The sequence below is a fragment of the Actinomadura sp. 6K520 genome (genome assembly GCF_004349245.1).
Taxonomy (GTDB): domain Bacteria; phylum Actinomycetota; class Actinomycetes; order Streptosporangiales; family Streptosporangiaceae; genus Spirillospora.
Map to the genome: position 1 here is coordinate 1 of NZ_SMLC01000024.1, position 57671 is coordinate 57671.

The window sequence follows — 57671 nt, forward strand, 5'->3', positions numbered from 1 at the left end:
CCCGAGGCCCCGCCCGCGCCCGCGGCCGCGTCCCCGGTCGTACCGCCCGCGCCCGGACCCGTGAAGGCGCCCGCGGCCGAGGCGGAGCCGGCCGAGGCCGCGGCCCGGCCGGTCCACGTCACGATCGTGCTGCCCTGCTACAACGAGCAGGACCACGTGGTCGACGAGGTCGAGCGCATCTGCGCGGCGATGGACGCGAGCGGCAAGAGCTACGAGCTGCTGGCCGTCGACGACTGCTCGACCGACGCGACGCTCGCCCGGCTGGAGGAGGCCGCGCCCCGCTTCCCGAACATGCGGGTCATCGCGTTCCAGCACAACAGCGGCTCGGGCACCGTGCGCCGCATCGGCTCCCAGCAGGCCCGCGGGGACATCGTCGTGTGGACGGACGCCGACATGTCCTACCCCAACGAGCGGATCCCCGAGCTGGTGGACGTCCTGGACACCGACCCGTCCATCGACCAGGTCGTGGGGGCGCGCACCAGCGAGGAGGGCACGCACAAGGCGCTGCGGGTGCCCGCCAAGTGGTTCATCCGCAAGGTCGCCGAGCGGCTCACCAACTCCAGGATCCCCGACCTGAACTCGGGGCTGCGCGCGTTCCGCCGCGAGGTGTCGCTGCCGTACCTGCGGCTGCTGCCGCCCGGCTTCTCCTGCGTCACGACGATCACGATCGCGTTCCTGTCGAACCAGCACCCGGTCCACTACATGCCGATCGACTACGCCAAGCGGGCCGGGAAGTCCAAGTTCCACTTCACCAAGGACGCCTACCGCTACATCCTGCAGGTGCTGCGGATGGTGATGTACTTCAACCCGCTCAAGGTGCTGATGCCGCCCGCGCTGTGGCTGATCCTGATCGGGCTGGGCAAGGGCGTGTACGACATGATCGTGCACTTCGGGTACTTCGCCAACAACACCATCATGATCTTCGTGACGGGGCTGATCATCGCGTCGCTGGCGCTGCTGGCCGACCTGATCGTCCGATCCCGGGGTGACGTGTAGGGGGATGCGGACGTCCAGCGGCATGCCCGGCAACCTCAAGATCGCCATCGTCGGACCCGCGTTCCCGTACAAGGGCGGCGGCGCGCACCACACCACCGAGCTGGCGCACCGGCTGGCGGCGGCGGGCCACGACGTGGTCATCGAGTCGTGGCGCGCCCAGTACCCCGGGTTCCTCTATCCGGGGCGGCAGACGATCTCCGCTCCGGAGGGCGAGCCGTTCCCCGGGACCCGGCGGCGGCTCGACTGGCGCCGCCCGGACGGCTGGTGGGGCACCGGCCGCGCGCTCCGCCCGTACGACCTGGTGGTCCTGGCGGTGCTGAGCCCGGTTCAGGTGCCGTCCTACCTGGGAATCCTCGCGGGCCTGCGGCGCGGGGCGCGGACGGTGGCGCTGTGCCACAACGTCCTGCCGCACGAGCGCAAACCCTACGACGAACCGCTGATGAAACGCCTGCTGCGCAGGGTCGACGGCGTCCTCGTGCACTCCGAGAAGCAGGCCGGGCTCGCGCGGGGGCTCACCGCGCGTCCCGTCCGGGTCGCCGAGATGCCCGCGCACCTGCCGGTGGCCGCCGCGGCCGCGCCGGGCGACGTGGAAGTGCGGCGCCGGCTCCTGTTCTTCGGGATCGTGCGCCCGTACAAGGGGCTGGACGTCCTGCTCCACGCCCTCGCCAAGGGGCCCGGCGACGTGGGGCTGACCGTCGCGGGGGAGTTCTGGGGCGGGCTGGACGAGACGCGCGAGCTGATCCGCTCGCTGGATCTCACCGCGCGGGTCGAGCTGCGCCCGGGGTACGTGCCGGCCGCCGACGTCCCGGGGCTGTTCGCCGCCGCCGACGCGCTCGTCCTGCCGTACCGGACGGCCACGGCGTCGCAGAACGTGTGGATGGCCCACGAGCACGGCCTGCCGGTGATCGCCACCGACGTCGGCGGTTTCGCCGGCCAGGTCCGCGACGGCGTGGACGGCCTGATCTGCGCACCCGGCGACGTCGCGTCCCTCGCCGACGCCATCGGCCGGTTCTACGCGCCGGGGGAGCCGGAGCGGCTGCGCTCGGGCGTCCGCCCGGTCGACCACGCCCCGGTGTGGGCCGCGTACCTCGGCACGCTCACCGGGGACGCGCTCACAGATGGGGCTCGATGACCTTCAGCAGGGCGCGCTTGGGCTTGGCGCCCACGATCTGCTCGACGACCTCGCCGTTCTTGTAGAGCAGCAGCGTCGGCAGGCCCATCACGCCGTACTTGTTCGGGGTCTCGGGGTTCGCGTCGTAGTCCAGCTTCGCGATCTTGAGCTTGCCGTCCTGCTCCGCGGCGATCTGGTCGAGGACGGGGGCGACCATCCGGCAGGGGCCGCACCAGTCGGCCCAGAAGTCGACGAGTACGGGGGTGTCGCTGCCGAGGACCTCGTCCGCGAACGTCGCGTCGGTCACGGTGATCGGGGCGGTCACGGTCCCTCCTTCGTAGGGTGCGTATCCCTCACAAGCTCCTTGGCCGGCGGTTCATTCCCCTGGGCCGGCGTCGTGCGCCCGAGCAGCAGCGCGACCCCGGCGACGATCAGGTCGGCGGCGGTCAGCAGCACCCGGGACGCGATCGCGACCACGACCGGCGCGCCCGCCGGCAGCGCCGGGGTCAGCACCACGGTCAGCGCGGCCTCCCGCGCCCCGATGCCGCCCGGCGCGATGAAGACGAGGAACCCGGCGACGAACGCCAGCGCGTACGCGCCCGTCGCGAGGAACGGCAGGCCCTTGCCGTCGCCGGAGACGGCGTTGCACAGCAGCCAGGTGTGCACGCCGAACAGGATCCAGCCGAGGACCGTCCAGCCGATGGCCCGCAGCGTGACGGCCAGGCTCACCGGACGCTCCAGCGGCGGCCGCCGGATGACCCTGAGCATCACCCCCAGGGACCAGCTCACGATCCGCGGGTGGAGCAGGATCAGCAGGAGCGGCGCCAGCAGGAACAGGTACCAGTACTCCTCGCGCGCCGTCACCGACGTCAGCGGCAGCGTCACCGCCGCGACGGCCAGCCCGCACGCCGTGGACGTCGCGACCGCCAGCATCGTCGACCCGAAGCTGCGCTCGGGCGGCACGTCGTGCTCCCGCGTCATCTCGATCTGCGTCACCAGCGCCCAGACCTTGCCCGGCACGTACTTGCCGAGCTGCGAGATCCCGGAGATCCGGAAGATGGCGCGCACGGGCAGCGGCGAGCCGAGGCCGCCGAGGAACTCCCGCCACCCCAGCATCCAGGCGAAGAGCCCGGCCAGCCCCGCGGCCAGCGCCGCGGCCAGCGCCACCCACGACATCTGCCGGAACGCGTGCACCGCCTCGTCCCACTGGGAGGCCACGCTGTAGGCGCAGAACGCCAGCGCGAGCATCACCAGGAGGACCCGCAGCGCCCGCACGGCGACGACCTTCATCTTCACGCGCCCAGCGTAGGCGAACGTGGCGTCCCGGCCGCCCGCGCGGCCTACAGTTGAGGACGATGAAGCTCTCGGATGTGGTCGCCTTCATGGGCCACCAGGTACACGTGTGCCGGTACCGCGAGGCGGGGACGCTCCTCGGCTGGATGGGGCGGGACCTGCGCGGCCGGCGCGTCCTCGACGTCGCCGGCGGCGACGGCTACTGGGCCGGCCGGGCCCGCCGGCGCGGCGCCGACGCCGTCTCGATCGACCTCGCCCGCGGCAAGATGGAGTACGGGCGGACGCTCGCCCACGCGCCCGCGCTGATCGAGTGCGACGCGCTGCGCCTGCCGTTCGCCGACGGCTCGTTCGACGCGGTCCTGTCGGTCTGCGCGATCGAGCACTTCGACGACGGCGGCAGGTCACTGGACGAGATGGCGCGAGTCCTCAAGCCCGGCGGTGAGATCTTCATGTCCGCCGACGTGCTGAGCCGCGCCGACACCTGGCCGAAGCTGCGCGACGCGCACAAGGCCAGGTACCACGTCCAGCACACCTACACCCACGACAGCCTCCGCAAGCTGATGGACGAGCGCGGCCTCGACCTGGTCAAGCACAGCTACCAGTTCCGCACGGCCGCCACGGAACGCCTCTACCTGTCGCTTTCCACCTACGGCGGCAAGGTCGGCTTCAACGCGGCCGCCCCGCTGGCGCCGCTCGTCGCCCTCGCCGACCGCAAGGCCCCGAACGAGCGCGGCAGCATCGTTCTCATCCACGCGCGCAAAAGGTAGTTGCCGGGGGTGTGGGGGTTGTCCCCCACAGTGAAAGGTAGTTGCCGGGGGTGTGGGGGTTGTCCCCCACAGTGAAAGGTAGTTGCCGGGGGGTGCGGGGGGTGTCCCCCACAGTGAGAGAGATGAGCGGTCGGGGCGCATTCCTCGCTGAAGTCATGAATGAGGTGCCCCGCGAGGGGCACCGACGGGCGTAGGCTCGGACGGTAAAGGGTGATCTACGCCACCGCGGATGGGGGAGAGACCGTGGCGCCTCGGATTCTGCTCGACGCGACCGCCGTGCCGGCCGACCGCGGCGGGCTCGGAAGGTATGTGGACGGGCTGCTGTGCGCCCTGCACGCGCAGGGCGCCGACCTGGCGGTCGTCTGCCAGCGGGCGGATGAGAAACGCTACGGGGGCCTCGTCCCCGGGGTGCGCGTCGTCGCCGGCCCGGCGGGGCTGTCGCACCGCGCCACCCGTCTCGCCTGGGAGCAGTCGGGCCTCCCGCACGTCGCCGAGCGCGTCGGGGCTGACGTCATCCACCTGCCGACGTACACGATGCCGGTGAGCGCGGTGCTGCCGACGGTGGTGACGATCCACGACGTGACGCTGTTCGCCGAGCCGGAGGCGCACGACCCGGTCCGCACCACCTACGTCAAGTCGGCGACCCGCACCGCCGCGCGCCGCGCCACCCGGCTGATCGCCCCGTCCATGGCGACGCGGGACGAGCTGGTCCGCGTCCTCGGCGCCGATCCCGCCGGCATCGACGTCGCCTACCACGGTGTCGACCAGCAGGTGTTCCACCGGCCGTCCGAGGCCGAGGTCAAGCAGGTCTCCGACCGGCTCGGCCTGCACGGCCACCCCTACGTCGCGTACCTGGGCGCGCTGGAGCCGCGCAAGAACGTCCCGAACCTGATCCGCGGCTGGGTGCGGGCCTGCGAGCACCGCCCGGACGCCCCGGCGCTCGTCCTCGCGGGCGGCGGGGGATGGGACGACGAGGTCGACGCCGCGCTCGCCACCGTCCCGCTGAACCTGCGCGTGCTGCGCCCCGGCTACCTGCCCTGGGCGTCGCTGCCCGGCTTCTTCGGCGGCGCGCTGGTCGTCGCCCTCCCCAGCCGCGGCGAGGGCTTCGGCCTCCCGGTCCTGGAGGCCATGTCCTGCGGCGCGCCCGTCCTCACCACCCGGCGCGGCCCCCTCCCCGAGGTGGGCGGCGACGCGGTCGCCTACACCGAGCCCGACCCGTCCGGCATCGGCGCGGCGCTAGACGAGCTGTTCGACGACCCGTCCCGCCGCTCCGCCCTCGCCGACGCCGCGCACGTCCGCGCGGGCCGGTTCTCCTGGGCGGCGTCCGCGAAGGCGCACCTGGCCTCCTACCAGCGCGCCGTCGACCAGCACCAGGCAACCAGAACCTCCACCACCCATTAGGCTCGCTCGCACCACTACCACGGTGGAGGAAGGGAACCGAGTGGAAGCGATCCTCCTGGTCGGGGGGCAGGGCACGCGCCTGCGCCCGCTGACCATCTCCACCCCCAAGCCGCTGCTGCCGACGGCCGGGGTGGCGTTCCTCGCCCACCAGCTCGCGCGGGCGCACGCCGAGGGCGTCGAGCGCATCGTGTTCGCCACGTCCTACCGGGCGGAGATGTTCGAGGCGGCGTTCGGCACCCACGCGCACGGCGTCGACCTGGCCTATGTCAGCGAGGACGAGCCGCTCGGCACCGGCGGCGCCATCCGCAACGCCGCGCGGGCGCTCACCTCCGGCCCGGACGACCCGGTGCTGATCCTGAACGGCGACATCCTGTCCGGCCACGACGTGCGCGCCCAGGTCAAGATGCACGAGGCGGCCGGTGCCGCGGTGACGCTGCACCTGACGGAGGTCGCCGACCCGTCCCGCTTCGGCTGCGTGCCCACCGACGACCAGGGCCGCGTCACCGCGTTCCTGGAGAAGACGCCGCATCCGGTGACGAACCAGATCAACGCGGGCTGCTACGTCTTCCGCCGCTCGGTCATCGACACGATCCCCGAGGACGAGGTCGTGTCCGTGGAGCGGGAGACGTTCCCGTCGCTCATCGCGTCCGGCGCCACGGTTATGGGGTACGTCGAGTCGGGTTACTGGCTGGACGTCGGCACGCCCGAGGCGTTCGTCCGCGGCTCTCGCGACCTGGTCCTCGGGACGCTGGCCTCCCCGGCGATGCCCGGCGAGCCGGGCGAGCGCCTCACGCTCCCGGGCGCGCGCGTCGCCGCGGGCGCGGTCGTCCGCGGCGGCACGACCGTGGGCCGGGGCGCCGTGATCGAGCCCGGCGCCACCGTGATCGGCAGTGTCCTCCTGGACGACGCGTTCGTCGCCGAAGGAGCCACGGTCCGCGACTCGGTCCTGAGCCGGGGCGCCCGCGTGGGGCACGGCGCCGTCCTGGACGGCGTGGTCCTCGGCGACGGCGCCGTGATCGGCCCCGGCAACGAACTGCGCGGCGGTCTCCGCGTGTGGCCGGGCATAGAACTCCCCCCGACCGCCGTCCGCTTCTCCGCCGACACCTGACCCTGCCGGTGACCACGGTCGGTGCGCGGGTCCGGGAGTGGCGGCCCGCTTGGGAACTCGATCTGCTCGGGACGCTTTCGCCGCATCGGCGGGGGGCGCGGGATCCGGCGTTCCGCGTCGAGCCGGACGGGGCCGTCTGGCGGGCCTCGTACACACCCGATGGGCCTGGGACGCTTCGGCTTCGGTGCGTGGGGGGCGTCGTCGAGGCCACGGCCTGGGGTGCGGGGGCCGAGTGGTTGCTGGACGGGGTGCCCGAGCTGCTGGGGGCGGCGGACGAGCCGGACGGGTTCGTCGCGCGGCATGACGTCGTCCGGGAGCAGTTGCGCAGGCGGCCGGGGCTGCGGATCGGGCGGACGCGGCGGGTGTTCGAGGCCCTCGTCCCGGCGGTGATGGAGCAGAAGGTCCTCGGGGCCGAGGCGTGGCGCGGGTGGGGGTACCTGCTGCGGAGGTTCGGGGAGCCCGCGCCCGGTGCGCCGCACATGCGGGTGCCTCCGCCGCCCGAGGTGTGGGTCCGGATCCCGTCGTGGGAGTGGCACCGGTCGGGACTGGAGGCCGTCCGGTCCCGGACGATCATGGGGGCCGCGCGGGTCGCGAAGCGGCTTGAGGAGGAGCCGAGCGAGCGGCGCCTGCGGTCGCTGCCGGGGGTCGGGGTGTGGACGGCCGCGGAGACCCGGCAGCGGGCGGTCGGTGATGCCGACGCCGTGTCCGTCGGCGACTACCACCTGCCCGGCATGGTCGGCTGGGCGCTGATCGGCCGCAAGGTCGACGACGCGGGGATGCTCGAACTGCTGGAGCCCTACGCCGGGCACCGGTACCGCGTCACCCGGCTGCTGGAGTCGTCCGGGCGGCGCCCGCCCCGGCGCGGGCCCCGGCTGCCCGTGCGGGACTACCGGGCCTTCTGATCACGCTTCCCAGGACGTGCGGGCCTCGTCGATCTCCTCGGGGGTCGGCAGCCGGAGGGAGGGCGGCGGCTCCGCGGTGAAGCCGTGCTCGTCGGCGTACACGGCGGGCAGGGTGCCGTCGGGGGCGCGGAAGCCCGCCCGGTGCAGGATGTCGTGCGCGGGACGTGTCCCCAGCGCGGCCTTGAACGCCTCCGCCGCGTCCTGCCGGTCCCGGTCCGCGGTGGTCACGACGTAAGGGTGGTCGAGCAGCAGCGTGCCCTCGTCCGGCATGAGGCTCACGATCGGGTTGGGGCGGTGGGTGTCGTTGTAGGCCACGACCGCCTGCTCGGTGGTGACCGCCAGGGGGCGGGCGAAGCGTTCGGCGCCGATGAAGTCGGCGAGGACCGTCATCGAGTCGCCGGACGTTTCGTCCGGCCTGCCGGGGGCGTTCTCCCGGAGCGCCCCGGCGGCGTCGCCGGCCCTGCCCTCGGCGACCTGCTCGATGGCGATCATGGCGATCGTCCCGCTCATCCCGGCGGCCGGGTCGGCCGCGTGGCGGGCCAGGGGAATGCCTCCGGCCTTGTCCTTCAGCAGGAGCTCCCAGCCGAAGTCGACGTCGGCGTCGCGGAACTCCGCCTCGACCGGGCGGGGCGTCGCGAGCACCACCGGCGTCGCGGCCACCGGGATCCCCCCAGCGGGGACGGACGTGTTGCCTTTGTCCCGGGCCGTCTCCAGCCACAGCGACGATTCCGGCACCCACGCGTCGGTCTTGGCGCGCAGGGTGGCGTCGCCCAGGTAGCCGGTGGGGGAGACGGGCTTGACCCGTGCGTCGACGCAGCGTCCCGCCACGCGGTGCTCCTCGACGTTGAAGCGGTCCGCCACGCCCTGGAGCGCGGGCGCGATCTCCGGCTGGGCCGCGATGGTGATCCGCAGCGCGGACCCGCCGCACGCCGCCGTCCCCGGGAGGAGGCCGAGCGCCCACGCCCCGCCGCCCGCGCCGGACAGGACCAGCGCCGCGGCGGCCCAGGCGGCCGGCCGCCTCCAGAGGTTCACTCGTCAGTCATACCGCTGGGGATCAGGTGCCGACCAGAGGCAGGTCGAGCGTTCCGCCTCCGCGCCCGAAGTGGCCGATGCCGTCGGTGCGGCGGGACGCCTCCAGGCGCTCCTCCGGCACCTCGCCGTACAGGGTGGTGCGCTGCTTGGCGGGACGCCCTGCGCGCGCCGCGATCTGCTCCAGTTCGCTGATGGGCTTGAAGGAGCCGTTCTCCGACCCGGCCATGCGGCTGATGGTCTCTTCCATCAGCGTGCCACCGAGGTCGTTCACGCCCCCCTGCAGGACGCGCGTGCAGAGTTCGTCGCCCAGCTTCACCCAGGACGTCTGGATGTTGGAAATCGCGCCGTGCAGCAGGATCCGCGCCAGGGCGTGGACGGCCACGTTCTCCCGGACGGTCGGCCCCGGACGCGCCAGCCCGGCGAGATAGATGGGCGAGTTGTGGTGCACGAACGGCAGCAGGACGAACTCGCTGAACCCGCCCGTCCGCTCCTGGATGGAGCGGAGGAGCTTGATGTGCGCCACCCAGTGCGCCGGGTTGTCGACGTGTCCGTACATCATGGTGGACGTCGTCGGCAGGCCGATCTCGTGCGCGGTGGTGACGACCTCGACCCATTGGTCGGTGGGCAGCTTGCCCTTGGTCAGCACCCACCGGACGTCGTCGTCCAGGATCTCGGCGGCCGTCCCCGGCAGGGAGTCGACACCGGCCTCCTTGGCCCCCTCCAGCCATTCGCGGATCGACATGTCCGCGCGGGACGCGCCGTTCACGACCTCCATCGGACTGTAGGAGTGCAGGTGGATGTCCGGTGCGCGGTTCTTCACCTCGCGGGCGAGGTCGAAGTAGGCGGTGCCGGGCATGTCGGGGTGGATACCGCCCTGCATGCAGATCTCGGTGGCGCCCGCCTCCCACGCCTCGTCCACCCGGTCCCCGACCTGCCGGAGGGAGAGCGTGTAGGCGTCGGCGTCCGTGCGGCGCTGCGCGAACGCGCAGAACCGGCAGCCCGTGTAGCAGACGTTCGTGAAGTTGATGTTGCGGGTGACGACGTAGGTGACGTCGTCGCCGACCGTGTCGCGGCGCAGGTCGTCGGCGAGCTTGGCGAGGGCGTCGAGTTCCGGGCCCTCGGCGTGCAGGAGGGCCAGCGCCTCGTCGTCCGACAGGCCCGCGGGGTTCTGCTCCGCGCGCGCGAGAGCGGTCTTGATGTCGGCGTCGAAACGCTGGGGGGCGGACATGCGGTCGCGTAGCGCGTCCCAGTCGCCGTACACCTCGTCGAAGTCGTCGCGCCTGTCGCTGGTGCGGCCCGTCGTGTCGATCTCGGTGTGCAGGTCGGTCCGGCCGGACGCCTCGAACCCGCCGTCGGGCTCCTGCCAGGGCCGGCCCTCCAGGACGGCGTCTTCCCGCGCGAGGCCGGTCGCCGGGTCGGCCAGTGCCGCGACGTGCGCGTTCAGCCGCGGGTCCAGCCACGGCTCGCCGCGCCGCACGTACTCGGGATAGATCGTCAGCCGCTCGCGCAGCGCGAACCCCGCCGCGGCCGTCCGCTCGGCCAGCTCGTCGATCTGCGGCCAGGGCCGCTCGGGGTTCACGTGGTCGGGTGTCAGCGGCGACACGCCGCCCCAGTCGTCGATGCCGGCGCGGAGCATGAGCGCGAACTGGTCGCCGACGAGGTTTGGCGGCGCCTGCACACGCGCCTTCGGGCCGAGGACGAGCCGCGTCACCGCGATCGTCGCGGCGAGCTCGGCCAGGTCCGCGTCGGGGGTGTCGCGCATCTTGGTGTCGGGCTTCGCCCGGAAGTTCTGCACGATCACCTCCTGGATCGCGCCGTACTCCCGCATCGTCCGCCGGATCTCGAAGATCGCGTCCGCGCGCTCCTCGATCGTCTCGCCGATGCCGATGAGGACGCCGGTGGTGAACGGCACGTTGACGCGTCCCGCGTCCTCCAGCACCCGCAGCCGGACGGCCGGGTCCTTGTCCGGCGACCCGAAGTGCGGGCCGCCGCGCTCGCTGAACAGCCGCGTCGCCGTCGTCTCCAGCATCATGCCCATGGACGGCGCGGCCGGCTTGAGCCGCTGGAAGTCGCGCCAGGTGAGCACGCCGGGGTTCAGGTGCGGCAGCAGCCCGGTCTCCTCCAGCACCCGGATCGCCATCGCGCGGACGTAGGAGAGCGTGTCGTCGTAGCCGTGCGCGTCAAGCCACTCACGGGCCTGCTTCCAGCGGTCCTCGGGACGGTCCCCGAGCGTGAAGAGGGCCTCCTTGCAGCCCAGCTCGGCGCCCCGCCGTGCGATCTCCAGGACCTCGTCCGGGCTCAGGTAGGGGGCGTCCAGCTTGTGGGGGACGGTCGCGAACGTGCAGTACCCGCAGCGGTCGCGGCACAGCCGGGTCAGCGGGATGAAGACCTTGCGGCTGTAGGTGATGACGCCCGGGCGGCCCGCGGCCTCCAGGCCGGCGTCCCGGGTGCGGGCGGCGTGGGCGAGCAGGTCGTCGAGCTGCGCCCCGCGGGCCTGCAGCAGTGTCGTGGCCTCGGATCGATCCAGTGTCTTGCCGTCACGCGCGCGGGCCAGTGCCCGGCGGAGCGCGGAGCTCGTGGCGTCCATGCAGGCACTCTATGCCAATCGTCATAATCTGCGCCGCAGCGGGGCAACCGAATTGCCCGTTTCTGTAGTAGCCCTGCCGGTGCGCCGGCTATTCCCGCGTCACCGGACCTCGATGAACGCCTCCGGGCTCCGCGGCGGGCGCTCGCGCGGCGGCGCGGCCGGGTGGCCGACGCCGACGGCGCCCATCGGGTCCCAGTCGCCCGGCAGCCCGAGCGCCTCGCGGACGACGTCGCGGCAGAACATCGTGCTCGACACCCAGCACGAACCGAGCCCCTCGACGGCCAGCGCCACCAGGAGGTTCTGCACCCCCGCGCCCGTCGCGACGACGAACATCTCCCGCTCGGCGCGCGACCGCCGCTCGTCCGGATAGTGGTGCGAACCGTCCCTGACCAGACACGGCACGACCAGGTAGGGCGCCCGCCGCAGCACCTCGCCGCGCTTCAGCCGCTTGGTGATCGACTCCTCGGAGAAGCCGTCGCGGCGCAGGTCGGCCTCCCAGGCGTCGCGCATCGCGTCCAGCAGCCGCGTCCGCGCACCCGCCGACTCCAGCAGCACGAACCGCCACGGCGTCGTGTGGTGCGGCGCCGGCGCGGTGATCGCCGCGGCGACCGCGCGGCGCACCGCCGCCGGGTCGACCGGGTCGGCGGTGAACTCGCGGATCGTGCGCCGCGCGTACAGCACCTCGGACGGCCCCCACCGGAACATGTCCTCGTCGGGCGGCCGGACCAGCGCCCGCGCGCCCGGCCCGTCCTCCTTCGTGACCAGGGCGGACAGCCCGCGCACGATCGCGACCGGCACCCCGTCGAGCTTGCCCTTCACCAGCTCCGCGGCCGCCGCGACCTCGTCGGCGACGGCGGTGATCGTGGCGTCGAGGCGGTGGCCGTAGCCGTCGTCCCGGCCCCGCAGGTCGCTGAGCGGCTCCAGGCCCGCGAGGCCGATCGCCGCGTCGGTCAGCCCGTTGCGCCAGGGCCGCCCGAGCGTGTCGGAGACGACGACGGCGACGTCCGCGCCGGTCCGCTCGCGCAGGCCCGCGCGGATGCGGCGGGCGGAGGCGTCCGGGTCCTCCGGCAGCAGCAGCACCGTGCCCGGCCGCGTGTTGGACGCGTCCACCCCGGCCGCCGCGAGGACGAGCCCCTGCCGCGTCTCCACGATCCGCGTCTCGCCGCGGTCGTGCGCCCGGCGCGCCACCACCCGCACGGTCTCCGCCTCGATCGCCTTCTCCCGGTCGGCGGCGACCAGGATCCGCCCCTCCGCCTTGCTGACGATCTTGGACGTGACGACCACGACATCGCCGTCCCGCACCGCCTCCGCCGGGATCAGCGCCGCGATGTCGTCGCCCTCCGCGACCTCCGGCAGCCCGGGGACCCCGAGCACCTCCAGGCGGCTCACCGCGACTCCTCCGCCCGCTTCAGCTCCACCGCGAGGTCGAGCGCGGCGCGGGCGATCTCCGCCGTCGCCGCCGCGTCGCTCATCAGCAGGGGGCGCGACCGCACCTCGATGCCCTCCACCCGCACGGCGGCGTCGGCCTCGTCGACGAGCCAGCCGTCCAGCAGCCCGAGCCCGTACAGCTCGGCGACCGCCCGCGCCGACGTCTCGGTGCCGATCGCGGTCAGGCAGGCGTCCGCCATGCCGCTCACCGGGGCGCCGCCGATGATCGGGGAGACGCCGACGACCGTCCGGGTCGCGACCGCGTCCCGGATGCCGGGCACCGCGAGGATCGTCCCGATGCTCACGACGGGGTTGGACGGCGGGAACAGCACCACGTCGGCCTCCTCGATCGCCGACAGCACGCCCGGCGCGGGCTTGGCCTCCTCCGCGCCGACCGCCGCGATCGACAGGGCCGGGACGGACGCGCGCAGCCGCACCCACCACTCCTGGAAGTGGATCGCCCGGCGCCCCTGCTCGTCCTCGACGACCACGTGCGTCTCGACCTGGTCGTCGGTCATCGGGATCAGCCGGACGCCCGGCTTCCACCGGTCGCACAGCGCCTCGGTCACCGCCGACAGCTTGTACCCCGCCGCGAGCATCTGCGTCCGGACGATGTGGGTCGCGAAGTCGCGGTCGCCCAGCCCGAACCAGCTCGGCCCGACACCGTAGGCGCCGAGCTCCTCCTTGACGGTGAACGTCTCGTCGGCCCGGCCCCACCCCTGGTCCTCGTTGATGCCACCGCCGAGCGTGTACATCACGGTGTCCAGGTCGGGGCACACCCGCAGCCCGAAAAGCGAGATGTCGTCCCCGGTATTGCCGATGACGGTGATCTCCGCCCCGGGAGCCGCCGACCGCAGCCCGCGCAGAAAGCGGGCCCCACCGATACCACCCGCCAGCACCATGATCTTCATGGCGACCAGCGTATCCGCGGCGTCATTTCCGGCGCACGGCGCCGGCGGCCCGCCCCGGTGGGTTCGCGGGGCGAATCTATGCCAAGCTTTGGCGTGTAATCGCGTCGCCTCTGTCTGGAGATGTCACCGTGAACAAGGAAGCCGTCCAGCGCCTGCGCGAACCGGCCGCCTGGGTACTGCTCGCGTCGGCGGGCGTACAGCTGCTCGCGGGCATCATCACGCTCATCGGCGATGATGGCACGTTCACCTTCCGTGCCCTGCTCGAGACCCGTGACGGGATGTTCCTCCAGATCGGGATCGTCGGCATCCTCGTCCTCGCCGTCCTGCTGGTGACCTGGGGCGAGCGCCCCACACCGCAGGCCCGGACGATCACCATGGGCGCCCTCGGGGTGCTCGGCGGCATCGCGGTGTTCGGCCTCCTCGCCTGGCTGAGCGGGATGCTCACCGACTCCGAGTCCGCGGGCGCGCTCACGAAGCTGTCGGTGTTCCTCCTCGGTGCCGGGAAGCTCGCCGTGGTCGGCGTCGGCGCCTGGTACGTCTACACCGTCTTCAAGGGGATGCAGCCGCCGCGTCCGCAGCCGGGCCAGCAGCAGATGCCGCAGGGCTACCCCGACTTCGGCTACCAGCAGGGCCAGCCCGGTCAGCCGGGCCAGCAGCAGTACGGCCAGCAGGGCTACGGGCAGCAGCAGTACCAGCAGTACCAGCAGTACGGCCAGCAGCCCGGTGCCGAGGGGCAGCAGGCGGGGCGGCCCGGCTACGAGCAGCCGGGGCAGCCGGGGCAGCCGGGCTACGAGCAGCAGCAGTACGGCCAGGAGCAGTACGGCCAGCAGCAGTACGGGCAGCAGCAGTACGGCCAGCCGCAGGACTACCAGCAGTACGGCCAGCAGGGCGGCTATCAGACGGGCGGCCAGCAGGGCTACGGGCAGGGCGCTCAGCCCACCTCCGACCAGGAGGAGATGGGCGAGTGGACCCGCCAGTACGGCGGTTCGGGCCCGGAGCAGGGGCCGCAGGGCACCCAGCCCGCGCCCGGCGGTGAGCAGCGCCCCGACGACGGCGACTGGTACCGGGACAACCGTCCCCCGCCCGCGCAGTGAGCCGGCCGCCCCGGCACCGGACCCCGGCGGTCGAACCCCCGATTGACCCGGCGGTTGCACCCGGCCGTTGAACCCCGCCGCCGCGCTCGGCGGTGACCGCCGATTTTACCGATCTTCCTCCACGGGTCAGTTCGCTCGCCCGGCATAACCGGCTAAGTCACCCCGGAAAGCTTTCCGGCTTGACGGGGCGGGCGCTACACGCGTGTAATTTCGTCGGTGTAGTTTCGATGCCTTCCCGGGGGAAGTAACCGGAGGGATGGCATTGACCAGGGGGTTCCACGGGCAGGGAGGTGCGCTGTGAGCGAGGTGGTCATCCCGCTGGCGCACGGCACAGACGGTGAAGAGTTGGGCTGGCAGGAGCGCGCACTGTGCGCGCAGACCGACCCGGAGGCGTTTTTTCCGGAGAAGGGCGGCTCCACTCGCGAGGCCAAGAAGGTGTGCCGGGCATGCGAGGTGCGTACGGAGTGCCTTGAGTACGCGCTGCAGCACGACGAACGTTTCGGCATCTGGGGAGGGCTCTCCGAGCGGGAACGCCGCAAGCTGAAGCGCCAGGCGGTCTAGCGCCGGCCGGCCGCGCGGTCCGCGGGCATGCCCGGGGTCTTCGACGGGGGAGACCCGGCGGACCGGCCGCGCACCCGGATCTCGGCGATCCAGGGCGTGCGCGGCGCGGCCACGCGTACAGTTGTCAGCCGTGCCGGCCCTCGGCCGGCACGGCTGCTGTCGTAACAGCCACGTAACTGTCGTCCCACAGATCGAGCGACCCCTTGGCCCCCACTCTCGATCGCCATGTCGTCACGGCCGTCCTCGTCACCCACGACGGCGGGCGGTGGCTCCCGGAGACGCTGAAGGCGCTGCTGACGCAGGCGCGTCCGGTGCAGCGCCTCGTGACCGTGGACACCGGAAGCCGCGACCGCGGGCCCGCGGTCCTCGCCGAGGTGCTCGGCCGGCCCGCGGTCCTCACGCTGCCGCGCACCACCGGCTACGGGGAGGCCGTCGCGGAGGCCCTCCGCCAGGACGCCGCGTCCGCCCCCGTCCCCGACGACGACACCGCGCCCGCCTTCACCCAGCCGACCCCCTACGACACCCCGGCGCGCACCGAGTGGATCTGGCTTCTGCACGACGACTCCGCGCCCGCGCCCGACGCCCTCGCCCATCTGCTGCGGACCGCGGACACCGACCCCAACGTGGCGGTTCTCGGCCCCAAGGTCCGCGACTGGGACGACCGGCACGTCCTGCGCGAGCTGGGCGTCACCGTCGACGCCGCCGGACGCCGCGAGACGGGCCTGGACCGGCGCGAGTTCGACCAGGGGCAGCACGACGGCGTCCGCGACGTGCTGGCCGTCGGCAGCGCCGGGATGCTGGTCCGCCGCGACGTGTGGGACCGGCTCGGCGGCTTCGACGTCGAGTACGGCATCTTCCGCGACGACCTGGACTTCTGCTGGCGGGTGCACGCCGCCGGGCACCGGGTGGTGACCGCGAGCGACGCGGTCGTGTACCACGCGGAGGCGGCCCGGCGGGGGCTCCGCGAGATCGGCATGACCGCCGAGCACCCGGCCCGCCGCGACCGCCGCAACGCGATCCACACGCTGCTCGTCAACCAGCCGCTCCCCGCGATGGCGCGGGCGCTGGCCCGCAACGTCTGGGCGTCCCTCGTCCACGCGCTCTACCTGGTGCTCACCAAGCGGCCGGTGGCGGCCCGCGAGGAGATCCGCGCGCTCGGCGACGTGCTGCGCGACCCGGGCCGGCTGCGGCGCGCGCGGGCCGCCAGGGCGGACGGCCGGACGCGCGTGCACCGCAGCGTCCGGCGCTTCCAGGCCCGCCGCATCGTCCTGCGCCGCACGGTCGAGGCGGTCGCGGAGTACCTCGCCGCCCACGAGCGCGACCGGGAGCGCGACCGGGAGGACGCCGACGGGGAGCAGGTCTCCGGCGAGCCCGGCCCGGTCCGCCGGTTCCTCGCCCGCCCCGGCGTCCTCGTCGTGCTGGCGCTGGCCGCCGTCGCGGTCGCCGCCGAGCGCTCCCTGCTCACCGCCGCCGGGCGGCTCGGCGGCGGCGCGCTCGTGCCCGCGTGGGGCGGCGCGAGCGACCTGTGGGCGCAGTACCTCTCCGGCTGGCATCCGGTCGGGCTCGGCAGCGACGCGGGCAGCCCGCCGTACGTCGGGCTCCTCGCCGTCCTGTCCACGGTCCTGTTCGGCAAGCCGTGGCTGGCGGTGTCGGCCCTGCTGCTGGGGAGCGTGCCGCTCGCCGGGCTCACCGCCTACTACGCGTCCCGGCTGCTGGTGGCGGCCCCGCCGCGCGCCGGGCAGCGCGCTCGCCCGAGCGGCCTGCGCGTCCCCGTCGCCGCCGTCCGGGCGTGGTTCGCCGCCGTGTACGCGCTGCTGCCCGCCGCCACCGGAGCCATCGCCGGCGGACGCCTCGGGACGGCCGTCGTCCACGTGCTGCTCCCGCTGATCGCCGTGCACGCCGCCCGCGTGTACGGAGTCCCGCGCGCGTGCGCACCGAAGGACGGCGACGGCGCCCTCGACGCCCGGGCGCTGCGCAAACGCACCGGGCGGTCCGCGTGGACGGTCGCGCTGCTGCTGGCCGTCGCGATGGCGTTCGTCCCGATCACCTGGCTGCTCGGCGTCGCCGCGGCCGCGATGGTCTGGGCGCTGTTCGACCGGCCGGGGCCGCGCGGGCGGCGGCACCTCGCCGTCGCGCTCGGCGTCCCGCCGCTGCTGCTGCTCCCGTGGACGGCCGGCCTCCTGCTGAACCCGTCGCTGTTCCTCACGGAGGCGGGCCTGCACCGGCGGTTCGAGCCCGCCGCCGCGGCCGACCTGCTGCTCCTCGACCCGGGCGGCCCCGGCACCCCCGCGCGGTGGGCGCTGGCCGGGCTGTTCGCCGTCGCCGTGTGCGCGCTGCCGCTGCGCTGCCGCCGCAACGCCGTCCTCGCCGGCTGGCTGCTGGCCATCTTCGGGCTGCTCGTCGCGACGCTGACCAGCGCCGCCACCGTGACCAAGGGCGCCGACGCGGCGCCCGCCTGGCCGGGCGTCGCGCTGATCTTCGCGGGCGCCGGGGTGCTCTTCGCCGCGACCGCTGCGGTCCTGCGCGCCACCGAGGCCCTGGCGAGCGGTCATCCGCTCTACCGGACGGGCGGGGCGGCGGTGTCCCTCGCCGCGCTCAGCGCTCCCGTGCTGGCCGCCGGGTTCTGGATCGCCGGGGGCGCGGGCGGCCCGCTGACCGAGGTCGACCCCGACACGGTTCCCGCGTTCGTGCACGCACCCGGCGGGGCGCGGACACTCGTCCTGCACAAGGAGCCGGCGGGACGCGTCTCCTACACGGTCCTGAGGGACGCGGGCCCGCGGATCGGCGAATCGGAGGTCATGGCGGACGGCGTGGCACGCGACCGGCTGGACGGCCTCGTCGCCGGTCTGGTCGCCGGCCAGGAAGGCGACGCCGGGCCCGCGCTGACCCGGATGGGCGTCCAGTACATCGTCGTGCCCTACCCCCGGACGGACCCCATCACCAGGGCCCTCGACGCGGCGCCCGAACTGATGCGCCTCAGCCGCACGCGGACGTTCGCCGTGTGGCGGCTCCACTCGCCGTCCGCCCGCATGATGCTCGTCGAAGGCGACACCGTGACGCCACTGCGCGCGGGACGCATCGATGCCCGCGCACAGATTCCGCCCGGGAACGCCCGGCGCACCCTGCTCCTGGCCGAACCCGCCGACGGCGGGTGGCGGGCGACCCTGAACGGCCGGGAGGCCAGGGCGCGGACGGTGGACGGCTGGGCGCAGGGCTACGACATCCCCGCCGCCGGCGGAGAGTTCCGGCTGGACAGGTCCATGACCATGCGGCACGCGTGGCTGATCGTCCAGGGCATCGCCGTCCTGCTGGTGGTCGCGCTCGCGATGCCCGGTGCGCGGGCCGACACCCTGCCCTTCGGCGGGCCGTTCTCCGGTGAACGCGAGCGGCGCCGTGGCAGGCGGGGCCGCCGCCGCGGTCACCACCGCCCCCGCGTCCGGCACGAGGAGGCCCCGGCCCCCGAACCGGTGGCGGCGCGCAGCCCGGAGGAGGTGTCGTGAAGCCGAACCTCAAGCCGAGGCTCAAGCTGCACCCGAAGCTGAAGCCGAACTTGAAGCCGAACCTGAAGGCCGGCGTCAAGGACGTGGACCTTGACAAGATCCTGCGCCTGCTCACCCTCCGCTACGCCACCGCGGCCCTGGTGCTCGTCGCCCTCGCGTCGCTGTACGGGGCGGCGACGTTCTCCCGCCCGGGAGAAGCCTCCGAGGACGGCCGCAAGGCTTTCATCACCACCGCCGTGATGGTGTGCCCGGGCCACGAGGGCGGCCGGCTGGCCATGCAGTCCCTCCCCGACCGGAAGGGCGGCGGAAGCGTCGCCATGACGCCGACCAAGGGCGGCCCCGCGCTCGGGGCCATGTCGGCGCCCGGCCAGGGCTGGGACGAGAAGACCAAGTCCGGCGAGGACTCCTACACCCTCCGCGCCACCGGGGCCATGGCCGCCGGGCTGGAGGCCGAGCAGACCACCCACTGGGGCGGCGGCCCCGACCGCGGTCTCGCCGGCGCCCGCTGCGCCGCCCCCGGCACCGACCAGTGGTTCGTGGGCCCCGGCCCGGACTCCGCCGACGAACTCGACCTCTACCTCACCAACGTCGACGCCCAGCCCGCGTTCGTGGACCTCACCGCCCTCTCCGGCGAAGGCCCCCTTGAGAGCGTCGACGGCCGCGGCATACGCGTCGACCCCTACAGCACCAGGGTCGTGAAGATCGGTGAGTCGGCCGAGGGCCTCGGCGACGTCGTGAAGTCCGCCGCCGACCTCGGCCTGCGCGTCCGGACGAGCACCGGCCGCGTCGCGGCGTCCGTGCGCGTCCGGATCGGCGCGAAGAAGGGCATCGAGTGGCTGCCGCGCGCGCACGCCGCCGCGCCGTCGCTGATCGTCCCCGGGGTGCCGGACGGCGCCGGTGAACGCCGCCTGCTCGTCACCGTGCCCGGCGAGTCCGACGCGCAGGTCAGGGTGCAGGTGATCACCACGGAGGGCACGTACACCCCGCAGGGCCGGGAGATCCTGGACGCCCCCGCGAGGACCGTCACGTCCGTCGGCCTCGACCGCGCCCTCCTCGGGAAGGCGGCCTCCGTCCGGCTTCTCGCCGATCGCCCGATCATCGCGGGCTTCGCCGCCGAGCGTGGCGCCGACATCGGCTACGGCACCGCCACCCCGCCGCTCACCGGGTCCGGGCCCGGCATCGTCGCCGACAACCGTTTCGACTCCGCCCTCCTGCTCAGCGCCCCGGCCGCTGCGGCGACCGTCCAGGTCAGGACCCTGAACGCGGACGGCGCGAGCGCCCCCAAGGACATCAGGATCCCGGCCGGGAGCACCGTCCGGACCGAACTGGAGGCCCCGGCCGGGAACGGCGGGAGCGGCGGGGACGACGCGGCCTACGGCGCCGTGATCGTCCCGAAGCCCGGTTCGGGCCCCGTCCACGCCTCCCGCGTCCTCGCCACGGGCAAGGGCGGCGGGTACCTGTTCACGGTCCTGCCGATCATCCCCGCGCGCACGACCATCCACCTGCCGGACACGGCCGACTCGCAGACCGCGCTCATCCCCGGCTAGGGCGCCCGCGCGCCCGCCGGGAGGTTCAGTCGTCGGGAGAGTCGTAGCTCGGGTCGACGGACTCGGGGGACAGGCCGAGCAGGTCGGCGACCTCCTCGACGAGCAGGTCGCGGATCAGCAGGGACATCTCCGCCTCCCCGGTGGCGCGGGCCTCGACGGGACGGCGGAACACCACGATGCGCACCTGCCCGCCGCTCTCGGCGGCACCGGGGCCGGAAGGCCGGGCGGGGTCCGCCGGCCGACCGGCGGGCGGGGGCTGCGGGACGGTCTGCCCGAGCGGGATCGGGCCGTCGAACCAGGGCTCGACGCTCGGGACCTCCTCGACCGTGAAGGCGACCCCGGCCAGTTCCCGGCCCCAGCGCAGGTGCAGCCGCCGGACCTCGTCGTCCACGAGGTCGTCGAACCGCTCCGCGCGGGTGCGCGAGACCGGCGCCTGCGGGGGTGCCAGAGGACCGCGAACGCCGCGACCGCGCCGATCGCGACGCCGTACGCCTGCCACACGGGATCGCACGCCTCAAGAGTACCTCTGCCGCCGCACGTGCCATCGGGCGTCACGGGCCGGGCGCCGGGAGGGGCCTCGGCCGCACCGGCCGGCGGCCCCCGTCCGGACGCCGCACGGTGCGGGTCGGAGTCCATACGGAATGTAGTTGTTACCCCGGAAATCGCCCGGTAACGGCGACACGTGCGCCCGGGTGGTGGCGGAGCCGGGGGGAGGGAGGTACGGTCAGCCATCGTGAGCCCCGTCCGTACCTGCTCCCGCACCGCCTGCAAGGCGCCTGCAGTGTTCACGCTCACGTACGTCTACCGTGACTCCACCGCGGTCCTGGGGCCGCTGGCCACGTACGCCGAGCCGCACTGCTACGACCTGTGCGCGGAGCATTCCGAGCGGCTCACCGCCCCGATGGGCTGGGAGCTGGTGCGGCTGCCGGTCGAGGAGGAGGCCGAGCCCAGCGCGGACGACCTGGAGGCCCTCGCCGACGCCGTCCGCGAGGCCGCCAAGCCCGGCCCCGGCCCCGGCCAGGAACCGGTCGGCCAGGGCACCGAGGTCGGCCGCCGCGGCCACCTGCGGGTGCTCCGCTCGGAGCCCGCGGCGACGCAGCCCGGCCAGGAATGAGGACCGCGCGCGGGGGAAGGTCCGCCCGCGGGACGTCCCGGCGCCGGTGTGGGGACTTCGCGTCCGGCCGCGTCCGCCCGTCCCGGTAGGCTCGTGTCCCTGTCGCCGTTTCCGGGGCCGCCGCCTCCGGGCGGCGCGCATCCGGGCCGGGTTCCCACCGGGCCGGCCTCTTCGGACAGGGAGCAGGAGTGGGCGACCTCGCCAAGATCTTCAAGGCGTACGACATCCGCGGTGTCGTGCCGGACGAGCTCGACGCCGCGACCGCCGAGGCGGCGGGCGCGGCCTTCGTCCGGGTGACCGGGGCGAGCGCGATCGTCACCGCGCACGACATGCGGGAGTCGTCGGTCCCGCTCGCGGAGGCGTTCGCGCGGGGCGCGACCTCGCAGGGCGCGGACGTGATCGAGGCCGGGCTGGGCTCCACGGACCTGCTCTACTACGCCAGCGGCAGCCTCGACCTGCCCGGCGCGATGTTCACCGCGAGCCACAACCCCGCCAAGTACAACGGGCTGAAGCTGTGCCGCTCCGGCGCCCGGCCCGTCGGGCAGGACACCGGCCTCGCCGACATCCGCGAAATGATCGAGAACGGCGTCCCCGGCTACGCCGGCGAGCCGGGCACGGTGTCGCGGCGCGACATCCTCAAGGGCTACGCCGACCACCTGAAGACGCTCGTCGACCTGGCGTCGATCCGCCCGCTCAAGGTCGTCGTGGACGCGGGCAACGGCATGGGCGGCCACACCGTCCCGCCGGTGTTCGAGGGCCTGCCGATCGACCTGGTGCCGCTGTACTTCGAGCTGGACGGCACCTTCCCCAACCACGAGGCCAACCCGATCGAGCCGGAGAACCTGCGCGACCTGCAGGCCGCGGTCCGGGAGACCGGCGCCGACATCGGGCTGGCGTTCGACGGCGACGCCGACCGCTGCTTCGTCGTGGACGAGCGCGGCGAGATCGTCGCCCCGTCCGCGATCACGGCGCTGGTCGCGACGCGCGAGCTGGCCAAGCACCCCGGCTCCTCGATCGTGCACAACCTGATCACCTCGCGGGCCGTCCCGGAGATCGTCGCCGAGCACGGCGGGACCCCCGTCCGGACGCGCGTCGGGCACTCGTTCATCAAGCAGACGATGGCGGAGACGGGCGCGGTGTTCGGCGGCGAGCACTCGGCGCACTTCTACTTCCGCGACTTCTGGTTCGCCGACTCGGGCATGCTGGCCGCCCTGCACGTCCTCGCGGCCCTCGGGCGGCAGGACGGGCCGCTGTCGGAGCTGCTCGGCGAGTACACCCGGTACGTGGCGTCCGGCGAGATCAACAGCGAGGTCGCCGACCAGGCGGCCGCCACCGGGAAGGTCCGCGCCGCCTTCGAGGGGCGTCCCGGTGTCGCGATCGACGAGCTCGACGGGCTCACCGTGGGCGACGAGGCCGCCGGATGGTGGTTCAACCTGCGGCCGTCCAACACCGAACCGCTGCTGCGCCTCAACGCGGAGGCGGGCGACGAGGCGACCATGGCGGCGATCCGTGACGAGGTCCTGGCCCTCGTCAGGGAGAAGTGACCGGTCAGGAGAAGTGATTGCGAAGGGAAAGACGCTGCCATGACGGTGAATCTCGACTCCTGGCTCCTGGAGATCCTCGCCTGCCCCAACTGCGGCGGCGGCCTCCGCACCGACGACGACGCCGCCGAGCTGGTGTGCACCGGCTCGTGCGGCTACGCCTATCCCGTCCGCGACGACATCCCCGTCCTGCTCGTCGACGAGGCCAGGACCCCCGCTCCGTGACCGGCCCGCGGCGCGGACCGAGACGGGGCCGCCGGGCGGAGGCGGCGCGATGAGCGCGGGGCTCGACCCCGCGCGGCTGGAGGACGCGGCGGCGGTCGAGGCGGCCGATCCCGCGGGGATGCTGCGGCAGGTCGCGTCGTCGGCCGCGCAGGTCCGGGAGGCGCAGCGGGCGGCGGCCGAGGCGGGCATCGCCGGGCTGGCCGAGGACGGCAGGCCGCGCGCGATCGTGGTCGCCGGCATGGGCGCCGCGGGCCTGTCCGGGGACGTCCTCGCCGCCGTGTGCGGGCCCGGATGCGCGATTCCGGTGACGACCGTGCGCGGCTACCGGCTGCCCGGCTGGGTGGGCGCCGCCGATCTCGTCATCGCGGTGTCCCGCTCGGGGGAGACCGAGGAGACCCTTGAGGTCGCCGCGGAGGCCGCCCGCCGGGGGTGCAGGCTCCTCTTCGTCGGCGGGGCGGATTCGCAGCTCGTGGCCCTGTCCGACCGGAGCCGCGGGGTGTTCGTCCCGGTGCGCCCGGTGGGGCAGCCGCGTTCGGCGCTGTGGGGCCTCACGATCCCCGTGCTCCTCGCCGCGCGGACGCTGGGCTTGGCGCAGGTGCCGGACGAGACGCTGGAGTCCACCGCCGTCCTGCTGGAGGACGTCGCGCACCGGTGCCGTCCGTCCAGCGAGCCGTTCCTGAACCCGGCCAAGCGGATGGCGCTCGACCTCGCCGGCGACGTCCCGCTGGTCTGGGGCTCCACGGCGCCCGCCGCGGCGGCGGCCTACCGGATGTGCTGCCAGCTGAACGAGAACGCCAAGTACCCGGGGATCTTCGGCGCGGTCCCCGAGGTGGACCACAACCAGGTGATGGCATTCGACGGCTTCTTCGCCCGCGGCGGCTCCCCCTCAAATCCCGACGACTTCTTCCGCGACCGCACCGACGACCCCGAGCACGGCCTGCACCTCGTGATGATGCGGGACGTGGACGAACACCCCCGGATGCGCAAACGGTGCGAGGCGTCCACCGCGATGGCCCGCGACCGGGGCGTGGCGGTCACCGAGATCCGGGCCGAGGGCGAGCATCCGCTGGAGAGAATCGCGACACTCATCGCGCTGGCGGACTACGTCACGGTTTACTTGGCTATCGCGCTGGGCGTGGACCCCACTCCGGTGCCTGCCATCCAAGAACTAAAGGCGAGGGTTTCCTAGAGATGAGTGCTGAGGGCGGAACGAAGGCGATCGTCGCCGCGCTGCTCGCCAACACCGGAATCGCGGCGTCGAAGTTCGTCGCGTTCCTGTTCACCGGTTCGTCGTCGATGATCGCCGAGTCGGTCCACTCGGTGGCGGACGCCGGAAACCAGGCGCTGCTGCTGGTGGGCGGCAAGCGCGCCAAGCGCGGCCGGACGCAGCAACACCAGTTCGGCTACGGGCGTGAGCGCTACTTCTACGCGTTCGTCGTCGCGGTCGTCCTGTTCACCATCGGGGCGATGTTCTCGCTCTACGAGGGCTACCACAAGATCTCCCACCCGGAGGAGCTCAAGTCCCCGGGCTGGGCGTTCGGGGTGCTGGGCGCCGCGATCATCATGGAGATCTTCTCGTTCCGCACCGCGATCGTGGAGTCGAACAAGGTCCGCGGCGACCAGTCCTGGTGGTCGTTCATCCGCCGCGCCAAGGCGCCCGAGCTTCCGGTCGTGCTCCTGGAGGACCTGGGCGCCCTCGTGGGCCTGTTCTTCGCGCTGTTCGGCGTCACGATGGCCGTGGTCACCGGCGACGGCGTGTGGGACGGCATCGGCACCATCGGAATCGGTGTCCTGCTCGCCGTGATCGCGGTGATCCTGGCGTTCGAGACCAAGAGCCTGCTGATCGGCGAGGGCGCCGACCCCGAGGTCGAGCGCGCGATCGTCGAGGCGCTGGAGTCGGTGGAGCAGGTCGACCGGCTCGTCCACATCCGCACCCAGTACATGGGCCCGGAGGAGCTGCTGATCGCCGCCAAGATCGCCGTCAGCCACGACGACACGGCGGTGGACGTGGCCCGCGGCATCGACGCTGCCGAGGCGAAGATCCGGTCGCAGTTCCCCGAGGCGAAGCTGATCTATCTGGAGCCGGCGCTGTGGGAGCCCGCCGCGGGGGGCGCAGAGACCCCGGCGGTCCCGAAGCCGGCGGAGGACTCGGAGACTCCGGCGTCGTGACCGTTCGTCCGTCCCGGCCGCCCCGTCGGGGCGGCTGGGACGGGCAGGGAACCCCTCGCCGGGCGGCCGCCGCCGTGCCGGCCGACCCCAGCCCAGGCGAGACCGGCGAGTGCCCCTGACGAGGCGTGTACCGCGGCCGTCCGGCGAGGTGCTTCCCATGCGTCCCCGCCCGGACCCCTGAAACCGGACGGTTCTGGTGTGACCGCGGTGGCCCCGCCGAACCCCCTACGTCGGCGCCGGCCACCGCCGCGGTCACGGTTAAGACACTACGTTCGCGCTGGTCCCCGGCACGTCCCCCTCAGGGAGGGAAAGCGGGTGGTACTCCAGGCGGATCCGGCCGGCCCGCATACATCCTCACGGTGAGGTATCCACGCGTCCCAACGGTCAGTATTGAAGGGTGACCTCCGATGACAAGGCCCGGCCCGGACCCGATCCCGCGGGGTTCGGCCCGGCCCTCGCGCACCACGCGTGGCGGCTGTCCGGCCGGATCGTAGCGGGTGTCGGCCAGCTGCTGCTGTGGCTCCTGACCGGCATCGGCACCCTGCTGCGCCCGGCCGCCGTCCGCCTGGCGGCACGGTTGAACGGCGTGGGGCGCCAGCCGCAGCCGGGTCCGCCCGGCGGCCCGGCGGAGGCGACCGCGCCGCTGCCCCGGTGGATCAACGCGTGGCGGGAGTTCGCCGCCTCCTGGTACTTCGCGCCGCTGACGGGGCTCGCGCTGACCGTCGCCGCCCTCGCGGAGCTGGCGCCGCGCGCCGAGTCGCCGGTCAGCCTCGCTGGCGGGTTCGCGGTCGCGGCGACGCTGCCGCTCGTCTGGCGTCGGGAGAGCCTGCGCCCGGTCGCGGCGGTGGTGCTCGGCACCGTCGCGGCGAACCTGCTCACCGGCGAGAGCCTGCTCATCACCACCGGGTTCGCGGCCCTCTACACGCTGTACGCGCTGGGACGGCGGCTGCCCCGCCAGTCCACCGGCGTCCTCGCGGCCGGCAGCGTCGCCACGCTCGCGGTCGTGTACCTGGCGGCGGGGTCGCTGGACGAGATCCCGTGGCCGGCCGCGTTCCTGGCCGTGCTGGCGGCCATCGGCCTCGGCGACGCGCGCCGCGTCGTGGAGTCGGCCGGGCGCACCGAGGCCGCGGCCGCCGAACGCACCAACGAGACCCTCACCCGGCTCACCGCCGTCCAGCGCGAGCAGGCGGTGATGCGCGAGCGCGCCCGCATCGCACGCGAGCTGCACGACGTGGTCGCGCACTCCGTCTCGATGATCGCGGTGCAGGCGGAGACCGCCCCGTACACGATGGAGAACCTGTCGCCCGAGGCCCGCGCCGGCTACACCGAGATCGCCAGGACCGCGCGGGAGGCGCTGGTGGAGATGCGGCGGCTGCTCAGCGTGCTGCGCGCCGACGCCACCCCGGAGCCGGAGGCGGCCAACTCCCCGCAGCCGCGGCTGGACCGGCTGCCCGACCTGATCGAGCAGCACCGCGGCGCGGGCGGCGACGTCGACCTCGCCGTGCACGGCGACCCGCGGGTGCTGTCCACGACGGTCGAGCTGTCCGCGTACCGGATCGTCCAGGAGGCGCTGACGAACGCCCGGCGGCACGCGCCGGGCGCGGGGGTGCGCGTCGACCTGACGTTCCTGCCGGACCGGCTGGCGGTCCGCGTCCGCGACGACGGCCGGCACCCGCCGGGGCCGCCCGGCCCCGTCCCGCCGGGGCAGGACCCGGCCGCGCCGACCATGGTGCTGAACCGCGACGACCCCGCCTCCCGTACCGCGATACTGGACGACCCCGCGGGCCCGGCGTCCGGTGCCGCGGCAGGGGCCGCCGGACGGACCCGCGTGCAGTCCCCGGAGTCCGGTGGCGGACACGGGCTCGTCGGGATGCGGGAACGTGCGACGATGCTGGGCGGACGGTTCTCCGCCGGCCCGGCCGCCGAGGGCGGTTTCCTGGTGGAGGCCGAGCTTCCGCTGGCGAGCGAGGGGAGTTCCACCCGTGGACACGGTCCGGAGGCGCGTCCCGGCGGCCGCTGACCCCGCGCGGCGCGGGGGGCGGCAGCGGTGATCAGCGTGCTGATCGTCGACGACCAGACGATCGTGCGGGCCGGGTTCGCCGCCCTCCTCGACGCGCAGGACGACATCACCGTCATCGGCGAGGCGGGCGACGGGCGCGAGGCGGTCCGGATCGCCGAGCGCAGCCGTCCCGACGTCGTCGTCATGGACATCCGGATGCCCGGCATGGACGGTATCGAGGCGACCCGCCGCATCCTCGCCCTGCCCGGTTCCGAGGGCGTCCGCGTCCTGGTGCTGACGACGTTCGACGTGGACGAGTACGTCTACGAGGCGCTCGCGGTCGGCGCGAGCGGCTTCCTGCTGAAGGACGCCACGGCCGACGAGCTGGTCTCCGCCGTCCGCGTGGTGGCGCGCGGCGACTCCCTGCTCGCCCCGCAGGTCACCGGGCGGCTCATCCGCGAGTTCACCAGGCAGCGCCGCAACCGGCCGCAGGCGCCGTCGGAGCTGTCGACGCTGACGGCCCGCGAGTCGGAGGTCCTCGTCCTCATCGCCGGCGGCCTGTCCAACGGCGAGATCGCCGAACGCCTCGTGGTCAGCGAGCACACCGTGAAGACCCACGTGGCGCGGGTCTTCACCAAACTCGGCCTCCGCGACCGCGCCCAGGCCGTCATGCTCGCCTACGAATCAGGCGTAGTGGTCCCGGGCGGCAACGCCCTCGACTGATAAACACCCCCGGGCTAGCGCCTCCTCAGGAGGCGCATGGCCTTCTCCTTCTCGAAGTCGAGGGCGCGGGTGGGCGGGGCCGAGAGGCGTCCGATGCGTTCGCCCAGTTCGCGGACGTGTGCCTGCACCTGGGGCTCGGCGAGGACGCGGAGGCCGAAGGCCAGCTCGGCGGGGCCGATGTCGTAGCGCTTCTCCAGGGCGAGGGCGAGCGCGACCGCCCGGAGCTCGGTGTCGCCGAACTGCCGGTGGCCGCCGCCGCGCCCTCTGCCGGAGACCCCGTCCCGGGTGGACGGCAGCAGCCCGAGGGCCTCGCGGTAGCGGAGCATGCGGGGCGAGGTGCCGAGCCGCTGGGCGGCCTCCGTGATGCGCATGCGGCCCATTCTGACAAATTTGTGTTAGGAAGTCGCCTCCAGGCGTGCCAGCGGCCGTACCCCGACCGTAGACTCGCGGCGTTGACGCACCGCGCACCGACCCGCATCCCCGCGGACCAAGGAGCAACGAAAGCATGGACTACAAGGTCGCCGACCTGTCGCTGGCCGACTTCGGGCGCCGGGAGATCCGGCTCGCCGAGCACGAGATGCCGGGCCTGATGGCGGTGCGCGAGGAGTACGCCGCCGCCCAGCCGCTGCGCGGCGCCAAGATCATGGGCTCGCTGCACATGACCATCCAGACCGCCGTGCTGATCGAGACCCTGGTGGACCTCGGCGCCGACGTCCGCTGGGTGTCCTGCAACATCTTCTCCACCCAGGACCACGCCGCCGCCGCGGTCGTCGCGGGCCGGAACGGCTCCGCCGACGACCCGCAGGGCGTCCCGGTGTTCGCCTGGAAGGGCGAGACGCTCGAAGAGTACTGGTGGTGCACCGACCAGGCCCTCCAGTGGCCCGACGGCACCGGCCCGAACATGATCCTGGACGACGGCGGCGACGCGACCCTGCTCGTCCACAAGGGCGCCGAGTACGAGAAGGCCGGCGCCGTCCCCGCCGCCACCGAGGACGACCCCGAGGAGTGGGGCATCATCCTCGACACCCTCCGCCGCACCATCGCCGAGAAGCCCGGCCGCTGGACCGAGACCGCCGCCGCGATCAAGGGCGTCACCGAGGAGACCACCACCGGCGTCCACCGCCTCTACGAGATGGCGAAGGCCGGCACGCTGGCGTTCCCGGCGATCAACGTCAACGACTCGGTCACCAAGTCGAAGTTCGACAACAAGTACGGCTGCCGCCACTCCGTCATCGACGGCCTGAACCGCGCCACCGACGTCCTGATCGGCGGCAAGGTCGCCGTCGTGTGCGGCTACGGCGACGTCGGCAAGGGCTGCGCCGACGCGCTGCGCGGCCAGGGCGCCCGCGTGATCGTCACGGAGATCGACCCGATCTGCGCGCTGCAGGCCGCGATGGACGGCTTCCAGGTCACCACCCTGGAGGACGTCGTCGACACCGCCGACATCTTCGTCACCACCACCGGCAACTTCAACATCATCACGGCCGAGCACATGGGCCGGATGAAGCACCAGGCGATCGTGTCCAACATCGGGCACTTCGACAACGAGATCGACATGGCCGGCCTCGCCAAGACCCCCGGCGTCGAGAAGATCGAGATCAAGCCGCAGGTGCACGAGTGGCGCTTCCCGGACGGCCACTCCATCATCGTCCTGGCCGAGGGCCGCCTCATGAACCTGGGCTGCGCCACCGGCCACCCGTCGTTCGTGATGTCGAACTCGTTCACCAACCAGGTCATCGCGCAGATCGAGCTGTTCACCAAGACCGACGAGTACCCGATCGGCGTGTACGTCCTGCCGAAGCACCTGGACGAGAAGGTCGCCCGCCTCCACCTCGACGCGCTCGGCGTCAAGCTCACCGAGCTGACCAAGGAGCAGGCCGCCTACATCGGCGTCCATGTCGAAGGCCCCTACAAGCCCGACCACTACCGTTACTGAGTTTATTGGCGGTGCCCGTGGTGGAGGGCGCTGGGGCGCCCTCCACCACGGGCACCGCGTGCGATTGCTGCATCGCTCCGACTCGCCTAGCGGCTCGCTGCGCGATCAGGTTTCTCGCGGGCTCGAAGCCTGCCTTCGGACGCAATCGCGACGGTTTGGGTTGTCGCGTGGCTGGTGTGCCGACTGATGTTGTCGTAGGAGTGGTGCGGCGGTTCGTCGCCTTGAGGGGGTGCTGATGAGCGATATCGCGGATGCTTCGCTGGCGTACGAGGGCGTCAAGCGGATCGGGTGGGCCGACCGGAGCATGCCCGTGCTGCGGCAGATCCGGGAGCGGTTCGCCGCCGAGCGTCCCCTGGACGGGTTGAAGGTCGCGGCGTGCATGCACATCACGACCGAGACCGCCGGGCTCATCCGCACCCTCCAGGCGGGGGGCGCGAGCGTCGCCCTCGCCGCGTCCAACCCGCTCTCCACGCAGGACGACACCGCCGCCGCGCTCGTCCAGGAGTACGGCGCGGAGGTCTTCGCGCGGGCCGGTACCGACCGTGAGGGGTACTACGCCCACATCCACCGGGCGTTGGAGACCGGGCCCGACCTCGTCCTGGACGACGGGTGCGACCTGGTCAACACCCTGCACACCGACCGGACCGACCTGCTCGGCACGGTCAAGGCGGGCTGCGAGCAGACGACGACGGGTGTCATCCGGCTGCACCAGATGGCCTTCGAGGGCGCGCTCCGCTTTCCGATGGTCGCGGTCAACGACACCGACACGAAGCACATGTTCGACAACCGGTACGGAACCGGGCAGTCGACCCTGGACGGCATCGTCCGCGCGACGAACACGCTCCTCGCGGGGAAGACGATCGTCATCGCCGGGTTCGGCTACTGCGGCCGGGGGCTGGCCGAGCGGGCCCGCGGCCTCGGCGCCCGGGTCGTCGTCACGGAGATCGACCCGGTGAAGGCGCTGGACGCGGCGCTGCAGGGCTTCGCCGTCCAGCCCATGGCGCAGGCGGCCGCCGACGGCGACGTCTTCATCACGGTCACCGGAAACCGGGACGTCGTGAACGGGGAGCATCTCGCCGTGATGAAGGACGGCGCGATCCTCGCCAACTCCGGCCACTTCGACGTCGAGATCGATGTCCGCGCCCTGGCCGAGCTGGCCGTCGAGGTTCACCGGGGCGTCCGCCCGCAGGCCGACGAGTACGTCCTGGCCGATGGGCGCCGCCTCGTCCTCCTCGCGGAGGGGCGGCTGGTCAACCTGGCCGCCGCCGAGGGCCACCCGGCCGCCGTGATGGACATGTCGTTCGCCGACCAGGCCCTCACGTGCGCGTGGCTCGCGACCGCCCACGCGACGCTGTCGCCGGCCGTCCACGACGTCCCGAAGGAGATCGACACGGAGGTGGCCCGCCTCAAGCTGGCGTCGATGTCCATCGCCATCGACCACCTCTCGAAGGATCAAGAGGACTACCTGCGCTCCTGGCGCATCGGGTCCTGACGCCGATGCCCGCAGGCGCCTACCTCCACCTGGACGGAGAGCTCGACGAGCGCTTCCAGTGCGCGCCCGGGCCCGGCGGGTGGCGGTACACCTCCCGGCGCTCCGACGGCGTCCGCGTCGACCTGGTGACGGACGCGCGCTGGCGCCAGATCCGCGTCGAACTCGTCACACCGACCTGGTGGCTGCGCGGCGGCCGCACCGGCCCGGAGGTCACCTGGGTGCGCGCGGCCGGCGAGACGGGAACGGAGCGCGCGGAGCGGGCGGCCGGCTTCCTGGCCGACTCGCCCGGTTTCCTCGTGGCGATCGCGCACTCGCTGGAGCTGGCCGAGAACGCGCAGGCCGACGTGCGCCTCGTCCAGCTCAACGGTCCGTCTCTCGCGCCCCTGACGACCACCTGGCGCTGGCAACGGTCCGGGACGGCGTACCACGAGACCGACACCGAACCGCTCCCGGTCGCGCGCTACGAGGTCACGGACCTGGCCACGGGCGAGATCGAGACGGTGCACCTGGCGGGCGATGTCGTCGTCGCCGCGCCCGGCATCGAGCTCACCGAGCTGGAGTCCCCGCCCAATCTCCGCCTCTAGCGACGGGTGGTGGACGTTTGCCGATAAGGTCCCTTACCTCCCAAGATGATCAGGCCAAGATGATCAGGAGGTCACGGACTTGTACGGCCAGCCACCGGGGCAGGGACAGCCGCCCCCCGTTCCGCCGATGGGCGCCCCCGCCCCACCGCCGGCCAGGAAGCGGTCCCCGCTCGTGTTCGTGCTGGCCGGGCTCGCGGTCGTCGTCGTCCTCGGGGTGGTGGCCGTGGGCGTGGTGGTCGTCCAGACCGCCGGGAACCGGCTGAGCGGCCCGCTCAAGCCCGAGCAGTGCATCGACACGGGCTTCGGGAACGGCACGGGCAAGAAGATCCCGGCCAGTACCCGGGTGAAGTGCGACGACCCCGCGGCCAAGGCGAAGGTGCTCAAGATCACCGATGAGCGGCAGGCCACCGCGTACCAGTTCGGCGGCCGGGCGGAGCCCGACTGCCCGGCCGGCACCGACGGCATCAGCAACGTCACCCTCAAGCAGGGCGACAAGCGCTACTACGAGGCGTGCGTCCGCAACCTCGCAGGCCCCCACCCGGGCGACCCGGGCGCGGGCGGCGCGCTGCTGGCCGTCGGCGACTGCGTGAGCGGCGGTTCCCTCGGCCTCGGCGGCAAGGAGGTCGCGTGCGCCTCCGCCGGCTGGTACGGCAAGGTGATCGCCCGCGTCGACGCCGAGGCGTCCTGCCCGGCGAAGACGCTGGAGACCATGAAGCTGCGGTCCTTCGGCGGCGGCGAGATCGCGCGCCCGGTGCTGTGCCTCGGCGCGGGCGGCGGTGTGCTGGCGAGCGGCGACTGCATCGCCGACCCGTCGTTCGCCGTCGGCGGCCCCAAGAAGGCCGACTGCGCCGCCCGGACGGCCGTCGCCAAGGTCGAGGGCCGGGTGAAGGCGAAGCAGGAGTGCCCCGCCACGTCCACCCACCTCATGACGGCCGACGGCGCCTACCTCCCGGTCCTGTGCCTGAAGAAGATGCGCCCCACCCTCAGCGAGAAACTCCGCTCCCTGGGCGGCTGAGAACGTCCGGCCGGGTCGTGGACAGCCGGGAGAGGGCGCCCGCCTCCCGGCTGCCCTCCTCGGCACTGAACACGTGGACGACCAGGCCCGTCTCGCCAGGGGCGGCGGGGACGTGCAGGGTCTCGTAGTCGAGGGTGAGCAGCCCGGCCTCCGGGTGCCGCAGCCGTTTGCGGCCGGCCGCGCACATCACCACCTCGCCGCTGTCCCAGATCCTGCGGAAGTCGGCGCTGCGCGCGGACAGGCCGGCGACCAGTGCGGCCAGTTCCTCGTCGCCGGGATAGCGCCCCGCGTAGACCCGCAGCTGGCCCACGGCCTCGCGGGCCCTGTCCTCCCACTCGGGGTGGACGGCGCGCGCCGCGGGGTCGAGGAACAGGTACCTGGCGTTGTTGGCGTCGCGGCGTCCCGGAACCCCCAGTCCGCCGAGCAACTCGCCGCCCAGGTCGTTCCAGGCGACCACATCCAGGCGATGGTTCGTCACGAATGCCGGAAAGCCCGCCATGCCGTCCAGCATCCGCCGCAGCAGCGGGCTCACGCGGGCCCTCGGCACGGTGCCGTGCCCGGCGCCGGCCAGCGTGGCCAGGTGCCCGCGTTCCGCCGCGTCGAGGCGGAGCGCCCCGGCCAGCGCGTCGAGGACCTCGGTGGACGGCTGGGTGGCCCGGCCCTGTTCGAGGCGGATGTAGTAGTCGACGCTGATCCCGGCCAACTGGGCGAGTTCCTCGCGGCGCAGGCCGCTCACCCGCCGGCGCCGTCCACCGGAGATCCCGACATGCTGCGGCGTGACCCGGCCGCGGCGAGCCCGCAGGAACGCGCCGAGGTCCCGCCGGGCGTCCCCGGCGCCGTTCGCCCGCTCGACGCGGCCCGCATCGTCCATGGTCCAAGTATGCGTGGATGCAAGTATGCGTGGCCCTCGCGGTACCAGGAACACCCGTCCGCCCGCTGAAGGGGGTTCTGGCTACCCGCCCGCGACGAGGCGAACGTGGTGCCATGAACGCTGAGACCACGCCGCGGAAGCGGAAGAACATTCTCGTTGTGACCGTCCACCCGGAAGCCCGCTCGCTCACCGCCGCGCTGGCCGCTTTCGCGGTCGAGCACCTGCGCGCGGCCGGGCACGCGGTACGGGTGTCGGACCTCTACGCGATGAAATGGAAGGCGGCACTGGACGCCGACGACTTCCCCGGCCACCCCGCGGACCGGCGGCTCGACCTGCTCGGCGCCCACGAGCGCGCGACGCTGGCGGGCCTGCTCACACCCGATGTCGTCGCCGAACAGGAGAAGGTGCGGTGGTCGGACGCCGTGATCCTGCACTTCCCGCTGTGGTGGTTCTCCGTACCGGCGATCCTGAAGGGCTGGATCGACCGGGTCTTCACCAACGGCTTCGCGCACGGCCCGGCCGTCCCCCCGCCGTACACCGAAGGCGCCCTGGGCGGGCGGCGCGCGCTGGCGTCGGTCACGATCGGTGCCCGGGAATCGGCGTTCTCCGCCCGTGGCGTCCACGGGCGGCTGGCCGACGTGCTCTACCCGGTGCAGCACGGCTTCTTCTGGTTCACCGGCATGGCGCCGCTCGACCCGTTCGCGGTGTACGGCACCGTGGACATGCCCGGGGAACGGTTCGAGGCGGCGAAACGGGAGTACCGGCGGCGCCTCGACGGGCTCTTCACGGACGAGCCGGTACCGTTCCGGTCGCTCACCGGCGACTACGACCACGACATGCGGCTGCTGCCGGGCCTGGAGACACCGGGAACGAGCGGACTCGATCTCCACGTCCGCCCGCGGGAACGCCGCGGCGCTCCCCGGACCGCCGACCAGGCACCGTAGACGCGGACCGGCACCACCCCGCATCTCTTCGAGTCGTCAGAGCGGCCGCGTCATGAACACGCTGTTCGGATCGGGCTTGTAGTCCGCGAAGGGCTCGCAGTAGGTGAACCCGAACCGCTCGTACAGCCTCCTCGCGGGAAGGAAGAACTCGGCCGAGCCGGTCTCCAGGCTCAGTCGGGCGAACCCCATGCGCTTGGCCTCGGTAAGGACGTGTTCGAGCAGCAAGGACGCGATCCCGCTCCGCTTGCGCTGCGGCGCGGTACGCATCGACTTCAGTTCGGCGTGGACGGCGTCCAGCCTCTTGACGGCACCGCACCCCACGATCGAGTCGCCGTCCATCACCGACCAGAACGTGACCTCCGGTGCGCGCAGGGCGTCGAGATCAAGGGCGTGCTTGCTCTCCAGCGGCGTGATGGACCGCATCTCCTGGACGTGCTCATGGAGAAAACCGGCGATCTGCGAGCCGGACAGGTCGTCGACGACGATGTTCATCTCGCTCCTCCGGAGCCATGCGAACCTTGAACCATTATCTCCTGCCGAGCGCCGACGATCACCGGCAGGCCGACGGCACCGCTCGCCCCACCCAGTGAGGAACCACGCCTTGACCACCCCGCACGCCTTCCCCCTGGAGCCCACGCCGATCCACGTGCCCGACGGGGTCCTCGATGACCTGCGCGCCCGTCTCACATCGACCCGGCCGCCGCTGGACGAGGGGAATGAGGACTGGTCCTACGGCGTCCCGGACGGCTACCTCCGCGGGCTGGTCGCCTACTGGCGGGACGGCTACGACTGGCGCGAGGCCGAGGCCGCAATCAACGCCTACGAGCACTACGAGGTGAGCGTCGCCGGTGTCCCGGTGCACTTCATGCGCAAGCCCGGCCGCGGGCCCCGCCCGATCCCGCTGATCCTCACCCACGGCTGGCCGTGGACGTTCTGGCACTGGTCGAAGGTGATCGACCCGCTCGCCGACCCGGCCGCGTTCGGCGGTGACCCCGCGGACGCGTTCGACGTCATCGTGCCGTCCCTGCCCGGCTTCGGTTTCCCCGGCCCGCTCACCGGCTTCCCGGACGTCAACTTCTGGAAGGTCTCCGACCTCTGGCACACCCTGATGACCGAGACCCTTGGCTACGGGAAGTACGCCGCCGGGGGCTGCGACATCGGCGGGCTTGTCTCCAGCCAGCTCGGCCACAAGTACGCCGACGCGCTGTACGGCATCCACATCGGCTCCGGGTTGCCGCTCGACTTCTTCACCGGCCCCCGGGCCTGGGACTTCGCCCGTAACCGGCCTCTCACCGACGACCAGCCCGCCGACGTCCGTGCCCGCATCGTCGAGCTGGACCACCGCTGGGCTTCCCACCTCGCCGTGCACATGCTCGACGGCGCCACCCTGGCCCACGGGCTGAGCGACTCACCCGCCGGACTGCTCGCCTGGCTGCTGAAGCGCTGGAACGCCTGGAGCGACAACGGCGGCGACGTCGAGTCAGTCTTCACCAGGGACGACCTGCTCACCCACGCCACGATCTACTGGGTGAACAACTCCATCGCCACGTCGATGCGCTACTACGCCAACGCCAACCGCCATCCCTGGGCCCCGTCCCACGACCGCACCCCGGTCGTGCAGGCCCCGGTCGGCCTCACCTTCGTCACGTACGAGAACCCGCCCGGCATCCACACCGTCGACGAGCGCGTCCGGGCGTTCGAGACCGGCCCGCTGGCCGGCTGGTTCAACCACGTCAACGTCAACGCCCACGACGACGGCGGCCACTTCATCCCCTGGGAGAACCCCGACGCCTGGGTGGGCGACCTGCGCCGCACCTTCCACGGCCGCAGGCCCTGAACGGGCTCCGTGAGTCCGGCGGCCGGGCGGAGCGGCGGTGGAGAACCGTTGGCGGCCCCGTTACCCCGCCTTGCCCGCCGGGGGGAATGCCTCCCGTGTGGGGGAGTGGTTCACACGGGAGATCGCGGACGCCGGGCGGCTCCGGCTGTTCTGCTTCCTGGTGGCGTTCATCGCCGGGTTCCTGTTCATCCGGTTCAGCGTGCGGATGATCCGCCGACAGGTGCGGTGGTGGCCGGGGAACGTCACACCGGGCGGGCAGCACGTCCACCACGCGGTGTTCGGCCTCGTGTTCATGTGCGTCGGCGGCGTCGGCGGGCTGACCGTCGAGGACGGGTCGTCCGGGCTGGCTGCGGCCACCGCGGCGCTGTTCGGGGTCGGCGCCGCCCTCGTGCTGGACGAGTTCGCGCTCGTGTTCTACCTGCGGGACGTCTACTGGAGCGAGAAGGGCCGGCTGTCGGTCGAGGTCGTGTTCATCACCGTCGCCCTGTGCGGGCTGCTGCTGATGGGGCTGCACCCGGTGGGGCTGGACGACGCGGCCGGAGACGGCCTGTGGGGCATCGTCCTCGCCCTCCTGTTCAACGTGGGCGTCGCCGTGATCGCCCTGCTCAAGGGCAAGATCTGGACGGGCGTCATCGGGCTCTTCGTCGGCGTGGTCGCGCTGGTCGGCGCGGTGCGGCTCGCGCGCCCGGACTCGCCCTGGGCGCGGCGCCGGTACGCGCCGGGCTCCCGGAAGGAGCGGTGGGCGCGCAACCGCGAACGCCGGTACCGGCGGCCCGTGCAGCGGCTCGGTGACCGGCTGAGCGACCTCGTCGCCGGCCGGCCCTCCACCAAGTAGGTTCGCTTGCCGTACTGAATTCTGCGAACCGGACGCGGAGCGCGGGCGTCTCACCGTTGGGTGGCCGTGGACGTCGGGGGACCGCGGCCACCCACCATCAGGTAGTGCGCGAGGGGACTGCCGGCTTCAGGCGGCGGATGAGTCGCGTCCCTCGCTCCTCCTTTCGGACTTTGTCGGTAGCCGTCGGTAGCGTCGGTCCACCGAGCGTGATGGTTTCAGGGGTGGGGCGTGCGTAGGTCTTTCAAGTTTCTGCTGCGGCCCACCGCGCGACAGGCCGGGTCCTTGGCCGCGTGCCTGGAAGACCACCGGAACCTGTACAACGCGGCGTTGGAGCACCGCCGCACCGCCTACCGCATGGCAGGGGTGACGGTGCGGTACGGGGACCAGTCCGGCGACCTCAAGCACATCCGCGCTGACGACGCCGATGGGCAGGGCCGCTGGTCGTTCTGCTCCCAGCAGGCCACCCTGCGGCGTCTGGACAAGGCGTTCACCGCATTCTTCCGCCGCGTCAAGGCCGGGCGGCGGGCAGGGTTCCCCCGCTTCAAGGGCCGAGGCTGGTTCGACACGATCGAATGGCCCAGGGACGGCGACGGATGCCGCTGGAACTCCCAGCCCGAACACCCGGCCGCGACGTTCGTGCGGCTCCAGGGCATCGGGCACGTCCGCGTCCACCAGCACCGCCCCATCGCCGGGACCGTGAAGACGATCAGTGTGAAGCGCGAAGGCCGCCGCTGGTTGTTGATCCTGTCGTGCGACGACGTCCCGGCCGCCCCGCTCCCGCAGACCGGTGCGGTGGCGGGGATCGATCTGGGTGTGGCGTCGCTGGTCACTACCAGCGACGGCGCCCATCTCGCCAACCCCCGGCACCTGCGGTCGGCGGCCGACCGGCTCGCCGCCGCGCAACGCGACCTGGCCCGGCGTAAACGCGGCTCGAACCGGCGCCGCAAGACCGCCCGCCGCGTCGCCGTGCTGCACGGCAAGGTCCGCCGTCAACGTCTGGACACCGCCCACAAGGCCGCGCTGTCCCTGGTCCGCGACTACGACCTGATCGTCTGCGAGGATCTGCGGATCGGGAACATGACCCGCTCGGCGTCCGGGACCGTTGAGGCACCGGGCCGGAACGTCGCGGCCAAGTCCGGTCTGAATCGTTCGATCCTGGATGCGGGTTGGGGGGTGTTCCTGCGGATCCTCGCGCACAAGGCTGAGAGCGCCGGTCGTGAGCTGATCGCAGTCGACCCCCGCAACACCTCCCGGAAGTGCGCGGCCTGCGGGCACTGCGCGGCCGGGAACCGCACCACCCAGGCCGAGTTCCATTGCCTGGCGTGCGGGCACACCGCGCACGCCGATGTGAACGCGGCTGTCAACATCCTGCGGGCAGGGCTTGCCCTTCGCGACGCCGCGGAAGCGGCTTAGCGAGAAGCCGCCCCTTCAGGGGGCGGAGGAGTCACCAGTAGGGGGACGGCCCGCCACCACTGGGCGCGCTTGTCGGTGCGGCGCACCCCGAACCCGCCGAGTTCCGCGCTGGAACTCGCCTCCCCGGTCCCGAAGTCGACGCGGCCGCCGGACACGAGGTCGAGCGTCGCGATCCGCTCGGCGATCCGGGCGGGATGGTTGACGGCCGGCGGCAGTTGCACGATGCCGTGCCCGAGCCGAATCCGCTTCGTCCGCTGCGAAGCGGCCCCGAGGAACACCTCCGGCGCAGAAGAGTGCGAGTACTCCTCCAGGAAGTGGTGCTCCACCTCCCACACATAGTCGAACCCCACCCGATCGGCGATCTCCACCTGGTCAAGCGCGTCCTGGTAGAGCTTCAGCTCCTGCCCGTCACTCCACGGCCGCGGCAACTGGTGCTCGTAGAAGAGTCCGAAGCGGATCGTGACCACCTCCCGGTACGGGATCGGGTGGCGCCGCCCGTCGTCACCCGGTCGCCCTGCGAGCCAGCCTCACCCCGATTGGACGTCCCGTCAACAACGAGCAAGCGTTCGCTTGACGAGGTGGGGGCTGCGGCGGGACCGTGATCCGGACGGTACGGCGGAGGGGGCGGGATGGCGCTGCTGGACGGGCTGCGGGTTCTTGATCTGACGATGTGGCGGCCCGGTCCGTACGCGACGCAGCTGCTGGCCCAGCTCGGTGCGGACGTGATCAAGGTGGAGCCGCCCGGCGGGGAGCCGATGCGGATGTTCCGGAGCCACTTCGACGTCCTCAACCGGCACAAGCGCAGCATGGTGCTCGACCTCAAGTCGGAGGACGGGCTGGCGCGGTGCCTGGAGCTCGCCGGGGGCGCGGAGGTGTTCGTGGAGGGATTCCGGCCGGGAGTCGCCGACCGGCTCGGCGTGGGGTACGGGGCGCTGCGCGAACGCAACCCCGCGCTCGTCTACTGCTCCATTTCCGGCTACGGCGCCGAAGGGCCGCTGTCGGACGTCCCCGGGCACGACATCAACTATCGGGCCTATGCGGCCGCGCTGCCGCCGGACGCCGTGTCGCCGGAGGCCGACGAGCTGCCGGTGGCGGACATGGCGGCCGCCACGATGGCCGCCTTCGCGATCAGCGCGGGCTGCCTGAAGGCGCGGGCCACCGGTGCCGGCGACCGGATCGACCTCGGGATGGCGGACGTCCTCGCGCACTGGGTCGGCACCGTCCCGGAGGCGACGCGACGGTCGGGGGCGGGCCCGGTCCCGGGCTACGGCGTCTATCCGACGAAGGACGGCCAGAAGATCACGCTCGGTGTCGTCTCCGAAGACCGGCTCTGGGGCGCGACCTGCCGCGCTCTGGGGATCGGCGAGCACGCGGACGTTCCCTTCGCCGAGCGGCTGGGCAGGATCGGGGAGCTGGACGGGGCCGTGACCGCGGCGGTGGCGAAGCTCACCCGGGCGGAGGCCGTCGAGCTGCTGACCGCGGCCGGTGCGCCCGTCGCTCCTGTGCTGTCGCACGCCGAGATGCTGGGCCTCGACCACTTCGGTCAGCGTGCGGTGCAGGAGGAGGGGCCGGTGCGGACGACCGTCCACCCGCCGCTGCCCGAAGGCCCCGTCGCCGGGCTGGACGAGCATCGCGGGCAGATCTGGCGGAGTCGCACGGCCTGAAAATCAGGTGGGAATGTCCGGCTTGTTTGGCATGCTGGGGACGTGAGCCCACGTGCGATGAGTCCCGTCCTGGTCGGCAGATCCGCCGAGCTGGCGGAGTTGGCGGACGCGCTCGCCGCCGCACCCGGGGCCGTGCTCATCGGCGGTGACGCCGGTGTCGGCAAGACCCGGCTGATCCGCGAGTACGCCCGGTCCGTGGACGCCCGGGTGCTCGCCGGCGGCTGCCTGGAACTCGGCTCCGACGGCCTTCCGTTCGCGCCGTTCACGACCGTCCTGCGCGACCTCGTCCGCGACATCGGCACCGACGGGGTCGCCGGGCTCGTGCCGCGCGGCGACACCGGCGGACTCGCCCGGCTGCTGCCCGAGTTCGGGGAGCCGGAGAGCGACGCCGCGTCCGGCGAGGAGCGCGCGCGCCTGTTCGAGGTCATGCTGACGCTGCTGGAGCGGCTGGCCGAGCGCGGCCCGGTCGTGCTGGTCGTGGAGGACGCGCACTGGGCCGACCGCTCCACCCGCGACCTGCTGGCCTTCCTGATCCGCAACCTCGGCACCGCGCCGATCCTTATCGTCGTGACGTACCGGTCGGACGAGCTGCACCGCAGCCATCCGCTGCGCCCGCTGCTCGCCGGGCTGGAGCGGGTGGAGCACGTGCGGCGCGCGGAGATCGCGCCGCTGACCCGCACGGACATCGCCGCGCTCGTGACCGAGCTGCTCGGCCGGACGCCGCCGCCCGGCCTGGTCGAGCGGATCGCCGTCCGCAGCGAGGGCAACCCGCTGTTCATCGAGGCGCTGCTCGACGACGACGGCACGCTGGCGTGCGAACTGCCCGAGTCGCTGCGCGACCTGCTGCTCGCCGGTGTGCAGCGGCTCCCGGAGGAGACGCAGGACGTGCTGCGGGACGCGAGCGGCGGCGGCACCCGCATCGAGCACGCGCTGCTGGCGGCCGTCACCGGCCTCGGCGACGGCGGGCTGACCCGCGCGCTGCGTCCCGCCGTCGCCGCGAACGTCCTCGTCGTGGAGGGCGACGGCTACGCGTTCCGGCACGCGCTGATCCGCGAGGTCATCCACGACGACCTGCTGCCCGGCGAGCACACGCGGCTCCACCGCCGCTACGCGGAGGCGCTGGAGAACGATCCCGGGCTCGTTCCGGCGGGACGGCTATGGGTCGAGCTCAGCCACCACTGGAAGGCCGCCCACGACAGCACGTGGGCGCTGGTCGCGTCGTGGCGGGCCGCCGCCGACGCGCGCAAGGCCCTCGCCTACGCCGAATGCCTGGCGATGCTGTCGAGCGTCCTCGAACTGTGGGACCGGGTCCCGGACGCGGCCGAACGCATCGGCGCCGACCACGGCACCGTCCTGGAGCAGGCCGCGGCCGCCGCGGACCAGGCCGGCGAGTTCGACCGCGGCATCAAGCTCGTCACCGCGGCGCTGCGCGAGGTCGACGGCGTCCGGGAGGGGGCCGGTGACCGCGACCCGGCCCGCGTGGCGATGCTGCTGGAACTGCGCGGGCGCATGCGCTACCAGATGGCGCGCCCGGGTTTCGTCGAGGACCTGCGGTCCGCCGTGGCGATGCTGCCGGCCGACCCGCCGACGGCGCTGCGTGCGCGGGCGCTGTCCACGCTGGGGAACTACGTCCGCCTCACCCCCGAGATCGACGAGGCGCGCAACGCGGCGGACGAGGCGCTGGCGGTCGCCCGCGCGCTCGGCGACCCGGTCACCGAGGCCGAGGCGCTGATCACCCGGTTCTGCGCCGACGTCGACTACATCGACGAGGAGAACCTCGCCGAGATCGACCGGACGGTGGTGAGCATCGGCGACCAGCGGGTCCTGCTGCGCTTCCACGTGATCAAGTCGCATTTCCTGGAGGGCGCGGGACGGCACGAGGAGGCCGCCGCGGTCGCCGGGCGCGGCATCGAGCTCGCCCGCGAGTTCGGGGTGGCCCGCACGCAGGGCACGTCCCTGTCCATCAACACGGCCGAGCCGCTGGTGTCGCTCGGCCGGTGGGACGAGGCGACCGCCGTGCTGAACCAGGCGATGGAGCAGGATCCGGCCGTGACGACCCGGACGTCGCTGCTCGTCCTGTCCGGCTGGCTGGCGCTGGCGCGCGGCGACCTGCCCACCGCGCGGAAGCGGCTGGCCGGCTCCCGCGAGATCATGAACCTCAAGATGAAGTGGCTGAAGACCCAGGACTACTTCAGCACCCTCTGGCTCGAGGCCAACGTCGCGCTTGCGGAGGGACGCCCCGAGGCCGGGCTGGACGCGGTCCGTCCGGTCCTGGAGAACCCCGGCCTGCCCGACGACGCCCGGTACGCGTGGCCCGCGCTGGTCACCGGCGCGTCGATCTGCGCGGAGCTCGGCGACGCCGCCGCCGACGACCTGCGGCGCATCGAGGAACGCGCCGCCGGCCTCAACGTCGTCGGCCCGCTCCAGGACGCGCATCGGCGCACGTTCGCCGCCGCGGCCGCTCGCGCCCGCGGCGTCCTCGACCTCGCCGCCTGGGAGGCTGCCGCGGCGGCATGGGAGGCGCTCGGCAACCCGTACCAGCGGGCGTGCGCGCTGCTCAACGCGGCGCGGGCCGCGCTGGCGGACGGCGACCACGACGCGGCCGCGGTCCGGCTGCGCACCGCGGCGGAGCTGGCCGGCGGCCTCGGCGCCGTCCCGCTCGGCGATCGCGTCGCCGACCTGCTGCGCCGCACCCGCACCGCCCGCGGGGGCGAGTCCGCGGCACCGCTGGGGCTGACGCCGCGCGAGTACGAGGTGCTGCGCCTGGTCGCCGAGGGCCGCAGCAACCGCGACATCGCCGAGGCGCTGTTCATCTCGGTGAAGACCGCCAGCGTGCACGTCTCCAACATCCTCGGGAAGCTGGACGTGGCCAGCCGCGGCGAGGCGGCCGCGACCGCGCACCGCCTGTCGCTGTTCGGCGTCCCGGCCGGGCGGGACGGCGCCCCGGTGGGCTGATCCGGTGGGCTGATTCGGTGGCGGGGATCTCCCCTCCGCAGGACCCCCGCCGCCGAACCGTCGGACCACACGGGAACTTCGTGGCCGGCCTTCGCGGTGACGTCCCGCGGAAGCAGGCGGTGCTTCGCCGCCCGGAGAGGCGGCCCGTCATCGTTCCGGCCACTGCACAGTTTCGCGGTCGAGGGGCCGCGGTGTGCTGGACGACATACCGGTTCGCGGCGCTGGAAAAAAGCGACGGGGACGGATCACGTTCCGTGATCCGTCCCCGTTCCGGCCTGCGCGGGCGTGCCCGGGTGGGTCAGCGCGGCACGCGGGCGACGCAGAACACCGTCTGCCCGAACGGCGGCTTGACCACGCGCTCGATGGTGCGGGTGAGCGGCACGACCGTCCGGTCGTAGATCTTGACGAGCTTCGGGTCGGGGTAGCCGGCGCCGCCGCGGCGGACCGCGAACCACCAGGCGATCCCGCCCAGGAAGTTGATCGGCTTGAGCACCTCGGGGACGAGGCCCGCCTCGCGGACCGACGCCTCCAGCGTCTTCGGCGTGTAGCGGGTGACGTGCCCGACCTTGCGGTCGAAGTCCCCGTAGAGCTGCATGTAGCCGGGCACCCAGATGACGATCCGGCCGCCGGGCTCGGTGACGGCGGCGAGGTCGCGCAGCGCCTGGACGTCGTCCTTGATGTGCTCCAGGACGTTCATCATCACGACGGTGTCGACCTTCCGCCGGATCACGATGTCGGCGGGCAGCGCCAGGTCGATGACCTCGACGTCGTCGCTGCCGTCGTAGCGCTTGCGCAGCTCGCCGACGCAGTACGGGTCGTTGTCGCTGACGACGAGGTAGTCGAGGCGCCCGGCGAACTGCTCGGAGAAGTGCCCGAGACCCGAGCCGACCTCCAGCATGGACCGCCCGACGTGCGGCGCGACGGTCTCGTACTCGTACTTGCGGTAGTTGCGGGCCTCGTCCCCGCCCAGGTGGTTCTCCAGCGCGCCATCTCCGGCGGCGGGCTGGACGACGTCCCCGTCCGCGCCCCCGCCCGGCGGCGCCGGAGCGGCGGCGCCGGAGCTCTTCGGGCGGCTGCCGACGAGGCTGAGGAGGGTTCCTGCGATGGACTTCTTCTGACCAGTTGAGTGCATTGTTCCCGCTCGCTGGGTGCGTGGGCGCTCGGATTCTCGTTCGCCGGATCGCATGACCTGATCCGCTCGGACGGTCCGATCTCTGGCGCGAAGCCGGGCCAGTCTACCCAGCCGCGGGCGGCCGGCGCCCGGCGGTGACCGTGCGCCGCCCTCGCCGGCCGCCTTGACCAGCCGTCTCGGTCAGCCAATGGTGCGATGGACGTCCTCCTTCTCGCTCGCACCCGGCTCGGACGGCGCGATCCACGGCCCGGGGATGGACGGATCCAGGACGCCCTCCTCCACCCAGGCGAAGTCGCCCTTGAGGACGGCGCGGGCCAGTTTCGCGTCCACCGCGTCGGTGTTGCGCCACAGCCCGTCGAACAGCTCCTCGACCCGGACGCGCGCCTGCCGGCAGAACGCGTCCGCGAGCAGCACGGCCGACTTCCCGGGCGCCGTGGCGGGCCCCTCGCCGCCGGGGCCGGCGCTCGCGAGCGGACCCGCCGCGGACGAGTCGGCCTGCGCGCGGACGCACACCGCGCTCATCGCGAACAGCTCGGCGCCGATGTCGACCATCCGGCCGAGGAAGCCCTGCCGCTGCTCCAGGCCGCCCTGCCAGCGCCCGGCCGCGTAGAAGATCGACCGGGCCAGCTTGCGGGAGGACCGCTCGACGAACCGCAGGTGCCGCGCCAGCGCCCCGAACTCGGCGTAGGACTTCGGGCGCTGCCCGGCCCCGGTGACCAGCGTCGGCAGCCAGCGCGCGTAGAACCCGCCCGCCTTCGCCGCCGCCCGCGCCTTCGTCCCGGCGGACGCGTCCGGGTCGATGATGTCCCCGGCGACCGACAGGTGCGCGTCCACCGCCTCGCGGGCGATCAGCAGGTGCATGATCTCGGTGGAGCCCTCGAAGATCCGGTTGATGCGCAGGTCGCGGAACAGCTGCTCGGCGGGCACCCCGCGCTCGCCGCGCGCCGCGAGCGACTCGGCGGTCTCGTAGCCGCGCCCGCCGCGCAGCTGGATCAGCTCGTCGGCGGCGCGGCACGCCATCTCCGACGACCACAGCTTCGCCAGCGCCGCCTCGATCCGGATGTCGTTGCGCTCGTCGTCGGCGAGCTGGCTGGACAGGTCGAGCATCGCCTCCATCGCGTACGCGGTCGCCGCGATGAACGAGATCTTGCGGGAGACGGCCTCGTGCTCGCCGACCGGCCGGCCCCACTGCACCCGCTCCCGGGACCACTCCCGCGCGATCTTCGCGGCCCACTTGCCGCCCGCCGCGCAGATCGCGGGCAGCGACAGCCGCCCGGTGTTCAGCGTGGTCAGCGCGACCTTCAGGCCCGCGCCCTCCTTGCCGATCAGGTTCGCCTTGGGGACGCGGACGTCGTGGAACCGGGTGACGCCGTTCTCGATGCCGCGCAGCCCCATGAACGCGTTGCGGTTCTCCACGGTGATGCCGGGCGTGGACATGTCCACGACGAACGCGGAGATGCCGCCGCGGCGGTCCTCCGACTTCGGGACGCGCGCCATGACGACGACGAGGTCGGCGACGACGCCGTTGGTCGTCCACAGCTTGACGCCGTTGAGGACGTAGTCGTCGCCGTCGGGGACGGCGGTGGCGCGCAGCCGGGCCGGGTCGGAGCCGACGTCGGGCTCGGTGAGCAGGAACGCGCTGATCTGCCGGGCGCAGCGCGGCAGCCACTCGTCCTTCTGCTCCCGCGTCCCGAACATCTTGATCGGCTGCGGGACGCCGATGGACTGGTGCGCGGACAGCAGCGCGCCGAGGGCCGGGTTGACCGACCCGGCGACCATCAGGGCGCGCCCGTAGTAGAGCTGGCTGAGGCCGAGGCCGCCGTACTTCTCAGGGATCTTCATGCCGAGCGCGCCGAGGTCCCGCAGGCCCTCGATGACGTCGTCCGGAATCCGCGACTCCCGCTCGATCAGCGCCGGGTCGATCTTCGTGGCGCAGAACTCGGTGAGCCGCGCGAGGAACTCCTCGCCCTTGCGGCGGGCCTCCTCGTCCGGCCGGGGATGGGGGTGGACGAGGTCGAGGCGGAAGTCCCCGAGGAAGAGCTGCTTGCCGAAGCTCGGCAGCCGCCACTCGGTCTCCCGCGCCTCTTCGGCGACCTTTCGCGCGGTCCGCTCGTCCACGTGCTGCCCGGCCTGCGCGGGGCTGGTCTGGCTCATGCGTCCTCCTCGGGCGGGTCCTCGGATGCGACATGGCTCCGCCCCGAAGTTACTCCCAGGTCGTACTTCTGAGTAGTCCCGTACATGTGAGCGCCCTTTCCCCAGGCGGTATCGGGAAACCCTCCGCGAGCCCACGTCAGAAGTGATCAAATGGAGGGCGACCGTCGCCGAGGCCTTGACCGGACCAGGCCAGAGGGGTTCGCTGTGGGTAATGGATGAGACACGCAAACCCACACTCATCGCTTCGGTGCAGCGTGCCCTGCGCCTCATGGAAGTGGTCGCGTCGCATCCGAACGGCGCCCCCGCCAAGCAGCTCGCGAGAGAGGCCCGGCTGCCCCTCGCCACCACCTACCACCTGCTGCGCACCCTCGCGCACGAGGGCTACGCGACGCGCCTGCCGGACGGCGTCTGGGTGCTGGGCGAGCGGGTCGAGGCGCTGCACGGGCAGAGCAGGGCGCAGCAGCTGCTGGCCCGCATCCGCCCCACCCTGATGGACCTGCGGGACGAGCTGGGCGTCGCGGCGTACTTCAGCATGCACATGGACGACGAGATCCGCCTCATCGACATCGCCGACGGCCCGCGCGCCCCCCGCGTCGACGTCTGGGTCGGCTTCGAGGACGCCGCGCACGCCACCGCGATCGGCAAGTGCGTCCTCAGCCAGTTCGACGAGGAGCGCCGCCGCGACTACCTGGCGCGGCACCCGCTCGTCGACCTGACCCCGCACACCATCACCGACCCCGGCCGGCTGTTTAGGTCTCTCGAATCGCCGAGCGGCCTGCAGTACGACCGCGAGGAGTACGCCCTCGGCACCGCCTGCGCCGCCGTCCCGGTCACCGACGCCGCGGGCACCGTCCTGGGCGCCCTCGCCATCTCCTGCCGCCCCGCCAAGCTCGCCAGGGTCGAACGCTCCGCCCACCTGATGCGCGCCACCGCCGACGAGATCCAGCGCACCCTGACCCTCACCCCCTGACCCGGTCCTCAGGAGACGCGGCGGCGCGTCCAGTAGAAGCAGAACCCCGTCAGGCCGAGGGTGAGGATGGCGAACAGCCCCGTCTCGGCCCACTGGAGCGGCCAGAAACGATCGGCGGGGTGGTAGACCACATGCTGCCTGTAGCCGAGTCGCGCGAACGCGTCGAAGCACTCCTGAGCCGGTCCGGCGGGGCCTTTCGCGCCCGGCCGGGGTCCCGGCGGGGCGCACGGTCCCGGGCCGAGGGAGGCGGGCAGGTGCTCGACCTCGCGGCCGGACGCGTCGACGGTGTGGTTCGCGAGCGTCCAGGCCCCGGCCTCCGCCTGGGTCCGCACGATCAGGCTGTCGTTGTGCAGCATCAGCGAGTCCAGGTTGTCGGACGTGATCGCGACGGTGCCGCTCTCCGGCGGGATGAGGTGCGGGCGGACCCACAGCGGCACCGCGACCTGGACGGCGGCGAACACGGCGAGCGTGATCGCCATGGCGGGCAGGGTGCGGCGGACGAGCACCCCGACGGTGACGCCGAGCGCGAACGCGAACGCCGCGTAGCCGACCGGGGCGATGCCGTGCGCGTCGAACAGCAGCGGCATGATCCGCGAGGAGCGGGTGGCCGCGGCCGCGGCCAGGGGGTCGGACCACCGGTCCACGGCGAAGACGGCGATCCCGGCGGCCGCCATGGAGGCCGACCCGACGAGGCCGAGCTTGACGGCCAGCCAGCGGGTGCGCGGCACGCTCTGGTTCCACGCGAGGCGGTGCGTTCCGGCCTCGATCTCCCGGGCGATCAGGGGCGCGCCCCAGAAGACGCCGAGGAGACCCGGAAGGCCGACCACGATGGCGAGCAGCGCGCCGTAGTACGCCTGGTGCTCGGTGACGAACTGCCGAGCGAACTCGTTGCACGCGTCCTTGGTGGTGCAGGATGCGATCCCGGTGGCGTACTCGTCCGCGAGGCCCGGACCGGTGAGCGCCAGGGCGGCGCCGAGGACGGCGAGGCCGGCGAACACGACCGCGCCCTGGACGCGGAACTGCCGGAGCGTCAGCCAGATCATCGGATCGCCTCCAGTTTGCGGCGGGACGGCGCGGGGTTCATGTAGGCGAGCACGAGGTCTTCCAGCCCGACCGGGCCGACCGTCCACGCGGGGTCATGGATCGGGCCGTCCGTCCGGACGATGAGGGTGCTCTGCCGGTCGGTGTGGCTCTCGGAGACGACCTCCTGGTCCGCGGGGAGGGTGGCCGGGTCGCGGCGCGGCCCGGTCAGCCGGTGGTGGGCGGTGAGCAGGTCGTCGACGTCCCCGGCGACCCGGACGCGCGACTCCACGAGCACGATGAGGTAGTCGCAGGTCCGTTCCAGGTCGTTCACCAGGTGGGACGACAGGAGGACGCTCAGCGAGTGCTCGACCGCGGCCTCCATCAGGCCCTGCAGGAACTCGCGGCGGGCCAGCGGGTCGAGCGCCGCGACCGGTTCGTCCAGGACGAGCAGCTCGGGCCGCTTCGCGACGCCGAGGGTGAGGGCCAGCTGGGCGCGCTGCCCGCCGGACAGCTTCCCGGCTTTGCGCGCGGGGTCCAAGCCGAGCCGCTCGACGCGTTCCCGGGCGAGGGCGGCGTCCCAGCCGGGGTTGAGCCGCGTCCCCAGCTTCAGATGCTCGGCGACGGTCAGCCCGGCGTAGGTGGGCGTGTCCTGGGCGACGTATCCGACCTTGGCGAGCTGCTCCGGCCCGCTCGCCGGCCGCCCGCCGAGCACCCGGATGCCGCCCGCGGAGGGCGAGAGCTGGCCGACCGCCAGGTTCAGCAGCGTCGTCTTGCCCGCGCCGTTCGGGCCGACGAGGCCGACGACCCGTCCCGCCGGGATGTCGAGTGTGCAGTCGGAGAGCGCCCAGCGCTTCCCGTATCGCTTGCCCAGGCCCTCGGCCTGGAGGGCGGCGGTCATGCTATGTCCTCCTGATGGGCGGACCGAAACGTCGTCATGAACAGCGCCTCGATGCTCTCGTCGTCCAGCCCGGCGAGCCGCGCCTTGGCCAGCCAGCGCTGCAGGTCCTTGCGCAGCGGGCCGTGGGCGGCGAGCGACTCGCCGGCCAGCGTCCGCGTCACGAACGTCCCGACGCCCGGACGCGGTGCGACGAGGCCCTCGTGCTCCAGCTCCCGGTACGCCTTGAGCACGGTGTTCGGGTTGATGGCGAGCTTGGCCACCACGTCCTTGACCGTCGGCAGTTGATCGCCCACCCGCAGGAGGTCGAGCCGCAGTGCGTGCCGCACCTGCTGGACGAGCTGCATGTACGGCGACACTCCCGACCCGGAGTCGAGATGGAACTCGATCACCGCCACCTCCATTTAACTAGGATGCTAGCACTTTAGGCGTCTGGTACTCCCGGATGTCAACCTGGAAACGGATTCGTGGGCGTTTTGTGCCGGGGGCGTAGTTCGGCGATGCTGGGGGGCGTGTCAACGGAGACTCTGAGCGGCGCCGCCGAGTTGCGCGCCCAACTGCACGGGCTGCCGGGCGTGGACCGGGTCGGGGCCGAGGAACGGGCCGCGCGGCTGGCGACCCGGTCGATCAAGACGACGGCCAAGGCCGCGGCGATCGACCTGGCGATCTCGATGGTGGACCTGACCACCCTGGAGGGCGCCGACACCGCCGGGAAGGTGCGGGCGCTGTGCGCCAAGGCCGCGCACCCGGACCCGGCGGACGCGTCGGTGCCGCGGGTGGCGGCGGTGTGCGTCTACTCCGACCTGGTGGGCGTCGCCGTCCAGGCGCTGGAGGGGACGGGCATCGGCGTCGCGAGCGTGGCGACGTCGTTCCCCTCGGGACGGGCGCCGCTGGAGGCGAAGCTGGCCGACACGCGGGCGGCGGTGGCCGCGGGCGCGGCGGAGATCGACATGGTGATCGACCGGGGCGCGTTCCTGGCCGGCGACTACGCCAAGGTCTTCGCGGAGATCGTCGCGGTCAAGGAGACCTGCGGCGACGCGCACCTGAAGGTGATCCTGGAGACCGGGGAACTGGCCACGCTCGACAACGTGCGGCGTGCCTCGTGGCTCGCGATGCGGGCCGGCGCGGACTTCATCAAGACCTCGACCGGGAAGGTGTCGCCCGCGGCGACGCTCCCGGTGACGCTGGTGATGCTGGAGGCCGTCCGCGACTACCGGGCGGCCACGGGACGGCAGGTCGGCGTCAAGCCGGCGGGCGGGATCCGCACCACCAAGGACGCGATCAAGTACCTGGTGCTGGTGAACGAGACCGCCGGGCCGGACTGGCTGACGCCCGACTGGTTCCGGCTCGGGGCGTCCAGCGTGCTGAACGACCTGCTGATGCAGCGCCGCAAGCTGGCCACCGGGGTGTACTCCGGTCCCGACTACTTCACCCTGGACTGAGCGATGGCTTCTGAGAACGTCTTCGAGTACGCGCCGGCGCCCGAGTCCCGTTCCGTCGTCGACATCCGCGGCTCCTACGGGCTGTTCGTCGACGGGGAGTTCACCGACGGGCACGGCGAGCCGTTCAAGACGATCAACCCCGCCGACGAGAGCGTGCTGGCCGACGTCGCCCGCGCCGACGAGGCGGACGTCGACCGCGCCGTCAAGGCCGCCCGCAAGGCGTTCGACAAGGTGTGGGGGCCGGTGCCGGGGCGCGAGCGCGCCAAGTACCTGTACCGCATCGCCCGGATCGTCCAGGAGCGCTCGCGGGAGCTGGCGGTGCTGGAGTCGATCGACAACGGCAAGCCGATCCGCGAGTCGCGGGACGTGGACGTGCCGCTGGTCGCCGCGCACTTCTTCTACTACGCCGGGTGGGCCGACAAGCTGCGGCACGCCGGGTTCGGGGACGACCCGAGGCCGCTGGGCGTGGCGGGCCAGGTGATCCCGTGGAACTTCCCGCTGCTGATGCTGGCCTGGAAGATCGCCCCCGCGCTGGCGTGCGGCAACACCGTCGTGCTCAAGCCCGCCGAGACGACCCCGCTGACGGCGCTGCTGTTCGCCGACATCTGCCGGCAGGCCGAGCTGCCGCCGGGCGTCGTCAACATCGTCACGGGCGCGGGGGAGACCGGCCGCGCCCTCGTCGCGCACGACGGGATCGACAAGGTCGCCTTCACCGGCTCGACCGACGTCGGCCGGCAGATCGCCCGGGTCGTCGCCGGGACGAGGAAGAAGCTCACCCTCGAACTCGGCGGCAAGGCCGCCAACATCGTGTTCGACGACGCCGCGCTCGACCAGGCCGTCGAAGGCATCGTGAACGGCATCTTCTTCAACCAGGGCCACGTGTGCTGCGCGGGGTCGCGGCTGCTGGTCCAGGAGTCGGTCGCCGGGGAGCTGCTGGAGCGGCTGAAGGCCCGGATGGCGACGCTGCGGGTCGGGGACCCGCTCGACAAGAACACCGACGTCGGCGCGATCAACTCCGCCGCCCAGCTCGCCAAGATCCGGGAACTGTCGGACGCGGGCGAGCGGGAGGGGGCCGCGCGCTGGTCGCCGCCCTGCGAGCTGCCCGCCCAGGGCTTCTGGTTCGCACCGACGGTCTTCACCGACGTGGCGCAGTCGCACCGGATCGCCCGCGAGGAGATCTTCGGGCCCGTCCTCTCGGTGCTGACGTTCCGGACGCCGGAGGAGGCCGTGACCAAGGCCAACAACACGCCCTACGGGCTGTCCGCCGGGATCTGGACGGAGAAGGGCTCGCGGATCCTCTGGACGGCGCAGCGGCTCCGCGCCGGCGTGGTCTGGGCCAACACCTTCAACAAGTTCGATCCGGCCTCCCCGTTCGGCGGCTACAAGGAATCGGGGTTCGGCCGCGAGGGCGGACGCCACGGACTGGAGGGCTACCTCAGTGTCTGACAAGGCAGGATCCGAGCGTCTCGCGGTGCGCAAGACCTACAAGCTGTTCATCGGCGGCGCGTTCCCCCGTTCCGAATCCGGCAGGTCGTACGTGGTCACCGACGCCAAGGGCCGTTTCGTCGCCAACGCGTCCCGCGCGTCCCGCAAGGACGCCCGCGACGCGGTCGTCGCGGCCCGCAAGGCGTTCCCCGGCTGGTCGGGCCGGACCGCCTACAACCGCGGCCAGATCCTCTACCGCGTCGCCGAGATGCTCGAAGGGCGGCGCGACCAGTTCACCGCCGAACTGCGCGGGACGGGCCTGAGCAGGTCGCAGGCCGCCGCCGAGGCGGACGCCGCCGTCGACCGGTGGGTCTGGTACGCGGGCTGGGCCGACAAGATCTCCGCGGTCGCCGGCTCGGCGAACCCGGTGTCCGGCCCGTTCTTCAACTTCTCCACGCCCGAGCCCACCGGCGTCGTCGCCGTCGTCGCGCCCGACTCGCCGCTGCTCGGCCTCGTGTCGGTCGTGGCCCCGGTGATCGTGTCCGGGAATACCGCCGTCGTGGTCGCGTCCGAACCGGCGCCCCTGCCGGCGGTCACGCTGGCCGAGGTGCTGGCCACGTCCGACCTGCCCGGCGGCGTGGTCAACATCCTGACCGGGCACCGCGCCGAACTCGCGCCGTGGCTCGCCGACCACATGGACGTCAACGCCGTCGACCTCACCGGGGCGGCGCCCGGGGACGTCCCTGACCTTGAGGAGCGCGCCGCGGGGAACCTCAAGCGCGTGCTGCGCCCGGACGGCGAGGGCTGGACCGCGGAGCCGGGAACCGCCCGGCTGACCGCGTTCCTGGAGACCAAGACCGTCTGGCATCCCGTGGGCGTCTGAGCTGAAATCACGCTGCGTGTGTAGAGGGTCGCTTTCGGTGGAATAGATCTCCCCTCGGCTGATCATCACTGGGGGGAGATCAGTGGCTACCAAGACCGCGAAGACCGCGTCTGCGAAAAAGTCCACGACGGCGAGGAAACCGGCGGCGAAGACGTCGGCGGCCAGGTCGTCCTCGAAGACCACGGCGAGCCGTTCGACGGCCGCGAAGAACGGCACGTCGAAGAAGGCGGCCTCGTCCAGCCGGACGTCGGCGTCGGCGTCGGCGGCCGCGACCCGCGTCACGAAGGCGGCGAGCGAGGCCAAGACGGCCGCGACGCAGATGAAGTCGCTGGCGACCAAGGCGTCCTCGTCCGCCAAGGCCATGACGGCGATGACGAAGGCGATGACCAGCGCGACCAAGGCGATGGCCGACGCCGCGAAGGCGATGGACTCGGCCGCGAAGGCCATCACCACGACGGCCAGGCCGGCGACCAGCAGGAGCACCGGCACGAAGAGCACGGGTAACAAGAGCACGGGCACCAAGAGCGCGGGCACCAAGAGCACCGCATCGAAGAGCTCCGGGACCAAGAGCACCGCGAAGAGCACCGGCGGGACGAAGAGCACCGCGAAGAGGACCACGGCCGCCAAGTCCGGCACGCCCCGCAGGACGTCGGCCGCGAGCAGCGGCTCCTCGGCCCGCACGAGCGCGTCGAAGTCCACGGCGGCGAAGCCGAAGCCGTCCGGCAGCACGCGGAAGGCCGCCACCTCCGGGACGAGGACGGCGGCGTCCTCGCTCGTCGAGCCGAAGACCGGCCCGCTCCAGCACTCGACGCGGACGGACGGCGGGTTCCTCACCGGGCTCACCGAAACCGGCGACCGTGGCCGCTGACGGGTCGATGGACGAGACGGACATCCTGGCGCGCATCGACGAGTACGTCGGTGAGGAGCAGCGGCTCCGCGAGCGCTACCGGCGCGACGAGCTGGCACGCGAGGAGGAGCACCGGCGGCTGGAGGCGCTCGAGGTCGCGCTGGACCAGTGCTGGGATCTGCTGCGCCGCCGCCGGGCCCGGCTGGAGGCCGGCGGCGACCCCGGCGGCGAGCGGGCCCGGCCGCCGGACGAGGTCGAAGGCCACCTGCAGTGACCCCGGCGAGGCGGCGCGGGCCGCTGCGGTTCGGCGTGTCCCTCGCACCGGACATGGCCGCCCCGCTGATCCGCACCGCGCAGGACGCCGACCGGTTCGGCCTCGACCTCCTCGGCGTCCGCGACCAGCCGTACCGCCGCGACACCGCGGACGCGCCGACGCTGATGGCGGCGGTGCTGGCCGGCACGTCCCGCATCCGGGTGCTCTCCGCGGTGGCGTGCCTGCCGCTGCGCCCGCCCGCGGTGCTGGCCAAGGCCATCGCGACGATGGACCGGCTCAGCGGCGGCCGCGTCGAACTCGGCCTCGGCGCGGGCACCACCTGGGACGGCATCGAGGCGTACGGGGGCGGACGGCTCGGAGCCGCCGCGGCCCGCCGCGCCCTCGAAGAGGCCGTGCAGGTCATCCGGCTGCACTGGAGCGACCAGAACGGGCTGCGCCTCCACGGCGACCACTACCGCTTCACGGTCGTGCAGGGCGGCCCCGTTCCGGCACACCAGATCGGCATCTGGCTCGGCGTCACGGGCCCGCGCGGCATCGACCTCGCCGGCCGCGTCGCCGACGGCTGGATCGCGCCGTCGTCGCTCGTCCCGCCGAAACGGCTCGCCGACGGGCAGCGGCGCCTGGACGCCGCCGCGGCCGCCGCGGGCCGCGACCCCGCCGCGATCCGCCGCTGCTACGTCCTGGAAGGCGTGATCGACGGCCAGGGCAGCCGCGGCTTCCTGCACGGCCCGTCCCGCCAGTGGGTCTACGAACTGACGGAACTGGCCGTCGGCCACGGCGTCGACACGTTCCTGTACGCCGGCGCCCCGGAGCAGCTCGCGGAGTTCGCCCTGGAAATCGTCCCGGCCGTCCGCGAACAGATCACCAAAGAGAGGTCCGGAGCCGTGTCCGCCCAAGGGACACCTGGAACCCCCGGCTGAGCATCACATGCGTTCGGGGGTGGGGACGCCCAGGAGGGACAGGCCGGTCACCAGGGTGCGCAGGGTCGCGGCGCAGAGGGCCAGGCGGGAGGCCCTGGTCTCGTCGTCCGGGGCCTTCAGGACCGGGCAGTTCTCGTAGAACGTCGTGTAGGCGTCCGCGACCGCGTAGATGTAGCTCGCCAGGCGGTGCGGCTCGGCGGTGTCGCCGGCCTGCTTGAGGGCGGCGCCGAAGCCGAGCAGTTCCAGCGCCAGCGCCCGCTCGGCGGGGTGGCCGAGCACGATCGGGCCCGTCGCGGCCTCCGGTGCGAGCCCGCCCTTACGGAAGATCGACCGGATCCGCGCCGCCGCGTACTGCAGGTACGGGCCGGTCTTGCCGTTGAACGAGATCATCCGGTCGAAGTCGAAGATGTACTCGCTGTCGCGGGCGACCGACAGGTCGGCGTACTTCACCGCGCCCATGGCGACGTCCTGGACGATCACGTCCCGGGTCGCGTCGTCGAAGGGCTCGTCGTGCTGGATCTCGTCGAACACGGCGCCGGCCCGCTCGACGGCCTCGTCCAGCAGTTCGGAGAGCTTGACGGTGCCGCCCGCGCGGGTCCGCAGGATCTTGCCGTCGGTGCCGAGGACGTTGCCGATCTGGGCGTGCTCCGCCCTGACCTCGTCGTTCAGCCAGCCGGCCATCCGCGACACGGCGAACACCATCTGGAAGTGCAGCGACTGTGGGGCGCCAACCACGTAGATCATGCGGTCGACGTGCTCGGTGTCGACCCGGTACCGGATCGTCGCGAGGTCGGTGGTGGAGTAGTTGTAGCCGCCGTCGCTCTTGCGGATGATCACGGGCAGCGGCTCGCCCTCGCGGCCGGTGAAGCCGGGCGGGAACGCGCACAGCGCCCCGTCGCTGATCACCGCGATGCCCTTCTCCTCCAGCTCCCGGGCGGTGGGGGCGAGCAGGTCGTTGTAGAAGCTCTCGCCCTTGATGTCGTCGTCGGTGAGCGTGACGCCGAGCCGCCCGTAGACGTCGTTGAAGTACCGCTTGGACACGTCCACGAGGACCTGCCACAGCCGCAGCGTCTCCGGGTCGCCCGCCTGGAGGCTGACGACCCGCGTGCGGGACCGGCCGGCGAACTCCGCGTCGCCGTCGAACTTCTCCCGCGCGGCCTGGTAGAACGCGGTCAGGTCGCGGACGGACGAGTCGTCCCGCGCGGCGGCGTCCTCGCCGAGGTCGAGCAGGTGCTCGATCAGCATGCCGAACGGGGTGCCCCAGTCGCCGACGTGGTTGTCGCGGACGACGTCGTGGCCGAGGAACGCCAGGATCCGCGCGATCGCGTCCCCGACGATCGTGGTCCGCAGGTGCCCGACGTGCATCTCCTTCGCCACGTTCGGGGAGGAGTACTCGACCACGACCTTCTGCGGCTTGTCCGCGGGCGGGACGGCGAGCCGCTCGTCCTCCAGCGTCCGCTGCGCCTCCGCGGCGATCCACGCGTCGCTCAGCGTCAGGTTGACGAAGCCGGGCCCGCTGACCTGGACGTCCGCCACCACACCGGCGGTGTCGAGGTTCGCGATGATCTCCTCCGCCACCTCTCGCGGCTTGCGGCCCAGCTTCTTGGCCAGCGGCAGCGCCACGTTGGCCTGAAGGTCGGCGAACTGCGACGGCCGGATGACCGGGTCGGTGTCCGCGTACGACGGTCCGAAGGCGGCGCTGAGCGCGGCCTGGACCCGGGCGGCGAGTACGAGTTGCGGATCGGGCATGTGCCAAGGTTATCGGCGCGCGGCCGTCGACCGGACCCGATTTACGCCCGGGGCTACGGCGCGGCGGGCGGCTCCTTGCGGTCGGGCACGGTGTCGCCGGCGGGCCGCGCCTCCGGCAGCCGCGGGACGTCCTCGGGGGTCCGGTCCGGCTGGGCGGCCCGGTCGGGCTGCCGGTCGGAGCCGTCCCGGTCGCCGTGCGTCCAGCGTCCGAACCGCGACGTGCGGGTCAGCGCGACCTGCTCGCGGATCCGCTCGACGATCCGCCCGGCGGCGAGCCGGTGCGCGAGGTCGCACGCCGACGTGACGGCGCGGGCCCGGGACGCGCCGTGCGCGATGACGACCGTCCCGTTCAGGCCGAGCAGGACGCCGCCGCCGTAGGTGTCGGGGTCGAGGCGGTCGCGG

52 protein-coding genes (1 of these 52 running past the window's edge) are annotated in these 57671 nt (G+C 73.0%); 34 read left to right on the top strand and 18 right to left on the bottom strand.

What is annotated here, in order from left to right; genetic code table 11:
• The first annotated feature begins 60 nt into the window (after positions 1 to 60).
• Both E1289_RS09120 and E1289_RS09125 read left to right on the top strand, forming a co-directional pair.
• The gene (locus E1289_RS09120) at positions 61 to 996 is read left to right on the top strand and encodes a glycosyltransferase family 2 protein (protein ID WP_131977508.1); all 936 of its coding nucleotides are present in this window, start codon (positions 61 to 63) and stop codon (positions 994 to 996) included.
• A gap of 4 nt (positions 997 to 1000) precedes the next feature.
• A complete protein-coding gene (locus E1289_RS09125; protein WP_243712711.1) occupies positions 1001 to 2128 on the top strand; it encodes a glycosyltransferase family 4 protein in 1128 nt (375 codons plus the stop codon).
• Here E1289_RS09125 and trxA read toward each other — a convergent pair.
• A complete protein-coding gene (gene trxA / locus E1289_RS09130; RefSeq protein ID WP_131977386.1) occupies positions 2109 to 2432 on the bottom strand; it encodes a thioredoxin in 324 nt (107 codons plus the stop codon). The two genes, E1289_RS09125 and trxA, sit on opposite strands and share 20 nt — an antisense overlap.
• Positions 2429 to 3397, bottom strand: a complete 969-nt coding sequence (locus E1289_RS09135) for a lysylphosphatidylglycerol synthase transmembrane domain-containing protein (protein WP_243712716.1) — start codon at positions 3395 to 3397, stop codon at positions 2429 to 2431. Before E1289_RS09135 ends, trxA begins: the two co-directional genes overlap by 4 nt.
• Before the next feature lie 65 nt (positions 3398 to 3462).
• On the opposite strand from E1289_RS09135, the gene E1289_RS09140 reads away from it, so the two are divergent.
• From E1289_RS09140 to E1289_RS09155, 4 genes are all read left to right on the top strand, one after another.
• The gene (locus tag E1289_RS09140; RefSeq protein ID WP_131977389.1) at positions 3463 to 4167 is read left to right on the top strand and encodes a methyltransferase domain-containing protein; all 705 of its coding nucleotides are present in this window, start codon (positions 3463 to 3465) and stop codon (positions 4165 to 4167) included.
• Between the two features lie 243 nt (positions 4168 to 4410).
• Positions 4411 to 5568, top strand: coding sequence for a glycosyltransferase family 1 protein (locus tag E1289_RS09145; protein WP_131977392.1), 1158 nt, complete (start codon positions 4411 to 4413; stop codon positions 5566 to 5568).
• 40 nt (positions 5569 to 5608) lie between these two features.
• A complete protein-coding gene (locus E1289_RS09150) occupies positions 5609 to 6676 on the top strand; it encodes an NDP-sugar synthase (protein ID WP_131977395.1) in 1068 nt (355 codons plus the stop codon).
• A 188-nt stretch (positions 6677 to 6864) separates the two neighbouring features.
• The gene (locus E1289_RS09155) at positions 6865 to 7578 is read left to right on the top strand and encodes a DNA-3-methyladenine glycosylase 2 family protein (protein WP_243712712.1); all 714 of its coding nucleotides are present in this window, start codon (positions 6865 to 6867) and stop codon (positions 7576 to 7578) included.
• On the opposite strand, the gene E1289_RS09160 is transcribed toward E1289_RS09155, so the two are convergent.
• The 4 genes from E1289_RS09160 to cofD form a co-directional block, all read right to left on the bottom strand.
• The gene (locus E1289_RS09160; RefSeq protein WP_131977401.1) at positions 7579 to 8610 is read right to left on the bottom strand and encodes a substrate-binding domain-containing protein; all 1032 of its coding nucleotides are present in this window, start codon (positions 8608 to 8610) and stop codon (positions 7579 to 7581) included. It lies immediately after the preceding gene.
• Between the two features lie 22 nt (positions 8611 to 8632).
• A complete protein-coding gene (locus tag E1289_RS09165) occupies positions 8633 to 11197 on the bottom strand; it encodes a bifunctional FO biosynthesis protein CofGH (RefSeq protein WP_131977404.1) in 2565 nt (854 codons plus the stop codon).
• 99 nt (positions 11198 to 11296) lie between these two features.
• Positions 11297 to 12586, bottom strand: coding sequence for a coenzyme F420-0:L-glutamate ligase (locus E1289_RS09170; protein WP_131977407.1), 1290 nt, complete (start codon positions 12584 to 12586; stop codon positions 11297 to 11299).
• The gene (cofD, locus tag E1289_RS09175; RefSeq protein ID WP_131977410.1) at positions 12583 to 13536 is read right to left on the bottom strand and encodes a 2-phospho-L-lactate transferase; all 954 of its coding nucleotides are present in this window, start codon (positions 13534 to 13536) and stop codon (positions 12583 to 12585) included. Before cofD ends, E1289_RS09170 begins: the two co-directional genes overlap by 4 nt.
• 128 nt (positions 13537 to 13664) lie before the next feature.
• Here cofD and E1289_RS09180 point away from each other — a divergent pair, with 128 nt between their 5' ends.
• The 4 genes from E1289_RS09180 (at position 13665) to E1289_RS09195 (ending at position 20238) form a co-directional block, all read left to right on the top strand.
• Positions 13665 to 14630: a hypothetical protein gene (locus E1289_RS09180; RefSeq protein WP_131977413.1), complete on the top strand. Its 966-nt coding sequence runs from the start codon at positions 13665 to 13667 to the stop codon at positions 14628 to 14630.
• A gap of 297 nt (positions 14631 to 14927) precedes the next feature.
• Positions 14928 to 15191: a WhiB family transcriptional regulator gene (locus E1289_RS09185; protein ID WP_021594342.1), complete on the top strand. Its 264-nt coding sequence runs from the start codon at positions 14928 to 14930 to the stop codon at positions 15189 to 15191.
• A 203-nt stretch (positions 15192 to 15394) separates the two neighbouring features.
• Positions 15395 to 18691, top strand: a complete 3297-nt coding sequence (locus E1289_RS09190) for a glycosyltransferase family 2 protein (protein ID WP_131977416.1) — start codon at positions 15395 to 15397, stop codon at positions 18689 to 18691.
• Entirely contained in the window at positions 18688 to 20238 is a 1551-nt protein-coding gene (locus E1289_RS09195; RefSeq protein ID WP_131977419.1) for a DUF5719 family protein, read from the top strand. Before E1289_RS09190 ends, E1289_RS09195 begins: the two co-directional genes overlap by 4 nt.
• Positions 20239 to 20263: 25 nt before the next feature.
• Here the strand turns inward: E1289_RS09195 and E1289_RS09200 are convergent, their stop codons facing one another.
• Positions 20264 to 20737 (bottom strand): metallopeptidase family protein, encoded by a 474-nt coding sequence (locus tag E1289_RS09200; protein ID WP_131977517.1) that lies wholly within the window; start codon positions 20735 to 20737, stop codon positions 20264 to 20266.
• Positions 20738 to 20971: 234 nt separating this feature from the next.
• On the opposite strand from E1289_RS09200, the gene E1289_RS09205 reads away from it, so the two are divergent.
• The 7 genes from E1289_RS09205 to E1289_RS09235 all read left to right on the top strand — a co-directional run bounded on the left by E1289_RS09205 (position 20972) and on the right by E1289_RS09235 (position 28009).
• A complete protein-coding gene (locus tag E1289_RS09205) occupies positions 20972 to 21352 on the top strand; it encodes a DUF3499 domain-containing protein (RefSeq protein ID WP_131977422.1) in 381 nt (126 codons plus the stop codon).
• A 188-nt stretch (positions 21353 to 21540) separates the two neighbouring features.
• Entirely contained in the window at positions 21541 to 22896 is a 1356-nt protein-coding gene (locus tag E1289_RS09210; RefSeq protein WP_131977425.1) for a phosphomannomutase/phosphoglucomutase, read from the top strand.
• A 39-nt stretch (positions 22897 to 22935) separates the two neighbouring features.
• The gene (locus tag E1289_RS09215) at positions 22936 to 23118 is read left to right on the top strand and encodes a Trm112 family protein (RefSeq protein ID WP_131977428.1); all 183 of its coding nucleotides are present in this window, start codon (positions 22936 to 22938) and stop codon (positions 23116 to 23118) included.
• Positions 23119 to 23167: 49 nt separating this feature from the next.
• Positions 23168 to 24307: an SIS domain-containing protein gene (locus E1289_RS09220; RefSeq protein WP_131977431.1), complete on the top strand. Its 1140-nt coding sequence runs from the start codon at positions 23168 to 23170 to the stop codon at positions 24305 to 24307.
• Between the two features lie 2 nt (positions 24308 to 24309).
• On the top strand, positions 24310 to 25287 hold the full coding sequence (locus tag E1289_RS09225) for a cation diffusion facilitator family transporter (protein WP_131977434.1): 978 nt from the start codon (positions 24310 to 24312) through the stop codon (positions 25285 to 25287).
• Between the two features lie 397 nt (positions 25288 to 25684).
• A complete protein-coding gene (locus E1289_RS39485) occupies positions 25685 to 27307 on the top strand; it encodes a histidine kinase (protein WP_243712713.1) in 1623 nt (540 codons plus the stop codon).
• 27 nt (positions 27308 to 27334) lie between these two features.
• The gene (locus E1289_RS09235; RefSeq protein WP_131977437.1) at positions 27335 to 28009 is read left to right on the top strand and encodes a response regulator transcription factor; all 675 of its coding nucleotides are present in this window, start codon (positions 27335 to 27337) and stop codon (positions 28007 to 28009) included.
• Positions 28010 to 28023: 14 nt separating this feature from the next.
• Here E1289_RS09235 and E1289_RS09240 read toward each other — a convergent pair whose 3' ends face one another.
• Positions 28024 to 28380: a MerR family DNA-binding transcriptional regulator gene (locus E1289_RS09240; protein WP_131977441.1), complete on the bottom strand. Its 357-nt coding sequence runs from the start codon at positions 28378 to 28380 to the stop codon at positions 28024 to 28026.
• 134 nt (positions 28381 to 28514) lie between these two features.
• Between E1289_RS09240 and ahcY (E1289_RS09245) the strand changes: the two genes are divergently transcribed.
• The 4 genes from ahcY (E1289_RS09245) (at position 28515) to E1289_RS09260 (ending at position 33036) form a co-directional block, all read left to right on the top strand.
• A complete protein-coding gene (gene ahcY / locus E1289_RS09245) occupies positions 28515 to 29945 on the top strand; it encodes an adenosylhomocysteinase (protein ID WP_131977444.1) in 1431 nt (476 codons plus the stop codon).
• A gap of 235 nt (positions 29946 to 30180) precedes the next feature.
• Positions 30181 to 31437 carry an adenosylhomocysteinase gene (ahcY, locus tag E1289_RS09250; protein WP_131977447.1) on the top strand — a complete coding sequence of 419 codons (1257 nt, stop codon included), beginning with the start codon at positions 30181 to 30183 and terminating at the stop codon, positions 31435 to 31437.
• A gap of 5 nt (positions 31438 to 31442) precedes the next feature.
• The gene (locus E1289_RS09255) at positions 31443 to 32021 is read left to right on the top strand and encodes a hypothetical protein (RefSeq protein WP_131977450.1); all 579 of its coding nucleotides are present in this window, start codon (positions 31443 to 31445) and stop codon (positions 32019 to 32021) included.
• Positions 32022 to 32148: 127 nt separating this feature from the next.
• Positions 32149 to 33036 (top strand): hypothetical protein, encoded by an 888-nt coding sequence (locus tag E1289_RS09260; protein ID WP_131977453.1) that lies wholly within the window; start codon positions 32149 to 32151, stop codon positions 33034 to 33036.
• On the opposite strand, the gene E1289_RS40085 is transcribed toward E1289_RS09260, so the two are convergent.
• Positions 33005 to 33907, bottom strand: a complete 903-nt coding sequence (locus E1289_RS40085; RefSeq protein ID WP_131977456.1) for a helix-turn-helix domain-containing protein — start codon at positions 33905 to 33907, stop codon at positions 33005 to 33007. The two genes, E1289_RS09260 and E1289_RS40085, sit on opposite strands and share 32 nt — an antisense overlap.
• A 113-nt stretch (positions 33908 to 34020) precedes the next feature.
• Here E1289_RS40085 and E1289_RS09270 point away from each other — a divergent pair, with 113 nt between their 5' ends.
• On the top strand, positions 34021 to 34851 hold the full coding sequence (locus tag E1289_RS09270; protein WP_131977459.1) for an NAD(P)H-dependent oxidoreductase: 831 nt from the start codon (positions 34021 to 34023) through the stop codon (positions 34849 to 34851).
• Between the two features lie 36 nt (positions 34852 to 34887).
• Here the strand turns inward: E1289_RS09270 and E1289_RS09275 are convergent, their stop codons facing one another.
• The gene (locus E1289_RS09275; RefSeq protein WP_131977462.1) at positions 34888 to 35343 is read right to left on the bottom strand and encodes a GNAT family N-acetyltransferase; all 456 of its coding nucleotides are present in this window, start codon (positions 35341 to 35343) and stop codon (positions 34888 to 34890) included.
• 109 nt (positions 35344 to 35452) lie between these two features.
• Between E1289_RS09275 and E1289_RS09280 the strand changes: the two genes are divergently transcribed.
• The 3 genes from E1289_RS09280 (at position 35453) to E1289_RS09290 (ending at position 38936) form a co-directional block, all read left to right on the top strand.
• The gene (locus E1289_RS09280) at positions 35453 to 36688 is read left to right on the top strand and encodes an epoxide hydrolase (RefSeq protein ID WP_131977465.1); all 1236 of its coding nucleotides are present in this window, start codon (positions 35453 to 35455) and stop codon (positions 36686 to 36688) included.
• A 97-nt stretch (positions 36689 to 36785) separates the two neighbouring features.
• Positions 36786 to 37523: a hypothetical protein gene (locus E1289_RS09285; protein WP_131977467.1), complete on the top strand. Its 738-nt coding sequence runs from the start codon at positions 36786 to 36788 to the stop codon at positions 37521 to 37523.
• Between the two features lie 228 nt (positions 37524 to 37751).
• Positions 37752 to 38936: an RNA-guided endonuclease TnpB family protein gene (locus E1289_RS09290; RefSeq protein WP_131977469.1), complete on the top strand. Its 1185-nt coding sequence runs from the start codon at positions 37752 to 37754 to the stop codon at positions 38934 to 38936.
• Here the strand turns inward: E1289_RS09290 and E1289_RS09295 are convergent.
• Positions 38933 to 39403 (bottom strand): LLM class flavin-dependent oxidoreductase, encoded by a 471-nt coding sequence (locus E1289_RS09295; RefSeq protein WP_207928877.1) that lies wholly within the window; start codon positions 39401 to 39403, stop codon positions 38933 to 38935. The genes E1289_RS09290 and E1289_RS09295 overlap by 4 nt on opposite strands.
• A gap of 162 nt (positions 39404 to 39565) precedes the next feature.
• On the opposite strand from E1289_RS09295, the gene E1289_RS09300 reads away from it, so the two are divergent.
• Both E1289_RS09300 and E1289_RS40090 read left to right on the top strand, forming a co-directional pair.
• On the top strand, positions 39566 to 40600 hold the full coding sequence (locus E1289_RS09300) for a CoA transferase (RefSeq protein ID WP_131977471.1): 1035 nt from the start codon (positions 39566 to 39568) through the stop codon (positions 40598 to 40600).
• Between the two features lie 42 nt (positions 40601 to 40642).
• On the top strand, positions 40643 to 43555 hold the full coding sequence (locus E1289_RS40090) for a helix-turn-helix transcriptional regulator (RefSeq protein ID WP_279487146.1): 2913 nt from the start codon (positions 40643 to 40645) through the stop codon (positions 43553 to 43555).
• Positions 43556 to 43853: 298 nt separating this feature from the next.
• Here E1289_RS40090 and E1289_RS09310 read toward each other — a convergent pair whose 3' ends face one another.
• Positions 43854 to 44687, bottom strand: coding sequence for a methyltransferase domain-containing protein (locus tag E1289_RS09310; protein WP_131977473.1), 834 nt, complete (start codon positions 44685 to 44687; stop codon positions 43854 to 43856).
• Positions 44688 to 44867: 180 nt separating this feature from the next.
• Positions 44868 to 46841, bottom strand: a complete 1974-nt coding sequence (locus E1289_RS09315) for an acyl-CoA dehydrogenase family protein (protein ID WP_131977475.1) — start codon at positions 46839 to 46841, stop codon at positions 44868 to 44870.
• A 211-nt stretch (positions 46842 to 47052) separates the two neighbouring features.
• On the opposite strand from E1289_RS09315, the gene E1289_RS09320 reads away from it, so the two are divergent.
• Positions 47053 to 47811, top strand: coding sequence for an IclR family transcriptional regulator (locus E1289_RS09320; protein ID WP_131977477.1), 759 nt, complete (start codon positions 47053 to 47055; stop codon positions 47809 to 47811).
• An 8-nt stretch (positions 47812 to 47819) separates the two neighbouring features.
• Here E1289_RS09320 and E1289_RS09325 read toward each other — a convergent pair whose 3' ends face one another.
• The 3 genes from E1289_RS09325 to E1289_RS09335 are packed head-to-tail and all read right to left on the bottom strand — an operon-like array spanning position 47820 to position 50133.
• The gene (locus tag E1289_RS09325; protein WP_131977479.1) at positions 47820 to 48854 is read right to left on the bottom strand and encodes an ABC transporter permease subunit; all 1035 of its coding nucleotides are present in this window, start codon (positions 48852 to 48854) and stop codon (positions 47820 to 47822) included.
• Positions 48851 to 49732, bottom strand: a complete 882-nt coding sequence (locus E1289_RS09330; protein WP_131977481.1) for an ABC transporter ATP-binding protein — start codon at positions 49730 to 49732, stop codon at positions 48851 to 48853. Before E1289_RS09330 ends, E1289_RS09325 begins: the two co-directional genes overlap by 4 nt.
• Complete coding sequence (locus E1289_RS09335; protein ID WP_131977483.1) at positions 49729 to 50133, bottom strand: GntR family transcriptional regulator; 405 nt, start codon at positions 50131 to 50133, stop codon at positions 49729 to 49731. The genes E1289_RS09330 and E1289_RS09335 overlap by 4 nt, the downstream gene beginning before the upstream one ends.
• Before the next feature lie 96 nt (positions 50134 to 50229).
• On the opposite strand from E1289_RS09335, the gene deoC reads away from it, so the two are divergent.
• The 6 genes from deoC (at position 50230) to E1289_RS09365 (ending at position 55520) form a co-directional block, all read left to right on the top strand.
• On the top strand, positions 50230 to 51171 hold the full coding sequence (gene deoC / locus E1289_RS09340) for a deoxyribose-phosphate aldolase (protein ID WP_131977486.1): 942 nt from the start codon (positions 50230 to 50232) through the stop codon (positions 51169 to 51171).
• A 3-nt stretch (positions 51172 to 51174) separates the two neighbouring features.
• Entirely contained in the window at positions 51175 to 52617 is a 1443-nt protein-coding gene (locus E1289_RS09345) for an aldehyde dehydrogenase family protein (RefSeq protein ID WP_131977489.1), read from the top strand.
• On the top strand, positions 52610 to 53479 hold the full coding sequence (locus E1289_RS09350; protein ID WP_131977492.1) for an aldehyde dehydrogenase family protein: 870 nt from the start codon (positions 52610 to 52612) through the stop codon (positions 53477 to 53479). Before E1289_RS09345 ends, E1289_RS09350 begins: the two co-directional genes overlap by 8 nt.
• Positions 53480 to 53561: 82 nt before the next feature.
• Positions 53562 to 54347, top strand: coding sequence for a hypothetical protein (locus E1289_RS09355; RefSeq protein WP_131977495.1), 786 nt, complete (start codon positions 53562 to 53564; stop codon positions 54345 to 54347).
• Positions 54337 to 54600, top strand: a complete 264-nt coding sequence (locus E1289_RS09360; protein ID WP_243712714.1) for a DUF2630 family protein — start codon at positions 54337 to 54339, stop codon at positions 54598 to 54600. The genes E1289_RS09355 and E1289_RS09360 overlap by 11 nt, the downstream gene beginning before the upstream one ends.
• Positions 54597 to 55520, top strand: coding sequence for an LLM class flavin-dependent oxidoreductase (locus tag E1289_RS09365; RefSeq protein WP_243712715.1), 924 nt, complete (start codon positions 54597 to 54599; stop codon positions 55518 to 55520). Before E1289_RS09360 ends, E1289_RS09365 begins: the two co-directional genes overlap by 4 nt.
• Positions 55521 to 55523: 3 nt before the next feature.
• On the opposite strand, the gene argS is transcribed toward E1289_RS09365, so the two are convergent.
• Positions 55524 to 57269: an arginine--tRNA ligase gene (gene argS / locus E1289_RS09370; RefSeq protein WP_131977498.1), complete on the bottom strand. Its 1746-nt coding sequence runs from the start codon at positions 57267 to 57269 to the stop codon at positions 55524 to 55526.
• A gap of 53 nt (positions 57270 to 57322) precedes the next feature.
• Positions 57323 to 57671, bottom strand: partial view of a phosphate acyltransferase PlsX gene (gene plsX, locus E1289_RS09375; RefSeq protein ID WP_165970398.1) — the final stretch only. The gene runs 872 nt beyond the window's last position; only the last 349 of its 1221 coding nucleotides appear in the window; the start codon falls outside the window, past its right edge — the gene reads right to left on this strand; the stop codon is at positions 57323 to 57325.

Coding starts and splice junctions, on each gene's coding strand:
- E1289_RS40085 (WP_131977456.1), bottom strand. CDS start 33,907: ATGGACGATGCGGGCCGCGTCGAGCGGGCGAACGGCGCCGGGGACGCC.
- E1289_RS09320 (WP_131977477.1), top strand. CDS start 47,053: ATGGATGAGACACGCAAACCCACACTCATCGCTTCGGTGCAGCGTGCC.
- E1289_RS09270 (WP_131977459.1), top strand. CDS start 34,021: ATGAACGCTGAGACCACGCCGCGGAAGCGGAAGAACATTCTCGTTGTG.
- E1289_RS09220 (WP_131977431.1), top strand. CDS start 23,168: ATGAGCGCGGGGCTCGACCCCGCGCGGCTGGAGGACGCGGCGGCGGTC.
- E1289_RS09215 (WP_131977428.1), top strand. CDS start 22,936: ATGACGGTGAATCTCGACTCCTGGCTCCTGGAGATCCTCGCCTGCCCC.
- E1289_RS09125 (WP_243712711.1), top strand. CDS start 1,001: ATGCGGACGTCCAGCGGCATGCCCGGCAACCTCAAGATCGCCATCGTC.
- E1289_RS09300 (WP_131977471.1), top strand. CDS start 39,566: ATGGCGCTGCTGGACGGGCTGCGGGTTCTTGATCTGACGATGTGGCGG.
- E1289_RS09225 (WP_131977434.1), top strand. CDS start 24,310: ATGAGTGCTGAGGGCGGAACGAAGGCGATCGTCGCCGCGCTGCTCGCC.
- deoC (WP_131977486.1), top strand. CDS start 50,230: ATGCTGGGGGGCGTGTCAACGGAGACTCTGAGCGGCGCCGCCGAGTTG.
- E1289_RS09165 (WP_131977404.1), bottom strand. CDS start 11,197: ATGGACGCCACGAGCTCCGCGCTCCGCCGGGCACTGGCCCGCGCGCGT.
- E1289_RS09140 (WP_131977389.1), top strand. CDS start 3,463: ATGAAGCTCTCGGATGTGGTCGCCTTCATGGGCCACCAGGTACACGTG.
- E1289_RS09135 (WP_243712716.1), bottom strand. CDS start 3,397: ATGAAGGTCGTCGCCGTGCGGGCGCTGCGGGTCCTCCTGGTGATGCTC.
- ahcY (WP_131977444.1), top strand. CDS start 28,515: ATGGACTACAAGGTCGCCGACCTGTCGCTGGCCGACTTCGGGCGCCGG.
- E1289_RS09260 (WP_131977453.1), top strand. CDS start 32,149: ATGGGCGCCCCCGCCCCACCGCCGGCCAGGAAGCGGTCCCCGCTCGTG.
- E1289_RS09345 (WP_131977489.1), top strand. CDS start 51,175: ATGGCTTCTGAGAACGTCTTCGAGTACGCGCCGGCGCCCGAGTCCCGT.
- argS (WP_131977498.1), bottom strand. CDS start 57,269: ATGCCCGATCCGCAACTCGTACTCGCCGCCCGGGTCCAGGCCGCGCTC.
- E1289_RS09325 (WP_131977479.1), bottom strand. CDS start 48,854: ATGATCTGGCTGACGCTCCGGCAGTTCCGCGTCCAGGGCGCGGTCGTG.
- E1289_RS09240 (WP_131977441.1), bottom strand. CDS start 28,380: ATGCGCATCACGGAGGCCGCCCAGCGGCTCGGCACCTCGCCCCGCATG.
- E1289_RS09335 (WP_131977483.1), bottom strand. CDS start 50,133: ATGGAGGTGGCGGTGATCGAGTTCCATCTCGACTCCGGGTCGGGAGTG.
- ahcY (WP_131977447.1), top strand. CDS start 30,181: ATGAGCGATATCGCGGATGCTTCGCTGGCGTACGAGGGCGTCAAGCGG.
- E1289_RS09310 (WP_131977473.1), bottom strand. CDS start 44,687: ATGCACTCAACTGGTCAGAAGAAGTCCATCGCAGGAACCCTCCTCAGC.
- cofD (WP_131977410.1), bottom strand. CDS start 13,536: ATGAAGATCATGGTGCTGGCGGGTGGTATCGGTGGGGCCCGCTTTCTG.
- E1289_RS09255 (WP_131977450.1), top strand. CDS start 31,443: ATGCCCGCAGGCGCCTACCTCCACCTGGACGGAGAGCTCGACGAGCGC.
- E1289_RS09330 (WP_131977481.1), bottom strand. CDS start 49,732: ATGACCGCCGCCCTCCAGGCCGAGGGCCTGGGCAAGCGATACGGGAAG.
- E1289_RS09315 (WP_131977475.1), bottom strand. CDS start 46,841: ATGAGCCAGACCAGCCCCGCGCAGGCCGGGCAGCACGTGGACGAGCGG.
- E1289_RS09275 (WP_131977462.1), bottom strand. CDS start 35,343: ATGAACATCGTCGTCGACGACCTGTCCGGCTCGCAGATCGCCGGTTTT.